At 46.6% G+C, this 47742-nt stretch carries 36 protein-coding genes and 1 pseudogene; 24 read left to right on the forward strand and 13 right to left on the reverse strand.

Annotation, left to right across the window (positions count from 1 at the left end; all coding sequences use genetic code 11):
* Window positions 1–145 precede the first annotated feature (145 nt).
* The 3 genes from V6C93_RS01335 to pip all read left to right on the forward strand — a co-directional run bounded on the left by V6C93_RS01335 (window position 146) and on the right by pip (window position 3459).
* Entirely contained in the window at window positions 146–1561 is a 1416-nt protein-coding gene (locus V6C93_RS01335) for a group II intron reverse transcriptase (protein ID WP_333474838.1), read from the forward strand.
* Window positions 1545–2447 (forward strand): transposase, encoded by a 903-nt coding sequence (locus tag V6C93_RS01340; protein ID WP_333474839.1) that lies wholly within the window; start codon window positions 1545–1547, stop codon window positions 2445–2447. The genes V6C93_RS01335 and V6C93_RS01340 overlap by 17 nt, the downstream gene beginning before the upstream one ends.
* A gap of 64 nt (window positions 2448–2511) precedes the next feature.
* Window positions 2512–3459 (forward strand): prolyl aminopeptidase, encoded by a 948-nt coding sequence (gene pip, locus V6C93_RS01345; protein WP_333474840.1) that lies wholly within the window; start codon window positions 2512–2514, stop codon window positions 3457–3459.
* Between the two features lie 27 nt (window positions 3460–3486).
* Here the strand turns inward: pip and V6C93_RS01350 are convergent, their stop codons facing one another.
* Window positions 3487–4044, reverse strand: a complete 558-nt coding sequence (locus tag V6C93_RS01350) for a PsbP-related protein (RefSeq protein WP_333474841.1) — start codon at window positions 4042–4044, stop codon at window positions 3487–3489.
* Window positions 4045–4092: 48 nt separating this feature from the next.
* Between V6C93_RS01350 and V6C93_RS01355 the strand changes: the two genes are divergently transcribed.
* The gene (locus V6C93_RS01355) at window positions 4093–4266 is read left to right on the forward strand and encodes a DUF4351 domain-containing protein (protein WP_333474842.1); all 174 of its coding nucleotides are present in this window, start codon (window positions 4093–4095) and stop codon (window positions 4264–4266) included.
* Entirely contained in the window at window positions 4244–4405 is a 162-nt protein-coding gene (locus V6C93_RS01360) for a hypothetical protein (RefSeq protein ID WP_333474843.1), read from the forward strand. Before V6C93_RS01355 ends, V6C93_RS01360 begins: the two co-directional genes overlap by 23 nt.
* A 74-nt stretch (window positions 4406–4479) precedes the next feature.
* Here the strand turns inward: V6C93_RS01360 and V6C93_RS01365 are convergent, their stop codons facing one another.
* The 6 genes from V6C93_RS01365 to V6C93_RS01390 all read right to left on the reverse strand — a co-directional run bounded on the left by V6C93_RS01365 (window position 4480) and on the right by V6C93_RS01390 (window position 10636).
* A complete protein-coding gene (locus V6C93_RS01365) occupies window positions 4480–4695 on the reverse strand; it encodes a hypothetical protein (protein WP_333474844.1) in 216 nt (71 codons plus the stop codon).
* A gap of 107 nt (window positions 4696–4802) precedes the next feature.
* Entirely contained in the window at window positions 4803–6347 is a 1545-nt protein-coding gene (locus V6C93_RS01370) for an NACHT domain-containing protein (RefSeq protein WP_333474845.1), read from the reverse strand.
* A 21-nt stretch (window positions 6348–6368) separates the two neighbouring features.
* Complete coding sequence (locus V6C93_RS01375) at window positions 6369–6809, reverse strand: hypothetical protein (RefSeq protein WP_333474846.1); 441 nt, start codon at window positions 6807–6809, stop codon at window positions 6369–6371.
* A gap of 127 nt (window positions 6810–6936) precedes the next feature.
* The gene (locus V6C93_RS01380) at window positions 6937–8313 is read right to left on the reverse strand and encodes a TfuA-related McrA-glycine thioamidation protein (protein WP_333474847.1); all 1377 of its coding nucleotides are present in this window, start codon (window positions 8311–8313) and stop codon (window positions 6937–6939) included.
* Between the two features lie 8 nt (window positions 8314–8321).
* Window positions 8322–9653, reverse strand: a complete 1332-nt coding sequence (locus tag V6C93_RS01385; RefSeq protein ID WP_333474848.1) for a YcaO-like family protein — start codon at window positions 9651–9653, stop codon at window positions 8322–8324.
* A gap of 326 nt (window positions 9654–9979) precedes the next feature.
* Window positions 9980–10636 carry an alpha-ketoglutarate-dependent dioxygenase AlkB gene (locus V6C93_RS01390; protein ID WP_333474849.1) on the reverse strand — a complete coding sequence of 219 codons (657 nt, stop codon included), beginning with the start codon at window positions 10634–10636 and terminating at the stop codon, window positions 9980–9982.
* A 233-nt stretch (window positions 10637–10869) separates the two neighbouring features.
* Between V6C93_RS01390 and V6C93_RS01395 the strand changes: the two genes are divergently transcribed.
* The 8 genes from V6C93_RS01395 to V6C93_RS01430 all read left to right on the forward strand — a co-directional run bounded on the left by V6C93_RS01395 (window position 10870) and on the right by V6C93_RS01430 (window position 19268).
* Window positions 10870–11508 (forward strand): DUF6391 domain-containing protein, encoded by a 639-nt coding sequence (locus tag V6C93_RS01395; RefSeq protein ID WP_333474850.1) that lies wholly within the window; start codon window positions 10870–10872, stop codon window positions 11506–11508.
* A gap of 216 nt (window positions 11509–11724) precedes the next feature.
* On the forward strand, window positions 11725–12069 hold the full coding sequence (locus V6C93_RS01400) for a photosystem I reaction center subunit IV (protein WP_333474851.1): 345 nt from the start codon (window positions 11725–11727) through the stop codon (window positions 12067–12069).
* A 3-nt stretch (window positions 12070–12072) separates the two neighbouring features.
* Complete coding sequence (locus V6C93_RS01405; RefSeq protein WP_333474852.1) at window positions 12073–13068, forward strand: DNA-formamidopyrimidine glycosylase; 996 nt, start codon at window positions 12073–12075, stop codon at window positions 13066–13068.
* Window positions 13069–13134: 66 nt separating this feature from the next.
* Window positions 13135–13356 carry an NAD(P)H-quinone oxidoreductase subunit O gene (locus V6C93_RS01410; RefSeq protein WP_333474853.1) on the forward strand — a complete coding sequence of 74 codons (222 nt, stop codon included), beginning with the start codon at window positions 13135–13137 and terminating at the stop codon, window positions 13354–13356.
* Between the two features lie 173 nt (window positions 13357–13529).
* Window positions 13530–14504 (forward strand): malate dehydrogenase, encoded by a 975-nt coding sequence (mdh, locus tag V6C93_RS01415; protein ID WP_333474854.1) that lies wholly within the window; start codon window positions 13530–13532, stop codon window positions 14502–14504.
* A gap of 405 nt (window positions 14505–14909) precedes the next feature.
* The gene (locus tag V6C93_RS01420; RefSeq protein ID WP_333474855.1) at window positions 14910–17120 is read left to right on the forward strand and encodes an ankyrin repeat domain-containing protein; all 2211 of its coding nucleotides are present in this window, start codon (window positions 14910–14912) and stop codon (window positions 17118–17120) included.
* Window positions 17121–17157: 37 nt separating this feature from the next.
* Window positions 17158–18615, forward strand: coding sequence for a serine/threonine-protein kinase (locus V6C93_RS01425; protein WP_333474856.1), 1458 nt, complete (start codon window positions 17158–17160; stop codon window positions 18613–18615).
* Between the two features lie 44 nt (window positions 18616–18659).
* A complete protein-coding gene (locus V6C93_RS01430; RefSeq protein WP_333474857.1) occupies window positions 18660–19268 on the forward strand; it encodes a Uma2 family endonuclease in 609 nt (202 codons plus the stop codon).
* Window positions 19269–19327: 59 nt separating this feature from the next.
* On the opposite strand, the gene V6C93_RS01435 is transcribed toward V6C93_RS01430, so the two are convergent.
* The 4 genes and pseudogenes from V6C93_RS01435 to V6C93_RS01450 all read right to left on the reverse strand — a co-directional run bounded on the left by V6C93_RS01435 (window position 19328) and on the right by V6C93_RS01450 (window position 25332).
* Window positions 19328–22801, reverse strand: a complete 3474-nt coding sequence (locus V6C93_RS01435; RefSeq protein WP_333474858.1) for a GAF domain-containing protein — start codon at window positions 22799–22801, stop codon at window positions 19328–19330.
* Window positions 22802–22976: 175 nt separating this feature from the next.
* Entirely contained in the window at window positions 22977–23135 is a 159-nt protein-coding gene (locus V6C93_RS01440) for a hypothetical protein (RefSeq protein ID WP_333474859.1), read from the reverse strand.
* A gap of 76 nt (window positions 23136–23211) precedes the next feature.
* A pseudogene (locus tag V6C93_RS01445) lies at window positions 23212–23325 on the reverse strand (DUF4058 family protein); the annotation flags it as partial.
* 42 nt (window positions 23326–23367) lie between these two features.
* The gene (locus V6C93_RS01450; RefSeq protein ID WP_333474861.1) at window positions 23368–25332 is read right to left on the reverse strand and encodes an AAA-like domain-containing protein; all 1965 of its coding nucleotides are present in this window, start codon (window positions 25330–25332) and stop codon (window positions 23368–23370) included.
* A 699-nt stretch (window positions 25333–26031) separates the two neighbouring features.
* Between V6C93_RS01450 and V6C93_RS01455 the strand changes: the two genes are divergently transcribed.
* From V6C93_RS01455 to V6C93_RS01470, 4 genes are all read left to right on the forward strand, one after another.
* Entirely contained in the window at window positions 26032–26862 is an 831-nt protein-coding gene (locus V6C93_RS01455; RefSeq protein WP_333474862.1) for an Npun_R2479 family HD domain-containing metalloprotein, read from the forward strand.
* A gap of 385 nt (window positions 26863–27247) precedes the next feature.
* On the forward strand, window positions 27248–28933 hold the full coding sequence (locus tag V6C93_RS01460; RefSeq protein WP_333474863.1) for an ATP-binding protein: 1686 nt from the start codon (window positions 27248–27250) through the stop codon (window positions 28931–28933).
* 126 nt (window positions 28934–29059) lie between these two features.
* Complete coding sequence (locus tag V6C93_RS01465) at window positions 29060–33424, forward strand: PAS domain S-box protein (RefSeq protein WP_333474864.1); 4365 nt, start codon at window positions 29060–29062, stop codon at window positions 33422–33424.
* 236 nt (window positions 33425–33660) lie between these two features.
* Window positions 33661–34044 (forward strand): response regulator, encoded by a 384-nt coding sequence (locus V6C93_RS01470; RefSeq protein ID WP_333474865.1) that lies wholly within the window; start codon window positions 33661–33663, stop codon window positions 34042–34044.
* A 190-nt stretch (window positions 34045–34234) separates the two neighbouring features.
* Here the strand turns inward: V6C93_RS01470 and V6C93_RS01475 are convergent, their stop codons facing one another.
* Window positions 34235–34357 (reverse strand): photosystem II protein Y, encoded by a 123-nt coding sequence (locus tag V6C93_RS01475; protein WP_015183618.1) that lies wholly within the window; start codon window positions 34355–34357, stop codon window positions 34235–34237.
* 198 nt (window positions 34358–34555) lie between these two features.
* Entirely contained in the window at window positions 34556–35110 is a 555-nt protein-coding gene (locus tag V6C93_RS01480; RefSeq protein WP_333474866.1) for a gamma carbonic anhydrase family protein, read from the reverse strand.
* A gap of 115 nt (window positions 35111–35225) precedes the next feature.
* Between V6C93_RS01480 and V6C93_RS01485 the strand changes: the two genes are divergently transcribed.
* The 7 genes from V6C93_RS01485 to V6C93_RS01515 all read left to right on the forward strand — a co-directional run.
* Entirely contained in the window at window positions 35226–35735 is a 510-nt protein-coding gene (locus tag V6C93_RS01485; protein WP_333474867.1) for a TIGR02652 family protein, read from the forward strand.
* Between the two features lie 139 nt (window positions 35736–35874).
* A complete protein-coding gene (locus V6C93_RS01490) occupies window positions 35875–36315 on the forward strand; it encodes a VOC family protein (protein ID WP_333474868.1) in 441 nt (146 codons plus the stop codon).
* Between the two features lie 345 nt (window positions 36316–36660).
* Window positions 36661–39483 (forward strand): pitrilysin family protein, encoded by a 2823-nt coding sequence (locus tag V6C93_RS01495; RefSeq protein ID WP_333474869.1) that lies wholly within the window; start codon window positions 36661–36663, stop codon window positions 39481–39483.
* A gap of 381 nt (window positions 39484–39864) precedes the next feature.
* On the forward strand, window positions 39865–40344 hold the full coding sequence (locus V6C93_RS01500; RefSeq protein WP_333474870.1) for a plastocyanin/azurin family copper-binding protein: 480 nt from the start codon (window positions 39865–39867) through the stop codon (window positions 40342–40344).
* Window positions 40345–40531: 187 nt separating this feature from the next.
* On the forward strand, window positions 40532–41362 hold the full coding sequence (gene map, locus V6C93_RS01505) for a type I methionyl aminopeptidase (RefSeq protein ID WP_333474871.1): 831 nt from the start codon (window positions 40532–40534) through the stop codon (window positions 41360–41362).
* A gap of 1037 nt (window positions 41363–42399) precedes the next feature.
* On the forward strand, window positions 42400–44889 hold the full coding sequence (locus V6C93_RS01510; protein ID WP_333474872.1) for a sucrose synthase: 2490 nt from the start codon (window positions 42400–42402) through the stop codon (window positions 44887–44889).
* Between the two features lie 214 nt (window positions 44890–45103).
* On the forward strand, window positions 45104–47742 hold a 2639-nt coding region (locus tag V6C93_RS01515), incomplete at its 3' end, for an HAD family hydrolase (protein WP_333474873.1).

The following is a 47742-nucleotide window of genomic DNA, read 5'->3' on the forward strand; positions in this document are numbered from 1 at the left end:
ACGATGACTCGGGTCTGTTTCCCACACTGACGAATCTGACGCACGGTAACCGATTCACCGTGCAAGGGATGAATCGGGTTAGTAATCTTTATACTTCCCGAAGGTCGGTTGAAGCTGTGTGTAGTCTGAGCGTAGCGTTCCAACGATGACAGACCGTGCCACACAAGCATTGGTAAAACAAGCTTTAGAGCCAGAATGGGAGGCAAAATTCGAGTCCTCCAGCTATGGCTTCAGACCCGGACGCTCATGTCACGATGCGATTGAGGCAATATTTGACGCCACCAAGCTAAAGCCAAAATATGTGCTAGACGCCGATATCGCCAAATGTTTCGACCGCATCAACCACAAAGCACTGCTTAACAAATTAAATACATTCCCCACCATTCGCCGACAAATTCGAGCATGGTTACAAGTGGGAGTGATGGACGGTAAACAACTGTTCCCGACATCTGAGGGTACACCTCAAGGAGGGGTAATCTCCCCACTATTGGCAAATATTGCCCTCCACGGTATGGGAAATCGGATAAAACAGGCATTCCCCAAAATGTCATACAGTAGTAAGGAAACCTGGTTCCACAAAAAGGGAGAAGATTTCACAACTCCCCACCTTATCCGATACGCGGACGATTTTGTTATCCTCCACGAAAATCTTGCCGTTGTTCAAAGATGTCAGCAGATAATAGCAGAATGGTTAGAAGACATGGGATTAGAGCTAAAACCCTCTAAAACCCAAATTACCCACACGCTCGAAAAGCATGAGGGTAACGTAGGATTCAACTTTTTGGGATTCCACATTCGACAGTATAAAACAACCGATGACAACTCGGCAAAAGACTCAAAAGGTAGAATATTGGGTTTCAAAACACTCATCAAACCAAGCAAGGAAGCAATAAGACGCCAAGTAGTTAAGGTAGGCAAAATCATCGAAGCCCATAAGTCAGCGCCACAAGAGGCACTAATCAGGAAATTAAACCCTGTAATCAAAGGATGGGCAAATTACTACGCTACTGCGGTCAGTAAAGAAATATTTTCAGCACTAGACCATACAACGTTTAAGCAACTTCTTGCTTGGGGAAAAAGAACCCACGCCGGTACTCCGGTTAAAGAAATTGCCAGAAAATGCTGGCAAACAGTGGGAGATAAACACTGGATATTTGCAACCAAAGAGGGCATTAAAACAGGTTCTCGGTTACTGACGTATGCTGATACTCCAATAGTTAGGCATACGAAGGTTAAAGGCAACGCCAGTCCATATGATGGCAATCTAGTGTATTGGTCAACAAGGAGACACAAACACCCAGAATGTCCTAAGAGAATAGCAGAACTCTTAAGACAACAAGATGGGAAATGCGCCAGGTGTCAACTGCACTTCAGAGAAGACGATTTATTAGAAATTGACCACACCCTACCCATCTCGCAAGGAGGGAAGGACACAAAGAACAATCGTCAACTACTACATAGGCACTGCCACGATGAAAAGACTGCCCTAGATGCCCTAAAGCTTCAAAGGCAGATGGCTTACGAAGAGTTAGCGAGGAAGTTGGATGATACTCCTTGGTAACCGCCTAATCCCGAACAACGGGAAAGAAGTACCCATAACAAAGGGTCAAGTCACCGAGGAGCCGTGTGACGAGAAATTGTCATGCACGGTTTTGAAAGGGAGGTGTGACTGGCGACAGTCACATCGACCCTATCCGGTTAAATGCGAGGTCAAACGTCAAACTGGAACAGGTGCCGTGGGGATTGATATCGGCACACTTACGGCTGTAGCTTTTGATAATGGAGACAAGATTGATAACCCTCGTTTCTTAGGTCAGGCGCAAGCTGATATCAGGAAAGTATCTAAGGCACTGAGACGTAAACGTAGGCCAGAGAAACGTAAGACCAAGGCATCTCGTCGGTGGAACAAAGCAAGGAAGAAAGTTTCCAAACTACAGAATAAAGTATCGAACAGGCGGCAAGATTGGACTCATAAAGTAGCAGCACAAATAACTCGCGCTAATAGCTTGGTTGCTACGGAGACTCTCAATGTCAAGAACATGACTGCCAAAGCTAAAAAGGGCAAAAGAAAACGTCAAAAATCGGGGCTTAATCGTTCGATTCTTGACGTAGGGTTTGGGATGCTGCGGAGTGCAATCAAGTACAAAATAGAAGAGGCTGGAGGCTTCTTTATCGAAGTTCCAGCCCAAAAAATCAAGCCTTCTCAAACTTGCCCCAAGTGTTTGGCTCAGAAGAAAAAAGAGTTGAGCGAACGGATTCATCAATGCGAAAAGTGCGGATACACAGCCGATAGGGATGTGGCATCCGCACAAGTTTGTCTCAATTATGCAAAGGGGTTAGGAACTAGCCTCTCAGACGTAGAGCAAAAAGCTCTAGCTAAAGCCCCTCATAAATGCGGAGGATTTAGCCAACTTTCTGCAATGAAGCGTCAGAAACCCCGGACGTAGCGTTAGCGAAGTCCGAGGGTAGTTCATAAAGAGATCTATTGTTTAACCGTTTTTTACTTTACACATGCGAGAACTCTATCCCCCTATCGAACCCTACCATCAGGCAACCCTAGCAGTGTCTGATCTGCATACGATTTATTTTGAAGAGTCGGGGAATCCTGACGGAAAGCCGGTTGTAGTGTTGCATGGGGGGCCTGGGGGTGGAAGTATACCCGAATATCGCCAATACTTCGATCCTGCCCAATGGCGAATTGTGATATTTGACCAACGGGGGTGTGGGAAAAGTACTCCTCATGCTGAACTGCAAGAGAACACGACTTGGGATTTGGTCAGCGATATTGAAAAGCTGCGAGTGAAACTAGAAATTGAGCAGTGGGTGGTGTTTGGGGGGAGTTGGGGCAGTACTCTGTCCTTAGCGTACAGCGAGACTCATCCGGAACGTTGCAAGGGATTGATTCTGCGCGGTATTTTCATGCTGAGGCAGAAAGAACTCCTATGGTTTTATCAGGAGGGAACGAGTTATATTTTTCCGGATGCTTGGGAGGAATATGTTAAGCCAATTCCCGAAGCGGAACGTCACGATTTTATTGGAGCCTATTACAAACGCTTGACCAGTCCAGAGTTGGAAACACGTTTAGAAGCTGCTCGTGCGTGGTCAGTTTGGGAGGCGAGTACGAGTAAACTATTGCAAGACCCTGGCCTAATGCAACGGTTTGGTCAGAGCAATTTTGCAGATGCTTTTGCCAGAATTGAGTGTCATTATTTCGTGAACAAAGGCTTTTTTGAACCCGAAGATCAGCTCCTACTAAATGTTGATCGCATTCGTCATATTCCAGGTGTGATCGTCCAGGGACGCTACGATGTGGTTTGTCCGATGATATCGGCTTGGGAGTTGCATCGCGCTTGGCCTGAAGCGGAGTTGATTGTGGTTCCGGATGCTGGACATTCCATGTCAGAACCGGGGATTCGGAGTGCTTTAATTGAAGCAACGGATAAGTTTGCTTCTTTGTGAAAGAGCGATCGCCTATGGTACCAACTGTTACCTCAGGAGGCGAAAAGACCCGTGAATGCGTTCAATTGTGCCAGCAGCACTAGAATTACTAGCCGTGTAATAACTAGAAATGACAACCGTTTGCTTATTGTTGTAGCGAACGAAAGTGAGCATTGTGTCTGGAAAGTCAAACCCTCCACCTGTTAGGTACACCCTAACAGCATTCCGCCCATTAATAGTTAGGTTGCGGCGTTGTTTCACTGTGGCATTGTAGGATTGACTGCTGGCTATATCCCTTTTAACCACCGTTTCTAGGGAGCCATCAGTGACGGTAATGTCAGTTTTAACTAGGTTTGCTGGAGCTTTCCCGCCTCCAGGACCGCTTGGTTTGCGACTCCAAAGGATGGTGTAATTGCTAGCACTTTTATCAATAGTCCAACCAGAGGGATGTTGAATTGAGAAAAAATTGGGTTCTGTATAGGTGACAAATTTTGACGGCGTTTGAGCGCTGCTGGAGTTGATGCCTGTCAGGGAATGGGACAGTGGCAGAACACTTAGAAAAGCGGTAGTTGTCAAGAGGGCTAAGACGAGCTGTTTGGGCTTCATAGGTTAAGAATACGTTTCTACTAGGTATTTTAGTGATGCTTGTACTGAGTGGGTGAAGTTGAGCCGGAGTTACAGCAGCAAATTCAGGCGTTAGCGATCGCACAAATCGAGGACTTGGGTGAGGCGTTATTGGATTTTTCGACTAAAGGGGATTTGGAGGCTTGGTTAGAAGATTGCGCTTCAAGATTGGAATCTAGCAATGATTCTTCTGATTCTGAGTGAGACAGAGGGCATCGCTCCTAGCAATCCGCTAATTCTGGCGCGACATGTCGTGCTTGTGTCGCTTTTAATTCGTTCATTTACCCAAAAGTCAAAAGTGCGATCGCTCTCAACCCTTGATGAGCGGGTTTGGTGTGCATAGCTCCAGATTTCAATTTGCGGGTGTTCTGGCGAACTTTGTTTGTGTAGAGGCTCTCTTCCATTCGCCCCCTCAACTCAACGCCGCACCTGTTCTAACTCCATCTGTGCGAAATGTTCCATTAACAAGCGATGGATAAAGATGTAACCGCCGCCAACTTTTTGCAGGAAAATGCGTTCTGCCGCGTAGTCGAGGAAGCGGGCATAGTTCCAGGGAATATAACCATTGGAGTAGAGGATGAGTCGCAAAATGAAGTGTTGGATGCAGGCTTTACCACCGATCAGCCCTACCATTGGCCCAAAAATCAGCCCAAAACTTAACCCAAAAATCAGCCCCCAAATAGGTTGACCAATCCACCAAAAAATCAGTCCAGTAATTATCCCAGTAATTATCCCAGTAATTATCTAGGTATAGAAAAGATGAATAATAATGGTGATAAAACATTTGAAAATATCAATCCTAAATTCCTTCCATATCTTAATCCTTTTTTTATGTAAAAATTAATTCCTTCTATTGCTTCTAACCAAGACCATTTTAGGCTTTCAACTGTTTTTATGTCTCCTCTACTCCGAACAGTAAGCAGCCCAATGATAAAACCAGAAATTATCCCAATACTCAGCCCAGTAAGCAGCCCAATAATAAAACCAGAAATTATCCCAATACTCAGCCCAATAAGCAGTCCAGTAATCAGACTACCCATTATCGCCGAAATCACTATATTTCCATTCTGATAAGTTATTTTTTGATAATTATTTGACAACCAATTAGGCTGCATTCTCTCGATTAAAAAGACGGTTTGAAACTCTTTAACCATCCTCTGCGCTAACCAAATTAGCCAGCGCATCACCTGCGCTTGATTGTATTGCTGAATAGTCCTCCTCCGCTGAAACATCCGTTTAATGTAATCTTTGAATAGTTGTTGGCGGTATTCGTATACTAAACCAGTTTGGGGCATATCTTTAGCCGCTACCCCTTGGTAAGCTAAAGCCATGATATTAAGCATTAAGGGGGACTGGGATAACTCCTGTAGTGCCGTATTTTCTTCCAGCAATTCTCTCAAACCTGCAAGCTCAGAACCTACTCTATCAAGATAATGACGAACTTGTCCTAGAGTGAGTGATTTTAAACAAACTGCTCTTTGAAAATTCAGACGATTAGAGAGTATTTGATAGTCTTTAATACGGCAGCAAACCACAATTTCTGGATTATACTCTTGATGGAATGCGTTCACGGCAGCAATACACGCCTCTCGGTATCCAGCCTGAACTTCATCCAAACCATCAAAGAGCAGGAGCAGTTGCTGTTTCTTGACCCAGCTTTGTCCAACTTTTTGAGGAACTTGATATTTGGTGTTCAGTTCCTCAACTAACCAGTTGGCAATGGTCTGCCTCCTACCAGCCCAAGAGGAAAGGTTAAGCACCACAGGAATCAGGCGGTCTGTATCTTGCTCAGCGCGGGTAATTAAGTCGCTAGTCAGTTCGAGTAATGTTGTGGTTTTACCTGACCCAGGTTCTCCTAAAATCAGCAGCGTTCGTCCATCACCAAGCTTGTCAAAGAGGTTGATCGCTTTAGTGCCTTGGGGCAGAGGTTTTTGCTCCTCATCAACTAGATTCCAGGGATGGGTAACTGCATTAGGACGTTCCTCCAAACCCAGTTCAATGAGTACCCGGTTGTGCAGGGAATTTGCCAGAACTCCCTCAACCCAGTAGTTCTTGACTTTGTTGAGCAAAATCTGACGATTGCGGTATTCCTGCCTAGACAGCCAGGTTTTTTTAGGTTGCGGCCTGTCAGAGTAGTTGTAAATCGTTACATCTTTGTAAATAGCACCCGAACCGTGATTCTGAGTCAGGTCATGTCCCGCCTGACCACCGATTTGACTGTCTGCAATGGAAGCATCATGAATATTGAACTGCTGGCGCGAGTCAGGCGAGGGCTGTTGGCTCATCACTTACTATTGATTGTTGGCTTACATCCACAACAGACTTTTTGCGGCAACTCCAAACCAAGGAGCAAGCTGGATGACGATCGGTTCTAATTTCTGCCAAAGTCCTTGACCAGCACTTACAGTTTCATTCGCTTCTTTGAGAGCTTTTGCTGCTCGCTGGAAACTCTTTAAAGCGTAGTTTTTGTCTGGTTCAGTTTCCGCAGCTTCCTCTTTAACTGCCTCTAAATGCTTAATCGCTTTTTCTTTTTGAGCTTCTGGTAAATCTGAACTCTGAAACAGTTCTTTAATCTGTGCTATCAGTTCAACAACATCTGCTGAGGAGAGCTGTTTTTCCGATTCACCTTGGCTAATCTGCTGATTTGCCGTGAGGTTACCGCCTGCAATCCCGCCGATGTTGACTCCAGACAACTGACCACCACTAATAGAGAAGGATTGCGACGGTGAGGGTTTTTCTTCTGGCATCTGCGTGTGGAGCGAAGTGTACAGTTATTCGATACACCCTCGGCTATTCACGATCAGGATTTTATAGCCTTTGTACTATTATCAAGTGCGATTGAGCGATCTGCAAGGTAGTGGCGATCGCAAAACCTCACCCCGATGAACCACTCGACTCAGTATTCTGTACTGCCTTCCTCGCTAAATGAGATCGCAAAAGTTCCAACTTCAGCAATTCAAAATCTAGAAAGCCCGCTTCCTTTTCCCAATCATCGCGTAACCTTACCTGACATCCTGTAGAGCGTAAATGCTCTATCATCAACTGTGATATTGGCGCTTTATCAGCGTATTCTTCAATCAAATTAGGATAGTATTCTCGAATAATCCCTTCTCTTTCAGCTACGGCATCCGCACACTCTTGATAACGATTCTGCAATCGTAATTCATCCAGTAAAATCTTCGTATTCCTCTCATTCCCTTTCCGCGTCAGCAGCCAATTCTGCAAGTGCCGACACCGAGCCATCTCAACCATTAACTGATTAAATTCTTCTTGCGTCAGGTCATTTTCAGCTAACCAGTTAGTAAACGCTGTCTCCTCAGTCAGATTCTGTTGACTTTGAAACCGTCGCCTTTCCTTATCCACGGCTTCCTGAGATACTTCAACACCCAAAATCTCAGCTAAAATCTGCACTAAGGCTCGATTTGAAGCGTGCAAATTGACTTCATCAAAATCAGGAAGATTTAATGCTGCATATCCCGTGATATCTCCCAAAGGAATCCTTATCTGGTTCCGTAAGACTGTGCGATCGCGCTGATACAGGTTGCTAAAAAATTGGTTACGAATCAGGGAAAAATTTGGCTTGATTTGAGGCAAAGATTCAGGTAAATCTCGTAGTGTTTCTAGGAGTAAAATAGCATCTTGACGCTTGAGATCTACATACTTAGTCTTGACAAAAGTCGCCATTTCATCTGATTTATCTGGCGATATACCTGCCGTCGGCGCTTTCCGAAAGATGGCAGGAAATGTCCGTTCTGGGAAGTAAATCGATTTTGCGATCGCACTCAATTGCTCACACACATTATTATCGATAATTCCCTCATCCTTAGCACGATTTAATGTGGCGCGGACATTCACCATTGGTTCCGATAAACGGCAATATCCCGTATCTTCTGGCCCATGAACCGTGACAACTTCATCATCATCAATTAGCTCTTCACTGGCATACATTCGGTAAATTTCTCCAACGCCTACCATCCCAAAGGCCTCAGTTTCAGCAGCACGTAACGCGCCCATACTACTAGCACCATACACCGCCACTCCCTGTTCAATAGCATACAAAATTTCCTTGTGCCATACGGAGGGTAAACTGAGAAAAACGCCATCGATTAGACCAATAATATCGGGTTTGTATATGGTTACAGCACTGAGTAAGTCTGATTGCTTTGCCGGAGGAAGGTAGATAGCATCCAGAATGTCTTTAGCTTCTGCTAAAGGCAGTGATGGCCCTAAAAATATGACTATTTTTTTCATAATTAAGATTAAACGGCTCCTCCAGCTGGTCGATGAGTCTCAGCTACACGCATACCTCCAACCTTTGGTTTAACCCTAGTAGAAAGCTGATGCTCTGCAAATGCGATCGCACGCTGCTTTGGATTATAAGTTGTATGAAAAGATGCTTCTAATCCTGGAACAATGACTCTCACTACAAAAATATTCCAATCCGGTGGACTTAAATCCAATACAATCACCTGATTTAATCCGGAATTTTTCAGATTTTCTAAGATAATCTCAATATCTTCCTCAAACGTACAAGTCGCCTTAGATTTCCGTTCTCTAGCATCTACCGTCGGCGGATTCGACTCAAGAGTACTAGCTTCAGCATCACGATTTCTCTGCAACCTCAGCGTCGTATAATATTGATGAAAGATGTCGTCTCTTGCGCCTGAAATTAGAATAGCGCGAGTTTGAGCCGCCTCGGTTAATGCTCTCACCATCGCTACTTCAGGGTCGAGATGAGTCCCATAACCGTGACTACTAGGTACGTTTCCACTGGGGTCGTAAATTTGGGCACGATATACAGGTATTTCAGTATCTACCGTACAATCAAATAGAATTGGAACGACTTGTGCCGCTTCAAATTTTGCCAATAACTCTTGGATTATAAGAGATTCAATCGTTTCTAAACGTACCCTCGGCATCCGGTATCCCGGCATCCCGTATCCCTTGCGATACGCTTCGAGATGGCAAGAAATCGCATCTCGCTCAATCAGTTCATACAAAGCAGAACTAACCGCTTCTAAAAAATGGTTTCCAGAGGCTAACCCATTGGAACCCATGTCAAAAGAGCCTAGATTGGTAATCTCTTTCTCCCAAAACCTATGGTAGTTCATCGAGACGGCTTGAACTGGAACCGCCACTTCCTTTTGGTTCATGATATCCCAGCCTAAACACCACTGTTCGGAGCGATTTACGTTAAAGAGCGAATTCTCGCGCAGAGGTAATTTTTCTAAAGGAATAACTTGGTAATTCTCGGAAAGCTGCGCATAGGAAAGATTAATTTCAGGCAGATTAATTGTTTCAGCACAGTAAAGTTCAATTGACTCCATTGCTGCTGAAACCATCGCTGCTTCTAAAGTCGTTCCTTTCCCGGAGGAGGTGGCAACGCTATAACTATTCGGACGAATAGAAAGTGTAACCGGAATGCCAATTTTATCTAAGCCTGTAATATTAGCAATCCGAGTTAGCTCAATGGATTTAAAGTAAGGTCTAACTCGTTCCAAGGTTTCGCTCGGAGAAGCCGTTCGATGGGTACCCAACCAGTAGTGCTTTGTAGCTTGGTAGGCTCGATTTCGGAAGTGGATAGAAGCCATTCGATTTTGGATTTATGATAGCGGAGCGGGTTGAGCAGCGCATACTTAAGATGAATGGCACTGACTTTACAATTTTCCTTACTTACCAACCAACCCTTGTGCAGGGGATCTGGGGGAGGCACTCCGTCCCCCAGTGGGGGGTTTGGGGGGTTTCCCCCAATCTGGGTTTTTCTCAAACAACGACTACTTTTTGCTTAAGTCAGTGCCATTCCGCTTAAGTCAGTGACATTCTACTTGAGATTTTGGATGAATGTTTGTTCTCAAGGCAGGGAATTACTAGCGTAAATCCTTGCATCCAAAATCCTTGCATCCAAAATTGGTCAAGTCTACTTGTGAGGGAATGCCGCCTCTCTAAATGTGAGAGACACTCTTCTACTTCTAACAAATTCTTGACCTCTATAAATATCGCGATCGCGAGGCATTACGCCATGTTGCCAAACATATCTAGCTTCTCCCTCCAATGCCAGCAAGCTTCCTGGTAATAATAAAATTTCTCTCTTCTCTTGGGTTTGAGAATGAGTCAATTCCATCACATAGGGACTTCCCAAGCTGAGAGTGATCAAGATATCGCCAAAACAAGTAACACAGTCAATATGACTTCTCAAACCTTGTCCAGGTTCGTATTCATTGACAGTGGCTTGATCGAGAACGATTTCCGTTAAGCGATCGCTATAGAGTTGCTTAGCAATTCGCATTGCCCAATCCGGCAAATCTCCTAAGTAGTTGCAGGCGACGAGGATACCGTTTTGATAGTCATATCTATAGCCATGTTGCTGAATCCTTCTTGTGGATTCTACTGACTCTATCGACCATTCTTGGGCGTCTATCGCCTTAAGTAATTGATTTTGCTCCTGGATATCAACGTAATTAGGAATATAGGTCAAACCTGGGATCGTTAGCGTTTCGGATTCTTGGAAAATATCGAAGTCTATTTCTGTCATAGCTAGCTGATAATCTTTGGCGTTCACCAGAAACTTTGGCATCAGTAATATGTCTCAAATCCTCTACGCTATTTAGCTGAAACCTGGCTAGGACGAGTCAGTCTTGATTATTGTAACCTTTTGTAACCATTGTGATCTAGCTCTTTAGACAGGTGCGCTTTGTACACTCGCCTCTTATTTATGGCCTTCACCAAGTTTTACAACCTAAGCCGAATGTGAACGCTACAGTTGAAAATACTTTCTGTTGATCAATTTGATTTTGGAGTCGTGTTGCCATGACGAATACTGCTTCTGCCGAAACCAGCAACTTTTGGGGAGTTGATATTACCGCTCCCCACCCCCGACAGGATGCTGACTTGCTCAGCCAACTGAACTTTATTCCAGGGTTAAAAGAAATTCTTTTGTTGCGTCAGGTTCATGCTTTAGAACATGCAACCGTTTGGGTTCTGAGTGAGCGGCATGTCGGTAACGCTGGATATGCCACAGCTACTCAGCCGTTAGAGCGTGACACCTTAGGAGGCTTATCCACTGACCAAGGCTTTTACTTGTACGGTCAGGTGAATTTAGCTGACTTAAGAAAAGCTGTGCCCCTTGCCTTGCAGCGCCTCACCAGTGGAGAATGGGATCTGGCTGTGCATCCGCGTTGCGGCACTAATCTATCAGTCGGAATGTTTTTAACGGCTGGACTGGCATTAGGAGCGCATCTCCTCTTGCCACGAGGGCCAATTGAGCAATTTCTGGGATTAAGTTTAGCCGCCGTAACAGCGACTCAGCTTACACCGGATGTCGGTAGCCTGGTTCAACGGTACTTGACGACCTCGATACCCTTTAACCTGGCGATTGAAGACATTACGGCAACAACAGATATCTGGGGGCGCTCGGCGTATTTTGTTCAGCTGCGTTGGAAAGAGTAACCTCCTTTCTCTTGACTCGTAGGCACTTTAACCTAACGCATCGGGCACGATTTTTATAGCCATTGAAAGCTATCCCCAGGCACAGCCTGTCAGTTTAAGGAAGGTTTAGTGGCACGTTCCGTCAGGCAACGGTAACAAAACTTAAAAACCAGAATAGTCAGACAGCTCTGATCGAGTAGTACGCTGTAAAACTAGAACTCAAGGGAAAAACTCTATATGGTTCAACGTGGATCTAAAGTCCGAATACTCAGAAAAGAATCTTACTGGTTTCAAGATACGGGCACTGTCGCATCTGTAGACCCAAGTGGAATCAAATATTCGTACATCGTCCGCTTTAACAACGTTAACTACTCTGGTGTCAATACCAATAACTTTGCCGAGAGTGAACTTCTAGAGGTTGAAGCACCCAAAGGCAAGAAAGTTGGTGACAAGGGAACAGGAACACCCGTGAAGGCTGAAGCCCGCAAAACAGGCCAGAAGTCTCCACAACCGACAGCTGAAGCTGGCGGTGGTAGTCCTGTCGTAGAAGGCGACCCCAACCAGGGGACTGAATCTCGTTAAGTTGTGCCCGAACTGCCTGAAGTTGAAACCGTTTGTCGGGGTCTAAACCAATTGACCCTAAATCAGGAAATTTGGGGTGGGGATGTGTTGCTGACTCGCACCATTGCCTACCCCTTTACTGTGGGTGAGTTTTTAGCACAGCTGAAGAACGTTAGTATTAGTCGTTGGCATCGGCGAGGGAAGTACTTGCTGGCACAGCTGAGCCAGTCAGATACCCGTGGTCGAGAAGGAGATTGGCAGAAAGATGCCCTCCAAGGAAGACACGGCAATGCAGAGGGTTTGTCTAAAGACACCCCCTTGTCATCCTTTGCCAATCCCCAATCCCCAAGCCCCAGTCCCCATGACGCGGGTTGGTTGGGGGTTCACCTACGCATGACGGGTCAACTGCTGTGGCTCAATCGCGAAGAGCCTTTACAAAAACACACGCGAGTGCGATTGTTCTTCCACAACAACCGGGAATTGCGCTTTGTAGACCAGCGAACATTTGGTCAGATGTGGTGGGTTCCGCCCTCAGCACCCTTAGAAAGCATCATCACAGGATTGAAGCAACTAGGGCCAGAGCCGTTTTCGGCTGCTTTTTCGTTGGAATACCTGGTTGGCAAACTACGCGATCGCCAACGTACCATCAAAGTTGCACTACTGGATCAGACGCTCGTTGCAGGCGTGGGTAATATCTATGCGGATGAAGCCTTATTCTTGAGCGGTATTCGACCCGATACGCTTTGTGCGGATTTGAATGCAGAGCAGATTGAGCGTATCCGCTCCAGCTTAATTCAAGTATTGGAAGCGAGTATCCAGGTGGGTGGCACTACTTTTAGTAACTTTCTCAACGTCCAGGGTGTGAATGGGAATTACGGAGGTGTCGCCTGTGTGTATGGTCGCACCGGTGAACTCTGTCGTGTCTGTAATAGTTCCATCGTGCGCCTCAAGCTGGCAGGACGCTCCTCTCACTTTTGCCCAAACTGTCAGCCACTCCCATCAGCTAAGCATCAAAAATAGTCTGCTTAAAAGCTTTAAAATGCTAAGCAACAAAGCGATTTAGTAGCCTGACAAAAATTATCGATTATGGCAGACACAATCAAAAGAGGAGACTTAGTTCGCGCTATCCGCGAAAAGCTGGAAGGGAGCCTAGAAGCTCAGGCCAGCGATACACGCTTTCCTCCTTATCTGTTTGAAACCAAGGGAGAAGTGGTCGATATGAAGGGGGATTATGCACTGGTCAAGTTTGGTCAGGTGCCCACCCCGAATATTTGGTTACGGGTCGATCAGTTAGAGACCATGAAGTGAAATCAATATCTTGAAGCCTTTTCACTAGTGCCGCTGGACAGTACCTACCAACACTAAGATTAGGTTCATACACACAGCGCAATATCATTAAGAAAGCCTGTTGAGAATAGGAGAAGATGTTAGATCGAACCTAAAGTTAAATTGTCTCAATTTGAAATACTCGCGGTTCAATTATGACATCGACTCCTAATTCCTCAATTTTATGTCAAAGTCGCCGCGTATCAGTCATTGGCGGCGGTAAAGTAGGGAGTACTCTGGCTCAACGGATTTTTGAGAAAAATCTGGCAGACGTAGTTTTACTCGACATTGTCGAAGGGATGCCTCAAGGGATTGCCCTGGATTTGATGGAGGCACAACCCATTGAACGTAACGATCGCCAGATTATCGGTACCAATGACTACGCTGATACGGTGGGTTCTGATATTGTAGTAATCACAGCGGGAATTCCCCGCAAACCGGGCATGACGCGGGACGATCTGCTGAAGATCAATGCCAAGATTGTAGTAGAAGCATCGGAAAAAGCGATCGCACAATCTCCAGACGCCATTTTCATCCTCGTCTCTAACCCCCTGGATGTTGTGACCTATCTATCCTGGAAAACGACCAAACTCCCCCCTAACCGAGTCATGGGTATGGCAGGCGTTCTCGACTCCGCTCGGTTCCAAACCTTCATTGCGATGGAACTCGGCGTTTCTCCCAGAGATGTTAACGCCTTGGTGCTGGGAGGACATGGCGATTTAATGGTTCCCTTGCCTCGCTACTCCACCGTCAACGGAATTCCCATTACTGAACTGATGGACGCTGCCACCATTGAACGGTTGGTAGACCGGACTCGCAACGGTGGAGGAGAGATTGTCGGACTCATGAAGACAGGGGGTGCCTATTTTGCCCCAGCCTCTTCCACCTGCTTAATGGTAGAAGCGATAATCAACAACCAATCGCGGCAGTTACCCGCATCCGCCTACCTGCAAGGCGAATACGGTTTAAATGATATATTCATCGGGGTTCCCATCCAGTTAGGGTGTCGCGGCGTCGAAAAAGTTTTAGAAATCAACCTCACAGATGCGGAACGTGAGGCTCTCCATACCTCTGCCGAATCCGTTCGCGCCAATATTCAGCAAGCATGGACACTACTGGGTAGTAGTTAGCCTTTGGGGGAAGGAATTTACGATTAATTTATAGATTGGCTTATAGTTACGGTTGGCTGGAAGGGGCAATCGTTCCATCTGAAGCAGGATGGGAGTACTTGGAGGTGCGATCGCTTATTATTTAATTGCGATCGCACTCTGCCGCCGCAACTGCTGTCCATACATAGCTCAACCTCGAACATTTCCCAGAAGTGTTCGAGGGATACTTATAAACGCTTCAACATTAATAAACAACGCTTTAAAGTTTCCCAGGTTGGCTTCAACGTTACTTATAAATGCTGCAACATTTCCCAGAAACATTGTTCATTGGGCTTTAAACTTCTTGCATAAATAGCCTAGAAAAAGGCGATAACTACTACAGCTAGATATACAGATCAGGGTACAACCTCAAGCAGGGAAGGCTCTATGGAACTGCTGCACGAACCGGGAGAGATGATTGCCCAACGATATCGCATTGTAGACCGTTTAGGGGCGGGTGGCAGTGGGACGACCTACCTTGCCGAGGACTCACAAAACAGTCAGCCAGTAGCGCTGAAAGCGTTGTCACTGCGCTACATAAGGGACTGGAAGCCGATAGAACTCTTTGAACGAGAAACCCGTGTCCTGGCTCAACTTAATCATCCCGGTATTCCGCGTTACCTGAACCACTTCCATACAGACACACCTCAAGACCGTACTTTCTACATTGTCCAACAACTGGCTCCGGGGAAATCATTAGCCGCATGGGTAGAGAATGGCTGGCGTACCAATGAACGGGACGTTCAACAGATAGCGATGCAAATTTTGGAAATTCTTGTCTATTTGCACTCGCTTGACCCCCCTGTCATCCACCGGGATATTAAACCACAAAATATTATTCGCCAAGAAGATGGACAGGTATTCTTGGTTGATTTTGGTGCAGTGCAGGATACCTATTACAGCACCTTTATGCGAAGCAGTACAGTCGTCGGCACCTACGGCTACATGGCTCCCGAACAGTTCCGGGGACAAGCAGTTCCGGCAACAGATTTATACGGTTTAGGGGCAACATTACTGTTCCTGCTGACACATCGCTCACCCGCTGATTTACCAACTCATGAGCTGAAAATTGATTTCCGTTCCCGCGTACAGATTTCTGAGCATTTTGCCAACTGGTTGGAGAAGATGCTGGAACCAGATGTGGACGATAGGTTTTCGTCGGCAAAAGAAGCTCTGGCAGCGCTGCGCGATAGGCGGATGATTACAACTCGAAGACATTCATCGGTAAGGTGGAGAGCGATCGTCGGCGTGGGAATTGCTGCTGTTGCTGCCGTTACTGTAGCGAATTACTTCAAAGACCGCCTATTAATCTCTCTTGGAGCCATACCAACAGGAGTATACGAGTCAGTCGAACAGGGAGACGTTGAGGCGGTTAGGTATTATCTCAATCAAGGGATTGATGTTCGTTTCAAAGGTCTGTTTGGTCTGTATCAGCAGCAAACCTTACTACACTGGGCGGGTTCAAAAGAGGTGGCCGAGATGCTGTTTGCCCGTGGAGCAGATGTTAATGCCAGAGACGAATCGAAGCGTACTCCGCTGTATACCGCTGCCTCCAAGGAGGTAGCAGAAGTCCTAATTGCTCATGGGGCATCTGTTAATGTCAAGGATAGCTGGGGTCAAACTCCGCTACATACAGCCTCTTCCAGGGAAGTAGCAGAAGTCCTGATTGCTCGTGGGGCAGATGTTCGCGCTAAAGACAACCAGGGTCGCACTCCACTACATACAGCCTCTACTGGGGAAGTAGCAGAAGTCCTGATTGCTCATGGGGCAGATATCCACGCTAAAGACACCCAGGGTCGTACTCCACTACATACAGCCTCTACTGAGGAAGTAGCAGAAGTCCTGATTGCTCATGGGGCAGATATCCACGCTAAAGACAACCAGGGTCGCACTCCACTACATACAGCCTCTACTGGGGAAGTAGCAGAACTCTTGATTGCTCATGGGGCAGATATCCACGCTAAAGACACCCAGGGTCGCACTCCACTGCACACAACCTGGATGATCAGAATAGAAACAAGAGAGGCGGCACAACTGCTGCTCGACCAAGGAGCTGATGTCACAAAACTTCTACTCGCCCAAGGAGCTGATGTCAATGCTAAGGATAGCGAGGGTATAACCCTGCTCCACTTGGCCGTATCCGACCTAGCGATAAGGGGTAAAGGGTCTTATTACAAAGCTAAGGGCTTCGAGAATCAGAAGCATATCTCTGGATGGTCTGAGTGGACGGGCTTGGCAGAACTTTTAATCGCCAATGGGGCAGATGTCAATGCCAGGGATAACGAGGGTGGAACCCCGTTGCACTGGGCAAGTCGGAGTTTTAAACCTCGTTTTAAACCTCGTTTGAAATCAGCAGAGCTACTAATAGCCAAAGGGGCAGATGTTAATGCCAGGGATAACCAGGGTCGAACTCCGCTGCACCAGGTGTTGGAACAGCGAGAGGACGAGGAACACAAAATGGACTTAATCGAGTTGTTGATTGCCAAGGGCGCAGATGTCAATGCTAGAGACAAGCAGGGCTTTACTCCCCTTCGAGTAGCCAGAAATGGCTATGTAGACGCGGTTGAACTCCTCAAGCGCCACTCTGGGACAGAGTAAAGGCTAACAAAACTGACAATTTGCCAGGGGAAATACTATGGAACGACTGCACCAACCCGGAGATATTATTGCTCAACGCTACCGTATCAGAGATACTTTGGGGCTGGGAGGAACTGGGATTACCTATGCAGCAGAAGATGTACAAACGGGTCAGCCAGTAGCCCTCAAAGCGCTGTCACTTCACCAGATGGCTGACTGGAAAGTTCTAGAGTTGTTTGAACGAGAAGCTCGGATTCTCTCTGTGTTAAATCACCCAGCTATCCCTCGTTACCTAGACTACTTCCAGGTGGAGGGCGATCGCAATCGTGCTTTCTACATCGTTCAACAACTGGCTCCGGGGAAGTCCCTTGATAAGTTAGTCAGCAGTGGCTGGCATCCGGATGAAGCTCAAGTGCGGCATTTAGCGACTCAAATCTTAGAAATCTTAGTTTACTTACACGAGCTTACCCCGCCTATCATTCACCGAGATATTAAGCCACAAAACATTCTGCGGCGAGAAGATGGGCAGGTGTTCCTGGTAGATTTTGGTGCAGTGCAGGACACCTATCGCAATACCATTACCAGAGGCAGTACAGTTGTTGGAACTTACGGTTACATGGCTCCAGAACAGTTCCGGGGGCAAGCTGTTCCGGCAACGGATTTGTATGGTTTAGGAACCACGTTACTGTTCCTATTGACGGGACAATCACCGGCTGATTTGCCCCAGCGCAAGCTCAAGATTGATTTCCGCTCCCGCGTCTGTGTATCCAAACCCTTTGCGGACTGGTTGGAGAGGATGATTGAACCTGCGATCGAATATCGATTCTCCTGTGCCAAGGAAGCCTTAGCCGTGGTGCTGGGTGAACGGATGCTTCCCAGTTATTCAGTATCCACCAAACCGAAAGATAGTTCTATCACATTAACCAAGACTGAGGAGCGTTTGGTAATAGAGATTCCACCGTTATGGCTACGCAGCAATTACAGCCGCCGACTTTTTGCGTTCCGCATCCCCACCCTAGTAATGAAGGGTATCTCATTGCTGTTGTTGCTAGTTGAGTGGGTTTTCCTGCTGTTGCCATTCTGCTGGATACCACTGTTTCCGTATCTTCAATCCATTGAAGAGGTATTTGGCTATGTTTTAACTTCAGTTTACTTGCAAGTGGCTCTGGTATCCGTTGTTTATTTGGTTATGTTGTTTGTACCTTACTCTATTGGGTTGCCAATACTAAATGTTTTATCGGACGCGGTAGCTCCCATACGCATCGAGATTGACCGGAAGCATTTCCGGATAAAGCGGGGGTGGTCAATTTTTCAAAAAATGCAGATACAAGTCCCAGATATATCTCAGGTAAAACTCAGTCGTATAGGTTTGCTGCGGAATAAAAAACAGATTATAGTCGGCGGAGTAGGGCGGCGTCGGTGTAATTTTGGCTTACTTCTGAAACAGCCGGAGCAAGAGTGGCTGGTGGAGGAGATAAGGGCTTTCTTGGACAGACATCTTATCTATTATGCATAGGTATCTCGCCTGCCCTGCATGTCATAGCTTTCTGTGAGGTAACGATGGTACAAACACCCACGAATCCGGAAACTATCTCCATCGAACTACCCAGTGCGATCGCTTTGTATGTCACTCCCGAACAATTCGAGGCGCTCTCCATCGCGAATCGGGACTTACGGCTAGAACGCACACCACAAGGAGAATTAATTGTGAATCCCCCTATAGGAGGCGAATCGGGCGCACGCAATCGCAGCATCACCGGACAACTTGATCGCTGGTACGAAGAACACGAAGACTTAGGGGAAGCCTTTGACTCCTCAACTGGGTTTAGACTTCCCAATGGAGCTGACCGTTCCCCCGATGCATCCTGGGTGAGGCGAGAACGCTGGGAAGCACTTACCCCCCAACAGCGAAAAGGCTTCGTGCCGCTTTGTCCAGACTTTGTTGTCGAATTGCGTTCCGAATCAGACAGCCTCATCAAACTACAAGCCAAGATGCAGGAATACATCGACAACGCGGCGCTCTTAGGGTGGTTAATCGACCCGCAGAACCGACGGGTGGAAATTCATCGACCAGGAGTCGAGGTGGAAGTGTTAGAACATCCCACCGAGTTATCCGGTGAGGATGTACTGCCTGGGTTTGTTCTGAACTTGAGGCGAGTCTGGCGTTAAAGCAGCCAGTTTGTCGTCCCTATTCCCCATTCCCGACTCTCAACAGAAGATTGGAGATTTCACATTGATGGTGAACCAAGATTTCCTCGCAGTGTTTGCTCCTGCCGCTTCACCTCTGCCAAAAGCTCAGCATTTTGTAGAATAACGCCAGCTTGATTATTGAAGATTTGCATATATTTTTCATCACTTTCATCAAAACTGATGCAGAAGTGATCGGGTGCTTCAATTCCATTTGTTGCTGGATCATACTCAGGAAACTCACCGGGTTTCTTCTTATTCACTAATTGAGTTACACCTATCAAATCACCATCGGGGCTAAAAACGGGCATACACAACAAACTATACGTGCGGTAACCACTTTTCTGATCAGTTTTCCTCGCCGTTTCAGAATCCGGACGACCATACAAATCAAATGGAATATTCAGTGGTATGCCTGATTCTGCGACTTTACCCGCATAACCTTCTCCTATTCGCACTCGCAATTCTTTCTCCGAACCGTCTTCAAAAGGAATTTTTGTCCACAACTCACCAGCGTTGTAATTAATTAGCCATAACGTACTACGGTCAGCGTTCATCAATTTCTTTGCTGCCTCCATCACCCGTTGAAGAATTTCTTTAAGTTCCAAACTACTTTCGCTAACTGAACGGGTCGCTGCCATGAGCGCGGCTGCTACTCGCTGTGCTCTGGCTGTTTTGTGATAGGAACGGAAGCTTTCCAGAATCATTTGAATCAGAGGCGCATCTTCCGCAAACTTTTCCTCATCAGCTTTGGTAAAGCCCTGTTGGTCGATTTTTTCAGCTAAAGAAGCTGTTCGCTTATACCCCAGCTTTAATTTGTTAAGTAACTGAACAACAGCAACTAAACCACCTTGCTCATTTAATAACGGCAATGCCAACATTGTGTAAGTCCGGTAGTCATTTTTTTGGTCTTGCTCTTTAGCCGTAGCTGAGCGCGGATCGTCATAGAAATCGAAGGGAATATTGATGAGTTGCTTGCGGGATGCCACCTCACCCACAATTCCTTTATCGGCAGGAATACGAATCTCTAAAGAGCGTTCTCCTTCATCCTCTTCCTCCGCTAGAATCGACCATAATTCATTTTTTTCTTCATCTAATAGGAAAATTGTTGTCCGATCTGCTCTCAGCGCTCTCCCCATTCTTATGGTCATCGATCGCAAGGTCGCATCGAGAACGTCATCAAATCCCTCGTTTTCCATGACTCTACTGAGCATAGCCAGGGTTTGACTGACCACATTTTCTTTATGAGTTGCGGCCTCTTCCTTCACTCTCTCAAACTTCTTCGCATTTTGGAGTGCAACACCCGCTTGAGCGTTGAAGATTTCCATGTATTTCTGACTATTGGCATCGAAGCTTGCCTTAAAGCATTCTGGCGCTTGAGGCCAATCAGCAGGGTTGTATTCAGGAAACTCACCTAGTTTCTTTTTATTCACTAATTGAGTAACACCGAGTAGTTCACCATCAGGACTAAAAACTGGCATACACAGTAAGCTACAAGTGCGATAACCTGTCTGTTGATCAGTTTTCTTTGCCGTCCCACAATCGGGGTGCTCGTAAAGATCGAAGGAAATATTTAGCGGTTCACCCGTTGCTGCAACTTTACCAGCGTAACCTTGCCCAACCTGTATGCGCAGTTCTCTAACCGAACCATCTCCAAAAGGTATTTTTGTCCACAACTCATTGGTCTCTCTATCTAAAAGCCATAGCGTACTACGGTCAGCATTCATGAGTTTTTTGGCGGCATCCATCACTCGTTCCAGGATTTCATCTGAATCCAAGCTTTCTGAGAGATAGCGTGTTGCTGTGGTGAGTGCTTCTGCGGCGTGTAGCTTTTGGGTAAGCTTATAACAATCTTGACATCGTTCTAAAACGCGTCGGATTGAAGGAGCATAATCCTCAAACTGTTTTTGATCGGCGCAGGTGAATCCTTGTTTATCAATTCTTTCTGACAGAGGAGCGGCAGGATTATTGATAGGCTTGAGTTTGTTTAGTAACTGAACAGCTGCTACTAAATCTCCCTGCTCATTTAAAATGGGTAAAAGCAATTCATTGTAATTATGGTAACCATTTACTCTACATTGCTTATCATCACCACTATCTGTATCTTCACGAAAATTAAATGGTGTACTCACCAATTTTTTGAAATTTGTGACGCGTCCTTCTGTCTCTTTGCTGGCTAGAATTTCAATTTCCGGATATCGACTACTACCATCCCTAGCAATAATTGACCATAGTTCTTTTTGGTCTTCATCAACAAATAAAATGGTTGTGCGATCTACACTGACTAATTCGCAGATTTTAACAGTAATGGAACCTAAAATGTCATGAAGGAGTTCATCAAAGCCTTTTCCCTTCATCATACTGAGCATCGACAATAATCGTTGTTCTTGCTTGGTGACTAGCTGTATAAATTCCGCATGTAAGTCTACCAACGCTTTTTTCACCAAGCTGAGATTAAATACAGAGGCGTAAATACGATTACAAACTCTTAATTTCCCTTCTCGCTTGACGACTAACCCGGACAGCCGCAATTCCAAGTGTTCGGGACTACCAGTAGCTGCTATTTCACCGTGTTCCAAAATTTGTTGATACAGATCGAGTAGCCCACGGCTACGCTGCCCAATTCGCAGCAGGCGATCGCGTATGGTCTTAAGATGGGGGGGTTCATCCATCGCTTCCCAGTTATCAACAATCTGCGATCGCACTAAATTTTCTACCCACAGTTCCTCGCCTCCGACTGGAATAGGAGATTCCGAGGTAAAAATGAAGTGACAGAGTTTTTGCGTGAGAAACGGTTGTCCTCCTGTCCAATCTAGTACGGCTTTCAGCACGGCTTGAGGATTGTTAGATTTGAGAGCCAATCCTTCAGCTAAAGGCTGTGCTTCTTCTAATTCAAAACCCTGCAATTCAATCGCTCGACCCAAATTAAACGGGGTGCGAATTTTGTTTTGAATCAAATCTGATGGGGTGGCGACTCCTAACAGGGCAAAAGTGAGTTGCTCGTACTCAATGCAAGCACGGATAAAGGCAAAAAAATCATCTGTTTTAAAATTTAAGCTAAGCGTATTATCAATTTCGTCTATAAAAATGACGATTTTTTGGTTGACAGAAGGCAACAGTACCTGCTCGATAAACTCACTTAGACGTTGTACTGGAGGCAGGTATTCGCGATCGCGCAACCAAGTGCGATCATTAATCTTGTCCGATAAATTAAATCCTCTCACCAGACTTCTAATCACCCCGTTGTACCACTTATCGGGAGTGATATCCTGGCTACCAATTTTTGTTAAGTCAATCGCCGCACAAGCAAATCCTTCCGCTTGCAGTTTGTGCATGGTTCGTACCCGCAAGCTGGTTTTCCCCATCTGCCGAGAATTGAGGACGTAACAAAACTCTCCAGCCTTTAACCCTTCATAAAGCTCAAAATCTGCCTGACGCACAACATAGCTAGGAGCTTCCAGCGGTAAATGCCCTCCAACTTTGTAGTGATAATCTCGATTTGGCCCTTTACTCATGGTGCGTCTGTGCGTCGAAAATACGGTATTCCCAGTCATGGATGCTATCCCCCTTGTTTAATTTTTGCCGTAAGTTAGTTTTGGTTTGAGGTGAGTTCTAGCCAGATAGCTTGTTGGTAGCAGCACCATCAGCCACTTGACCAAGCCCAACTTTAGTCATGGCTGCCACTAACATCTAGACAACGGTTACACCAACGACCTCAGACCAAAATAAGCTGGTGAGCAAGCGCAAAACTGCCCCAATCGTCCAGCCGACAGCCAGTGTGATCGCGCAACTCCCTGTACTTGCCAACATCCATCGCCAAGCTTGGGAGAGATCCTGTTGTAAATACACCCATGTTCCTACTCCTATCAAAGCGCCAATTCCCGCTCTCTGCAAAATTCCCTGGCTAGTCTCAACGGAGAGCCAAACGAATCGAGGGCGCTATAGCAATGGCGATCGCAGTAATTAACCGATGATGTACCTCAGACCACAATTCAGGATTTTCTAAGTAAGGGTCTAGTCCTGGAAATGGAGAAGGCATTTCATTTACTCCTAATGTCCAAAATGTGATGAAGCAATTTTTTTAGGTTGCCCCTGAGGGATTGTCTTCTGCTGTTGGAGAAGCTTTGCGAACAGCATCACCCAAAAGGCGATCGCGAAAATATTGACGATACAAATCAAATCGGGGCGTGACATAGTTACCCTGCAACTGCACCAAACCCAGACTGTGTAACTTAAACGCCAGCACAGACTCTAATTCCACAGGTTCATGAGTCGTCACCACTTTAGTAAAAGCGACGGCTAAATCCGGATTCTGCTGGAGATGCCACAAGTGTCGGCGCAGATGATCACCATAAAGCCCCGCTTCGGTGGGCGCTATAGTTAACAATTGATCGAGGGTAAGCTGTCCCGTCGCCATGTGGTAAAGTGCCACCCTGACTAAATAAGGATGTCCACCTACAATAGACATCAGTTGCCCAACCTGAGCTAAAGTCCAGTTTAAGCCGTGTCGCTGGGTCAAATCTTGCACCTGTTCACGGGTAAATTCCGGTAACTCAATGGGTAAGCCGACATTAAAGGGCGACTGATTCACGTTTAAAGGAACATAAACTTCCGTCGAATGTACAACTACCAACCGAAGTTTTTCCCACAAATTGCTGTCTCCATACCCAGCTTCTTCATACCAAGCTCGCAGTAGGCCAAAAAAATCATCAGCAATGGTTGGGTATTGAAAGACGCGATCGACTTCATCTAAACCTAATACCAGCGGACTATCGCTATCTGATAAGAGAACATCTTGAAAATAATCTGTACAATTATCTTTACTTCCAAAAGTCTCCGTCCAATAATCCTCAACTTTATGAGGTAAGCGAAGCTTCCGAGTAATCCGGGCACAGAACCACTGTAAAAGTTGGTTCAAACTGCTAAAGACTTCCGCATCAGCATGTTGAAAGGACAGCGGGACTGTGCGATATCCTTGCTCTTTGGCATGATATAAAATTCTAGCCATCAAAGACGTTTTGCCCATCTGTCTAGGTGCTTTAATCCGAATTAAAGCCCCTGGGTGTAAAATTTCCTTATAACAGAGAGCTTCATGAGGAACTCGCTCTACATAAAAAGCAGAGGCGAGACGTACTTGACCACTAGGCAATTCTGGCTCAGCGACGGGGAGCGGTGGACTATCAAGAGCAACCGATGAAGAGGTTAGAGCCATCGAGGCTGATGGTGTTACATTCTCTCTATCGCCAAATTTTCCCTCCTCACTAAAGCTCTGGTTCCATTCTCCCCTCTTCCCGAAAGCTCCGGTTCCACTTTCCCCATCTGCCAACAAATTCAGGATTTCTTGAATCAAGGTAGGAGTATCAGCAGACGATTTCCATTCACACTGTCCAATACCCTGAAGGTAGTTGCGTAGATCATGATTCAATGGCGCACTGAGGGAACAATTAACCCGAATCGCTAACACAACAGGCTTGTGATTTTTACGGGAACCACACAATTCCTTAACCCGCCGCAACTTTTCGATCGCCATTTCACTAACTGCTGCTTGGGGAGACAACAGCAGTAAGAAGTAGTCACATAGCTGCAACTCTGCATCGATTTGAGCAATCCAGTCTTCTCCCAGAGTTGGGATTTCTCTACTCATTGACCCGACAGTTGCTCTAAACGTTTGGTGTTTAGCAGCCTTTAATGCTTCACCCAATTGCAACGCAAGTGTCAAATCTGGCTCTTGCGCCCAATGTGAGATAAATACTCTTTGTTTCGTCTCTAGTACCTTGTCCTGTGATAGTTGTTGCTTGATGGCTCGCTCTAACGCTCCTTTAAATCTATTCTTATTAACTCTTTCCTCTAACACATTCGACAGCTTCTGCCAAAACTTATAACCAACATATCTTTCTACATACTCAGGGTTATGAGGATGAATTTCCTCATAAGTTTTCCCTTCATAAGATCCAAGAAATACTTTTCTCTCTAAATCATTCAAGTGTCTGCCTAGTTTGGCATAAACTAATTGCTCGACAAATTCTAATGCATCTTCAGCTTTCATGGTTTTTCAGAAATATAGTCATTCTTTTAAGCTATGATCGAAAATTTTATTCTTTTAATTGCTTTTTATAAAAGCTAAGCTATTAAAATCAAGGTTTTAAATCATATCTATATTGAGATATAGATCGCTCAATTTGTTGACCTCGATCACAAGAGAGATAGATCGCTCGACTGGTTGACCTCGATCACAAATATTATAAAAGCCTGATTGTTAAGATCAGTTCGAGGACGTACTAATTTGACCAATAGGGTACGACCTGAGAATCATTTTGACTCACTGCTGCTCTCCTGTACTTTACTCTTAGTAGTAATTTTTTGATTTCTGGATAAAAACCTTTTGCCAGAATTATAGTACTCCATCTTGGAATAAAACTAGGTAATGTTGCTCAACTTTGAGCATTTCCAAATAATCCGATGTTTTTTTATGAGGTTTCATGAGGTTTAATGAGTTTTTGACTGAGCAAGCTTTTCGCTTCTTGCATTTTTAAATAAACACTTAGACAAAGTTATGAGTTTTTTTGATTCCTTGCTACTAACATTTTAGCCATAATGATGAAATATACAAAGAATTGGATTGATTGTTTTGAAGCTTACAACCTAAGTCAAACATAAACTCCAGCCCATCACCCGATAATTCAAGTGCCCGTTTTGGTTAAGTTAACTCACCAACTTAGCTTAAATTTTTGCAGAGGATACCAAAATGTTTAATCCTACAGAAGTGCTAATCAATAGCTGTGTTAAACGCCTGCAAGCGGGTTACCGCCAAACTTATGGCAGCCACAAACCCGATTACGCCGATATTCTGGGTTGGGCTGCAAACATGGCTCTAGAAATCATTGCCAATAGCGATGCTCTTTATCACAACGTCGAGCACACTATCTTAGTGAGTTTAGTAGGTCAGGAAATCCTAAGGGGTAAACATCTTCGCCAAGGGGGAGTTTCTTGTGAAGACTGGTTGCATTTCATCATTTCCTTGCTATGTCATGACATTGGTTATGTCAAGGGAGTCTGTCAAGAAGATAGAGAAGACGAAAGTTTGTATGCTACTGGCCTAGAAGACATCATGATCTTGCTGCCTTTCGGTTCCACAGATGCCAGTTTGACTCCGTTCCATGTTGATCGTGGAAAGCTTTTTATTAGGGAACGCTTTGGCCTCCACAATTTGATTGATGCCCAATCTATCAAGCAAAATATTGAATTGACTCGTTTCCCAGTGCCAACAGACAGAGAGCATTCCGATACTGTTAACTATCCAGGTTTAGTCAGAGCTGCCGATCTGATAGGTCAGCTCAGCGATCCACGCTACTTGCAAAAACTCCCTGCTTTATTCTACGAGTTTGAAGAAACTGGCGTGAACAAGTCTTTGGGTTACCGCACTCCTGGCGATCTAAGGAAGAACTATCCCAACTTTTATTGGAAGGGTGTGTATCCGTACATTCAGCCAGCATTGCGACACTTAGAGATAACGCAAGAGGGAAAGCAGATTCTTGCCAATCTCTACGCTAATGTGTTTCGGGTCGAACACGAATAAGAGTTAAACACAGAGTTAAATGGTCTAGGGAAAAGGCAATCATCCTAATCGGCTAAGGTGCGTTAGCGAAAGCGGAACGCGCCATTCTCGTAAAGGCGATCGCATCACACCAGGCTTGGCAAATCTGGTCTAGTTCCGAAGTTCCTCCACTGGCAGGAGAACTTCGGCTTTGTGATGCAATTTCAATATCCTCTTGGTGCTTAAAGCCTAGATTGAGTTACCTCTTACATATAAATCTACAGAAAGCTATCCGTCATACTGTAATACAGTTTGCATAATCTTTACAGTTAGTCAGGCTGTGTTCAAACGCTTGTAAAAATTAATTTTATAACACTGAAAATTTAAAAATTTATGATTAATTAAATCTTATGTAAACATGCTGCACATGACGAATAACAACATCAATCACAAAACTGAGACTAGGAAAGCTTCTTATTCAGGTGACGTATCACCCACTCAAGCCAATCCATTTGCCTCAGATGTCAGTCACGAACTCCGCACGCCGTTGACCTCGATTCGAGGTGCATTGGGACTTTTGCGCGGTGGACTACTAGACCCGAAATCTGACCAAGGTAAACGCCTGTTAGAAATAGCCATCAATAATACAGACCGCTTGGTACGCTTCACCAACGCACTTGAGGCGACAACTCATGTCTTGGAACAAGCAGCAACCACTCAAGACGCTATCTCCAAAATCTTACAAGCCCTCTGTGAGAGTTTGGGATGGCAACTCGGTCAATTTTGGAGCATAGAGGAGGTAGGGGAGCAAGGAGGGGCGACTTTACTGTGTTGCCTTGACACTTGGCAAGTCGAGTCCATCTCAATTGCAGGATTTCATGAAATCTCTAAGCAGATGACCTTTGCACCGGGAATTGGTTTACCGGGTCGGATTTGGGCTAGTGGCACTCCCCAGTGGATTTCTGATGTCCTTGAGGATGATCTGTTCCTGCAAGCTACGATTGCCTCTGGCACCGCCCCTTGGGCGATCGCAGAAAAAGAGGGTTTACACGCTGCCTTTGGTTTCCCGGTTACTAGCGATCGCGAAATTCTCGGTGTGATCACCTTGTTCAACCAAGAAATTCATCCGCTCGATAAAGATTTGCTCAAAATGATGACGGCGATTGGCAGCCATATCGGTCAGTTTATCGAACGCAAACGAGCACAAGAAGCTTTGGAGCGATCGGAAGCTCAGTTGAGAGAACAAACCTTCCAGCTCCAGCAAGCCTTGCAAGAGTTGAAACAGACCCAAGCTCAACTGGTACAAAGTGAAAAAATGTCTGCTCTCGGACAAATGGTTGCGGGTGTTGCTCATGAAATTAACAACCCCATCAACTTTATTCATGCCAATATTAACTATGCTCATCAATATATTCAGGACATGCTGCACTTACTAAACCTCTATACTAAAAATTATCCAAATCCTCAGCCAGAAATTCAATTTGAACTCAAAAATCTAGATTTAGATTTTATCGCATCAGATTTGCCTAAAATCCTGTCATCAATGAAATATGGCTCTGAACGCATCCGCAATATTGTTTTGTCTCTACGTAACTTTTCTCGTCTTGACGAAGCCGAAAAAAAGCAGGTAAATATTCACGAAGGAATTGATAATACTCTTTTGATTTTGCAAAATAAGCTAGAATTTCAAAGGGACAGACCTGCTATTAAAATCATCAAAAAATATGGTTGTATTCCCCCAGTTGAGTGTTATGCAGGACAGCTAAATCAAGTATTTATGAATATCCTTAATAATGCAATTGAAGCGATAGATGAAGTAAGGGGAAAGCGTCTTGCCAAAAATTTTGCATTCTCTCCGCAAATTTGTATTTGTACTGAATTTATAGAACCGAATCAGGTGTTGATTCGGATTAGTGACAACGGAGCAGGCATGACAGAAAACGAACAAAGACAAATATTCGATCCATTTTTTACAACTAAACCAGTAGGGAAAGGGACAGGCTTAGGGTTAGCAATTTGCTACCAAATTGTAGTTGAAAAGCACAAAGGGATGTTGAAATGTAAATCTGAGATAGGGCGAGGGACAGAGTTTCGGATTCAGATTCCCGTATAAGAGAATTCTCAATAAAAAATATCAAGTCACCTATTATGATGCAGCAAGAAAGCTAACTATCAAGGTATAAACAAGAGTCAAAGATGTCTCTATTTAACTAGGTAAGTCCTATTATTAAACTGCTACATGACGGATACTAGCGATTCCTCTCACGGCGATAACTTCACGGCCCGCCAAACCCCGGAAACACCGTTGTCATTTACTGAACAACAATACCGAACCCTAGCTCAAAACTTTCCCAACGGGGCAATACTCTTATTTGACCGTAACTTCCGCTATACCCTGGCAGAGGGTGCTGGATTAGCAACAGTTGGTCTTTCTAATGAGTTATTGCAAGGAAAGACTCTTTGGGAGTCTTTCCCGCCACAAACTAGTGAAATTCTGGAACCCCTTTATCGAAAAGCACGGCTTGGTGAAGCAAGTACCTGTGAAATTCCCTATGCCGATCGCATTTACCTCGCACACACAGTTCCCGTGAAAAACGAACAAGGGGAAATCGTCGGTGGCATGACTTCAATCCAGGATATTACCTCTCGCAAGCAGGCAGAAGAAGAACTTTGTCAACTCAAAGACGAGTTGGAAGTGAGAGTGCAACAGCGTACTGCTGAATTAATTCAGGCTAACGAGCAATTGCAGCAGGAGATTGCCGTCCGAAAAGCAGCAGAGATGGGATTGTACGAAAGCCAAGTGTCCCTAAAGCTCATTAACATCATATCAACCGGAATCACCACCGGAATGCAGCCGTTGCAAGTCATTGAACGCGTACTAACACAGCTGAGCCAACATTTTAAAAATTTGCGCGTTGCTTATTCTACCCTTGACGAGCAAGGGATTTTGAGAGTGATTCAGGCGATCGCTCCACCCGAGATGCAATCGTTGCAAGGGTTTGTCGCCGATTTAAAGGCTGCACCCGACTATCTGAGTGCCTTGCGTCGAAACCAGCCACAAATCATGGCAGATATTTTAGCTGACATCAAGCTAGCTCCCCTTGCTAGTGTGTGGGTTGCTAGAGGTACCAAAGCGTTGCTAAAAGTACCGCTGCATCACGATACAAACGGATTAGTTGGCTTAGTGTGCTTTGACTCACCAGAACCTCGTCAATGGAGTCCTTATGAGGTTGCCACTTTGATAGAAGTGGCTGACTACTTATCCGTTATCCTCAAAGAGGCTCAATCGCAACAAGAGCGAACTAAGGCAGAAACAGCATTGCGAGAGAGTGAAGAACGCTATCGCTTGTTAGTGGAACTTTCTCCGGAAACTATCCTTGTCCAAAGCAAAGGGACAATTGCTTACATCAATCCCGCAGGAGTTAAACTCTTGGGGGCAACGGCAAGTGAAGAACTCATCGGCACACCCCTGTTAGACAGAATTCATCCCGTTAACCGCCAATTGGTGCAACAGCGAATTCAGCAAGTTCAGGCAGAAGGGCAGCAGGCGTCCCTAGCAGAAATTCGCATGGTGCGTGTTGATGGGCAAATGATTGATGTGGAGTCCATCGTCGTCGGGATTGTCTACGAAGGCAAACCAGCGGTGCAAATCTTAATACGGGACATTACTGATCGCAAACAAGCGCAGGCAGACTTACAAGCCCAAGCTCAACTGCTGGATTTGGCTCACGACACCATTATGGTACGCGACTTGAGCGATCGCATTATTTTTTGGAACCAAGGGGCCGTGAAAATGTATGGCTATTCGTGGGCGCAAGCCGTCGGCCAAAATGTCCGCACCTTGCTGCAATCTCAATTCCCCCAACCGATCGAGGATATCGAAGCCGAACTGTTACGCTCTGGGCGCTGGGAAGGGGAACTCCTGCACACCAGGGCGGATGGCTATCGCCTGATAGTAGCCAGTCGTTGGGCATTACAGCGAGACGAGTACGGTATCCCCGTCAAAATTTTAGAAATTAACAACGACATCACCGAACGCAAGAAAGCAGAACAAGAACTGCAACAGAGCGAAACCATGCTACGGTCTTTTTGCGAAGTCACAGCAGCGGGGCAACTCTACTTGAACCAATGCTTCCAAAAGATGTTAGCGATTGGTTGTCAGCACTTTGGTCTAGATTTTGGCTTTTTAGCTCATGTGGAGGGTAATCGCTACGAGATTATCGCCGTCCAGACGCCAGACAACTCCGTTGCTGTTGGTGCTGTTTTTGATGTCAGGCAGTCGTATTGCCTGGAGGGATTGCGGATGTCAGAACCGCTTTGCATTGAGCACGCCAGTGCGTCCGAGTGGTGTCATCATCCAGGTTATGCCAGGTTCCAGATGGAAACCTACATTGGGATGCGAGTGGTGGTGAATAATAGCGTCTACGGTGTGCTCTGTTTTTGTAGCCATATTCCTTCACGCAAGCCGTTCAACGCGGTGGACAAAGAGTTGTTGAAGCTGATGGCACAGTGGATTGGCAATGAAATAGAGCGTTACTCAGCCACTGAGGCACTAGAACAGCTACGCCATCAAAACGAGTTAATTCTAAATTCAGCCGGAGAAGGCATCTGTGGGGTAGACGCGCAAGGCAACATCACCTTTGTCAATCCCGCCGCCGCAAAAATGCTGGGCTATAAGGTAGAAGAACTGATGAACCAGCCCATCTCTGCTCGGTTGTGCCATAGGGAAGATGGTACTCCCTGTAACCTGGAAGAGACGTTGCTTGATGCCGTACTCAAAGAGGGACAAGTTCAACACTTCAAAGATCAGGTATTTTGGCGCAAAGATGGTTCAAGTTTCCCCGTTGAATGCATTGCCACTCCCATGACAGAACGAGGAGAGGGAGAGCGGCAAAGAGTGAATGGTGCAGATGGGCAGATGGGCAGATGGGCAGAGGCGGAGAATTCTTCAACTCCAATTCAGAATTATCAACAACGCTTCATCCATTCTCCTATTGTGGGTGCGGTGATCACCTTCAGAGACATTACCGAACGCCTTGCCATTGAGCGGATGAAAGATGAATTCATCTCGGTCGTCAGTCACGAATTGCGGACGCCATTGACAGCTATTCGGGGATCGCTGGGTTTGGTAGCAGGAGGACTGTTAACCACCCAACCACAAAAGGCACAACGGATGCTGGAAATTGCAGCCGGGAATACCGACCGTCTAACTAGGCTGATTAACGACATCCTGGATATTGAGCGCATCGAGTCGGGCAAAATCCAAATGGAGAAAGAGGTTTGTAACGTCCATGACCTGATGGTGCAGACTGTAGAGGATATGCAATCAATGGCCCAGAAGGAAGGAGTTACTCTCGCTGTTTCTCCGATAGAGGCTCAAATACAAGTTGATCGCGATCGCATTATTCAAGTATTCACCAATCTGATTAGTAACGCGATCAAATTTTCGCCTGCGAATACAACTGTTGAGATCGTTGCTGAACTTCAAGGGGCAGAAGAGATTTGGAGTGAGGAGCGATTTAACTCTACGTTGTCTTGTAGCCCAGTACCCCTGGCTGCCAAATCAAAACAGATACTCTTTAAAGTCAGCGATCGCGGGCGGGGCATTCCATCCGATAATCTCGAAACCATCTTTGGGCGATTTCAACAGGTCAACGCTTCAGATTCTCGCGATAAAGGCGGCACAGGTTTGGGTTTAGCCATTTGCCGCAGCATTGTGCAGCAACATGAGGGTTCCATTTGGGTTGAGAGTAAGTTGGGTGAGGGTAGTACGTTCTGTTTCACTCTGCCAGTTTTGAGCAAGAGCAGGGAAGTGGAGGAGAACATATCCTCTCCATCCTCACTGTCTCCCCTAGTCTTGCTGTGCGATGACGATACTTCAATGCATGGGGTAATAAAACAAGTGCTGGAAAGCCGGGGCTACCGAGTTGTGACTGTAGCTTCAGGGGAGGAAGCGATCTCGCAGGCGACGCTGTTGCAACCCTCCGTGATTCTGCTGGATTTACTCATGCCCTGTATGAATGGCTGGGAGACAATGGCACTACTCAAAGAACAGCCTGATACAAAAAATATTCCCATTATCATTTTCAGTGCTTGGGTATCGGAGGAGGATAAATCTTGCCATCCAGAAGTCGCTAACTGGCTATCCAAACCCCCGACGATGGAAACCCTATTTGAAACCATTAAGCAATCGTTAAAGCAGCGAGCTCAGGTAGCTCGTGTTTTGGTGGTGGAAGACGACCTAGATTTAGCGCGGGTTCTGACGACCATGTTTGAGCATCATGGGATTGAAGCTTATCACGCCACGTCTGGGCTAGAGGCGATTCACATGAGTCAGCATGTGCTTCCCGATTTATTGTTATTGGATTTAGTGCTGCCTGAGGTCGATGGCTATGCAGTAGTGGAATGGCTGCGGCTGTATGACTATTTGCACGAGGTACCACTGGTGGTATATTCGGCACAGGAGCTGACGAAGGCAGAGCGCGATCGCTTGGCGTTAGGGCCAACGGAGTTTTTCACCAAAGGCCGAATTACCCCTGAACACTTTGAGCAGCGCGTGATTGCTTTACTAAACCGAATCGTGACTCAACCTGAGCGCGATTAATGAGTAAGACGGCGGCAGTAAGAGAGCAAGTTGCATTCAAACGGATCACTCTCTCTTCCTCTCACCTCAGCGTCCTAGCTAGGGTGACTTTGTGGTTTGTTAAATTCTACGTTAGGCTGCAACTCAGTATGATGTCCTAACCATAGGCATAAACTATGGTAATCCTAGGAAAACCCCAAAAGCTTCCCTCTGCCTAATTGCTAACAGCTCATAGCTACGTGACAACAAAATCAATAATGACAACAAAGCGAATTCTAGTCATCGATGATGAAGATGATATCCGGGAAGTCGCCCAACTTTGCCTGGAGACGGTAGGAGGATGGGAGGTAATGACGGCCGCTTGCGGCAGCGACGGTTTGGCTCAAGCTGAGACACAGCAGCCTGATGCTATTCTCCTAGACGTAATGATGCCAGGGATGGACGGCCCCACAACGTTTCACAAGCTACAGACAAATACTGCCACCCAGAATATTCCTGTAGTTTTTTTGACCGCTAAGGTACAAGCGGCTGAACAGCGCCGATTTGCTGAGTTAGGGGCAAAGGCCGTGTTGACCAAACCCTTCGATCCTCTAACCCTGGCGATTCAGGTAGCAAAGGCTCTGGGTTGGAGTTCTGTCTAGATGTCGTTCTCGACCAAGATATCTTGACCCACTTGGACTGAGCCAATGCCAATTAAAAGAATTCCCTTGAGGATAAATGGGTAAACAGTTGATCCCATCCGCCAACATCTACACTCCTCAATAATAAAGCCAGCTGTCCGTCTAGAGTCGTTGGTCAGCTGGCCTTCTTCTAGATCGTACTCAGCACGAATTAGGATTTACTGAGAAACCCCTGGACTTGTCTCAGGGCTGCTGCACCAATATTGAAGAGTGCCCAGCCAGCTGCCAGGAGGATAGGAGACAAAACTATTGCTACACGCCAATCAATGTCCATATTTTTAGTCCTTTGCCTTAACGCTTGAAGTTTTTTGAATTATTCTCATTTTTCCATTTTTAAGCAAATTGGCACAGTTTGCCAGAGGACTTCTTGAATTGAGCCAGAGAAAGAAATTGGCTTTTTGACTACAGGAGAAAGTGGGGGAGTGGGAGAAGTTCATCACTTCACCTCAGTCCACTAATGGATGCAGATGGCTTAGTGAGGCTTGGTAAACCCCACATCAGTTCCTTTCCCAGCATGTACCAGAGCGAGCTTTTCATAGCGCCGTGCATGTTCAATCAGTCCAGCGGCTTCAGCTTCAGAGACGTCGCGTAATCGCTTAGCCGGAACTCCCACAACCAGTGAGAAGGGGGGAACATCTTTACTTACCACTGCACCAGCACCCACAATACTACCTGTACCCACACGCACACCATCAAGTACGATGGCACCAATGCCAATTAGGCTACCGCGTTCAATGTAAGCTGAATGAACCACGGCGCGATGACCAACCGTGACGTGGTCTTCGAGAATGGTTGGTTTGCCAGGGTCACCGTGTAAAATTGCCCCATCCTGAATATTCGTTCGCTCACCAATTTCAATGCGCTCAACATCGGCCCGTACAACGGCACCGTACCAAATGCTGACTCCAGCCGCTACTAAGACTTGACCCATAACTACCGCATTTGGGGCGATAAAGGCGGCTGGAGAGAGGTCAGGAGGCGACCAGTAAGATGTAGTTAATGAGAATTGCTGATTGAGATCGTTCACAATTTAGGGTTAATTGAATATCTTTGCGCAAAACATCTTCTGAAGGAAACAGATCCCTAGATATAATAAAGCCACAGGATTAGCACACATGGGTAAAGACGGCTATAGGTATGTAATGATCAATTCAAGCTTGCAGTACCCCATCTTTGGTTCAGAGATTCAATGTCCTCACTGCCGTCAGATGATTCCGGCATTGACCCTGACCGATACCTATCTCTGTCCGCGTCATGGTGCCTTCGAGGCAGACCCAAAAACTGGGGAATTGATTCATTTACAATCCGGGCGTCACTGGCGTCAGTGGAATGATGAGTGGTATCGGCAGCATACACATCCGGACGGGATTCGCTTTGAAATTCACGAAGCCCTAGATCGACTCTACACTCAAGGCTACCGAGCAACGCGGGTAATTATTGCCAGTCGTTATAGGGAGTTAGTGAGTGCTTACTTGGAGCGTAGCACACCCTGGCGATCGCCTTCGGAACCAGCAAAACCCAGGCTTTATGGCTTACCCGTAGAATTTAGCCCCGATCCGCAAGAGGAACCTTGCTGGGAAGTCATCAATTTTGATTTGGAAAAAGAGCCAGGGATACCCGTGCGTTATCCTTACTTCCGAATCTTTGAGTAGGCATAATCTGAAAGGGACTGGATTGAAGGTTGAAAGGTTGAACATCATAACCTGGATTCTTGCTAATCGGCTACTTTGTCCACAGGGCTAACCTTCTCACCTTCAACTTGCCAACTTTCAACTCTTTTGCCCAATCCCCATGCATCACGCCTCAATTCGTACAGCAGATATTTTTCGTGCGATCGCATTTTACGAACAGCTGGGATTTACCGTCTGTGAACGCTTCAGTGCGGGTATCACTCTCGCTTGCTGGATGGAGGGGTTAGGAGGACGAATCGAACTCATTCAAATCCCCGAACCACGCCCTGCTCCCGATGCCTTTGGGGATGAACACTATGTCGGGTATTACCATTTGTCCTTCGATCTCACCGATGCGGTAACTGACCTCCCGACTTGGTTGAGCCACTTACAAGAACGCTTTGCCGAAGCATCAAGCAGCAACCCGGAAGCGTTGCAACCCCTGAAAGTTCTTTTGGAACCGACTCAACAGATGATCGGTTCACGGGTTTACGAAGTGGCTTTTATTGCCGATAGCGATGGTCTACCGCTAGAATTTCTCCGAGTCCTGAGCGCTCAATAAGCACCATACTCGTTAAATGAGCTTGCTGCGCTGCTGGCTGTTTACCTAATGATGGAATCGGTTAGGAGTAGCCTGGAAAAGTTTGGCTAATGAAGTTGCATTATCTGCCAAGGGTTCAAACCCCTTACTCATATTTCAAGCCCACTTTAAGTGGACTCAAGATTTACTGGCCAAGGATTTCTTAGTTAAGAGGAAAGCTTGACCCTCAACGGGAACTCAGATTGTTTCTCTTGAAACTAAATACATAGAACATTATTCTTAGAGTCTCTATATCGATGTATGACCTGCTCAAAGCCAATTTCCTCAATCTCCCCTGCCCTCTTCTGAGTTGTTGAATATAAACCTATGTATTTTCGGTCTAATTTTCGTCGTCGCGGACTTCTCATTTTGCTTTTCAGCCTCTGCTTCAGTGCTGCGGTATTCACGACGAAAGCCTCTTCGGCTCCCTCCGAGGTCTTAGTCTCCCAACGTCCAAGTACCTCGCCGTCGGTTACCAGCACTGAGACCAAAACCCTTAAACTGACTCAAGATGTTCGTAAAACAGTGCTGGACAATGGTCTAACTGTTCTCACTAAGGAAGTGCATACGGCACCTGTAGTCACTGTACAGGTATGGTACAAAATTGGGTCACATAACGAAGCCCCTGGAGTGAATGGTATTGCCCATCAGTTAGAACACATGATGTTCAAAGGCACCAAAGAGCGTCCCATTCAATTTGGTCGTCTTTTCAGTGCCTTAGGCAGCGCATCCAACGCCTTCACCAGCTACGATCAGACGGCTTATTTCGGCACAGTCGAGCGAGAAAAACTGAAAGCCTTGTTGGTTCTCGAAGCAGACCGGATGCAAAACTCTCTGATTGAACCGCAGCAACTCGACAAAGAAAAGCGTGTTGTAATTTCTGAGTTGCAGGGGTACGAAAACAGCCCTAGCTACCGCCTCAACCGTGCCGTGATGCGTGCGGCCTTTCCTACCCAACCTTATGGGTTACCCGTGGGCGGTACCAAAGCAGATGTACAGAAGTTTACCGTTGACCAGGTACTGGAATACTACCGGAAGTACTACAGCCCAGACAATGCCACATTAATCATCGTGGGCGATTTCCAAACCGAACCGACCCTTGCAGCGGTTAAAGAAACATTTGGTAAGGTACAAGGAAAGCACTCAGCTGCACAGAGCGAAAAAAACCCCGCCTCTCCAATCCAAAATCCAAAATCTAAAACCCAAAATCCAATTATCCTCCGGGAAGAGGGCAGCGCGAGTTTTTTGCATGAAGTCTATCCGTTACCCGCAATCAATCATCCCGATGTACCCGCGTTGGATTTGATGGATTATGTCTTGACGGGGGGGCGGAATTCACGCCTAACCCAAGCTTTGGTGGAATCAGGCATCGCTAGCGATATGTCAGGGGGTGCTATCAACTTAATTGGAGCGGGCTGGTATGAATTATCGGCTACGGCTGCCCCTGGTCAAAAGCTAGAAAAAATTGAGCAGGTTCTCGCGTCTGAGTTGGCTAAGTTGAGAGATCAGGGCGTTGCTCAGGAAGAGCTGAATCGGGCAAAAACGCAACTCACCGCCAATGTGATTTTAGGGAACCGGGATATCACCAGCCAAGCGACGCAACTCGGCTATGACGAATTATCGGCTGGTGATTATCGCTATACAGACCGTTATCTGGCAGCCGTTCAGAAAGTTAGTGCCGCTGATGTGCAGCGCGTGGCTCAAACTTACCTTACGTCAGGGAATCGAACCGTGGGCTTTTTTGAGCCGACTCAGTTGGAGGCGAAGGCTGGTGAGGGTTCAACAGGTGCGGGTAAAACCAGCGAAAACTTCAGCGCGGGTTCCCCAGTAGACCCTGCTGAGGTGGCGAAATACCTGCCTCAAATAGACTCGTCTACCACACCGACGACTCAGGCTTTACCGGAGGAGATTCGGTTAGCCAATGGGATGCGAATCTTGCTTTTACCCGATCGCAGTACGCCAACAGTAACACTGACTGGCTATATTCGTGGTGGTACAGAGTTTGACTCCCAAGCCAAAGCGGGTTTAGCCAGTTTAACCGCAGATAATGTGATGAATGGCACGAAAACGCGAGATGCTCTGGAGATTGCCAAAGCGTTGGAAGAGCGAGGCGCGAGTTTGGGCTTCGGGGCGAACCGAGAAGGTGTGAATATTGAGGGCAACAGTTTAGCCGCTGATTTACCTATCTTGATTCAAAGCTTGGCCGATGTGGTACAAAATGCCACATTTCCCCCAGATAAGCTGGAATTGACCCGCCAACAAATGCTGACGGCTCTGAAGGTGAAATTGGATACACCATCCCAGGTGGCAATCCGAACATTCCAACAGACCGTTTATCCTAAGAATCACCCCTTCTACGCCTTTCCAACGGAGGAGAGCTTGAAAGGCATTAGTCGTGAGGACGTGATGAATTTTTATCAGAAGCACTATCGCCCAGATACGACGGTATTGAGCTTGGTGGGTGACTTTGACCCAGCCAAAGTGCGATCGCTCCTCGAAACTCAACTCTCCTCTTGGCAAGACAGTGGACAACCTCCAGTTGCCAACTACCCAAAAGTATCCTTGCCGCAAACAAGGGTGGAACTGAACCCCGTGCTTCCTGGGAAAGCTCAGTCCATTACCTTACTGGGCTATCGAGGGATTGAACGGAAAGACCCCCGTTACTATGCCGCGTTGGTACTGAATCAGATTGTAGGGGGTGATACCTTATCGAGCCGACTGGGGACGGAAATTCGCGATCGCTTGGGTTTGACCTATGGGATTTATAGCTACTTCCAAGCAGGACTACATCAGGGGCCTTTTTTGATTCAAATGCAGACCGCTCCCGAAGATGCTCAAAAAGCGATCGCTAGCACCATTGCCCTGCTCCAGCAAATACAACAAAAGGGGGTTACTAGTAGTGAAGTCGCTGCTGCCAAACGTTCCCTTACTAGCGAATATCCCGTTGGCCTTGCCGAACCAGACAGTTTAGCACAGACGATTTTGAACAACGAGGTATATAACCTAGGTTCCTCAGAACTGCGCAATTTCGTCAGTAAAATTGAGGCGGTTACCTTAGAACAAGTCAATCAGGCGGCTAAGGAGTTACTTCATCCAGAAAACCTAGTCGTTGTAACCGCTGGCCCTCCTGTTTCAGCCTCCAATAACTAGTAAACAGTGAGCAGTGAGCAGTGAGCAGTGAGCAGTGAGCAGTGAACAGCAGGCTAAATACTTAATATCTATAGGACTATGGCAGATTGGCAAGCTGTTCATTTATTACTGCTGCGCTGCACTGGTGAGGATGATTTTGATGGGTTGTAGGGGTAGCGCTTCCTCACTCAAGCTCCGGGTGCCTACCCCCGCCATTTCTAACTAGACCTCTTGAAGACCATTCCTTTTCATCAATATCTGGGCAGGCGGGACACCTACCCCACAAGAAAAAATGGCTCTTGTGTGGGATGGGCATCTTGCCCGTCCTAGAAGAGAGTTCTTCAAGATGTCTACTGATGCCCATCCATCCCTACAATTCTTGGGAGAATTGGTTTTTGGATTATGATGCACTTTGCCGTCTCGATGGGTAACTTCTTACGTCGTCACTGCCTCAGTCGATCTTTCTCGCTCCTGCTCGGCGTCCTTCTGGGCTTAGGCGTTCTCTCAACACCTTTATCGATCGCCGCACCACAGGTCACTGAGGTTAAAGTGAGCTTGGGCAACACTGCCAACGAGTTAAAATTTTTCCCGGATAATTTACAGTTTGTCGTAGGTCAGCGTTACAAACTAGTACTCGATAATCCTAGCCCTCAAAAACACTACTTCACCGCTAAAGACTTTGCCGATATCAGCTGGACTCAAAAAGTTGAAGCCGGAAAAGTTGAAATTAAAGGAGCGATTCATGAACTGGAACTGAAGCCAGGAGGGGAAGCGGAGTGGGTGTTTGTTCCGATGAAGCCAGGAAAATATTCCTTGCGTTGTCCAATTCCAGGTCATACAGAAGCCGGGATGACAGGGGTCATTACCGTTTCTGCCCAGTAAGCGATCGCTCCTTGAGGGTAGTCAGTCTAGTTGAACTTACACCGAACGCCTCATACAAACTTACCCGTTACATCCGCACTCGCTTAACCCTGAGAATCTAAATCGTATTGCTTAAAGCAATGTTAAGCTACCTTAAAAGATAGAAGCTTTTCATGGATCGTCCACATCTCAGCCCTCTGTCATTCGCATGAAGAAAATTTTTAGCAATTTGCTTTTCAAACCCGCTACTCCCCCTACTCCCAAGAAAAAACGCCGGGGTATTGAAATCAAGTCTGAGCGTGAAATTGAAATCATGCGACAGGCGGCTAAGATTGTCGCAACCGTACTGAAAGAAATTTCCGAGAGGGTTGAGCCAGGAATGACCACAGCTGACTTAGACGCCTACGCAGAAAAGCGTATCCGTGAGATGGGGGCAACACCCAGTTTCAAGGGTTATCACGGTTTTCCGGCCTCCATCTGCTCCAGCATTAACCACGAAGTAGTACATGGTATTCCCAATCGTAAGAAAGTGATTCGCACTGGAGATGTGCTGAAAGTCGATACGGGTGCCTACTTTGAGGGCTTTCATGGCGACTCCTGCATTACTTTAGCGCTCGGTGAAGTCACACCAGAAGCCGCTAATTTAATTCGTGTAGCAGAAGAAACCCTGTATAAAGGAATTGAACAAGTTAAGGCCGGAGCTTACTTGCTCGATATTGCCGGTGCGATTGAAGACCATGTGAAAGCCAATGGATTTAGCGTGGTGGAAGACTTCACAGGTCATGGTGTTGGGCGGAATCTGCACGAAGAGCCTGCCGTGTTTAACTACCGCACCCATGAAATGCGCAATGTGAAGCTCAAAGCTGGAATGACATTGGCCATTGAGCCGATTTTAAATGCGGGTTCAAAGTTCACGCGCATTCTATCGGATCGATGGACAGCCGTGACCCTCGACAATGCTCTATCTGCTCAGTTTGAGCATACAGTATTGGTAACTGAGGATGGCTACGAAATTTTAACTGACCGTACTAAAATTTAGAAAAGGCTAGAAGGGATAGGGTGCTTTTTGACGCACCCACTTTATAGCGTCGCTGTGTGAGTGCGCTTATTGGTGATGCGCTTGATCGGGGTGCTAGGTGCGATCGCGCTTAATCTACTGGACACCATCCAATCACGCAAAACTTGGCACACAGCTAAAATATTGGTGAATCTTAGAATTTTGTAAGAAAAAACCCCCCAACATTGAAAGCCGGAGGGTGAATTACAGGGTGCATCTACCATTTCTTTCTTCCTAGGGATATCACGACTATCCGGATCGCTTGGATGTCATCGAATAAGATTTCTTTCCTAAGGCAAGATCTGAACTAGGATAAATTCAGTCGGGAGTATCCCTCCCATTCGGGTAGGAGAATTTTGAAGACTCTGCTAAGAATGAGCAAAGGACAGGTTGAGCAGCCTAGAATTGTTCAAGGGATGCATCGGATGCAATATCACGCTAGACTGCGATTGTGCGTATACCTCCAGATAGAAGACGGGCGGAGTTCGCTACGACTTCCGAGGTAAAGGTACACTCAACCAGTTCAGTGGGTCGGACTTGGTTTTCGGGTTCGTCGGTCTTGTGTCTTGTTGCTCCTGCTAAATAAAGTTAGAAGCCTACAACCCTAGGCGTAAGCGCCAAAACACTTACGTCGTTATATCCCTGCGTATAGGTATCAGATAAAGCGCAATCAGACGCTGGCCTAGCGTCTAAGTGCGCGAATTTCAGCTCTATCTGCTCCGCATAGAGCGAAGGCTTCACGCAAGTGCTGTGATGCAGGACGTGAGTGCGTCCCAGAGAGCTGACAGGCTAATGGTATCTGTTGGGAAGCGCACAATCCTCTATATTCTTCCAGAGGAGGGAAGTAATGCGCTGTTAATAATGGGTAGTGGGTACTAGTAGAGGAAAAGGATTTTTCTGCTCTACTAGAATTCCCCGATTCACCCGAAGGGAGCCGATTGACTATGCAACCACCCGAGGTAGCAAGACTATGTTAAAAATCGCTCTCATCCATTACGCAAATGCAACAGGGAGGAACCATGTGTGAACTGTTACGAGCTGTTCTTGATGGTGATGAGAAGGCCGATTTGCGCCAGTTACTGGATCAGTTACGCGCCAATCATCGAGAGCGGTACTTCCTGAAAAATCAAATTCTACAAGCTTTTGAAGACTACTGCAACAACTACCAAAAACCAGCTTACTTTTCCCGCACTTCTGCTCTGGGCGAACTCATCCATTATACCCATGAAATTATTCTGGAAAAGGAGAGCGTCTGGTTCATTGTTCGGCCTAAAATTGCCTCTCAAGATATCTGTCGGCTGGCAGTAGACTTAAGCCATTTTGAATCGATGCCAGTGGAGGCGTGGCTAAACTTACAAGATCGTTTTATATCCGGTGACGCAACTGGGTTATCGGACTCTCCAACTGGACACGAAGGCACTGTCGCTACCAGTGGCGTACTCGAAATTGACGTTCGTCCCTTTTACGAGTCTTTCCCAACCATTCGCGACCCCAGAAATATTGGCAAAGGGATCGAGTTTCTTCACCGTTACCTATCGAGCCAGTTATTTGCCAATACCAAATCAGGACGAGATAACGTCCCTTCTCAACAATGGTTAGAGGCTTTCCTTGACCTATTACAGAACTCTGAGTACGAGGGAACGCCGTTGATGATTAACGAGCAGATTAACTCAACCACTCAGTTGTCTCAACAAGTCAAACGAGCCTTAACCTTTGTGGGGGAACGCCCAGCAGACGAGCCCTACGAACAGTTTCGCGCAAAACTCCAAGTTTTGGGCTTTGAACCCGGATGGGGCAACACTGCTGGTCGGGTGCGGGAAACACTAGAACTGCTTGATCGCCTAATTGATTCGCCAGATCATGGTGTATTAGACGCCTTCATTTCCCACATTCCACTCGTCTTCCGCATCGTCCTGGTTGCCATCCACGGTTGGGTGAATCAAGAAGATAGCTTGGGTCGTCCTCTAACCACTGGTCAAGTAGTTTACGTACTCAATCAAGCTCGGAGTTTAGAAAAGCAGCTCCAAGAAGATATTAAGTTAGCTGGGTTGGATGTAATCGGTGTTCAACCCAAGGTGATTATCCTCACCCGTCTGATTCCGAACAGCGAGGGAACTAAATCACACGAACGTCTAGAAAAAATTCATGGTACCGAAAATGCCTGGATTTTGCGAGTTCCCTTCCCCGAAGGTAATACAAATGTGACTCAAAACCGAATTCCTCGGTTTGAGCTTTGGCCTTACCTGGAATCCTTTGCCCAGGAGGCTGAAAAAGAACTTTTGGCAGAATTTAAGGGACGTCCCAACTTAATTGTTGGCAATTATTCCGATGGCAATTTAGTTGCCTTCCTCCTAGCTAGACGATTTAAAGTCACCCAGTGTAGTATTGCTCACGTCCTGGAAAAACCCAGATATCTTTTCAGTAACCTCTACTGGAAAGACCTAGAAGAGCAATATCACTTCTCTCTGCAATTCACGGCAGACTTAATCGGAATGAATGGTGCTGATTTCATCATTACCAGCACGTATCAAGAAATTGTGGGGACACCTGAACAGTGGGGACAGTATGAGTCTTACAAGTACTTCACAATGCCCAACCTCTATCACGTGGTTGATGGCATCGATTTGTTCAGCCCCAAATTTAATGTAGTGCCGCCTGGGGTGAATGAAAGCGTTTTCTTCCCCTATACCCAAAATTCAGAGCGAGTTGCCAGCGAAACCGAACGGATTAAAGCCTTACTTTTTACCCATGAAGATTCACAAATCATGGGTTATCTGGAGGACACGAGTAAGCGACCCATTTTAGCTCTGGCTTCCCTCTACCCCAGCAAAAACCTCACGGGTTTGGTGGAATGTTTTGGTCAAAGCCCAGACTTACAGGAGCGCTGCAACCTGATAGTAGTGACAGGGAAAGTGCGTCCAGATGAGGCGAAAGACTCAGAAGAAAGAGGTGAAATTGAAAAGTTCCAGCAGCTCATCGACCAGTACAATCTCCACGGTAAAGTACGCTGGCTAGGACTGCGCTTCACTACACCGGATAGTGGTGAAGTCTACCGTGTGATCGCGGATTGTGGTGGGATTCTTGTTCATCCAGCTCGCTTTGAAGCTTTCGGCCTGTCAATTTTGGAAGCGATGGTTTCGGGTCTACCCACCTTTGCAACTCAATTTGGTGGCCCGTTGGAAATCATTCAGGAGGGAGAATCTGGTTTTCATATCAACTCGACTGACCTGGTGGGAATGGCTGAAAAACTTCTGCAATTTATTTCTCGATGTGACCAAGAACCCAACTACTGGAATGAAATTTCTCAACGTGCCATTAAGCGAGTTCACGACAAATATACCTGGAAAAACCACACCAAACAACTGCTTGGCTTAGCTAAAATATACGGCTTTTGGAATTATGCTTCTGTTGAAAATCGGGAAGCACTCCTTCGCTATATGGAAGCCTTGTTTTATCTCTGCTACAAGCCGAAAGCTGAGCAATTGTTACAGAAACACATGCAACAGTAGGAGGTATTAATTTTGGAGTTTTGATTTTGGATTTTGGATGAATCGATTACAAATCAATCAGGGTGCTTGAAGTAAAGTTGGCTAACTAAACAATCAAAAATGTACGCTATCGTGCTCCGCTCACGGTACGGCAACGGGTATCTAACCTTGAAGGGTTAGGGGTCAACTCATAAGTCAGGACAGCAATTAGCAAAGCACAAAGGACAACGGATAAATGACTAAGCACAAAGAACAAAATTGCCATAATACTTATACTGACTGGGCTGTCATTGAAACCCAGTTTGACCCGACTCAGTTGCATTATAAGGAAACCGTTTTCACTGTAGGAAACGGCTACCTCGGTACGCGGGGCAGCTTTGAGGAAGGCTATCTAGGTGCGATGGGAGCTACCTTGATTCACGGCGTCTATGATGATGTTCCGGTTGTCCATACTGAACTGGCGAACTGCCCTGATTGGTTGCCGTTGGTGGTAATCATCAATGGCGATCGCTTCCGCCTCGATCAAGGTGAGATAATCAGCTATAGGCGTCAACTTGATGTGCGACGAGGTGTCTTGAGTCGGGATGTGCGCTGGCGCAGTGGATCGGGTTACACCGTAGACATCCACCTCGAACGCTTTGCCAGCTTAGTCGATCAGCATGTCTTGGCGCTGCGCTGCCAGGTAACCGCCCTAAATTTTGAGGGAAAAGTTGAGATTCAGGCAAGCATCAACGGTTACCCCGACAATCAGGGCGTGATGCACTGGGAATGGCTCAACCAGGGCGATGTTACCACCGACGAGGGTGATCACGCCGCCTGGATGCACCTTCGCACGCGAAACACCGGTATTGAGTTGGGGATGGCAACTCGCGTCACAGTATCGGATGCAAATGCCTCCGTGCGCGTCAGCGGGTGCCAGGGTTATCCGAGTTTGGCAGCGACATTCCCCGTTCAGTCTGGACAGACGGTGACGTTAGAGAAGCTGGTAACTGTCTTTACCTCACGGGAAGAGAAGGCTCCTGCCCAGGCAGCGGTAGACAAGATTAAACAGCAGCCCAACTATGCAACCCTACTATCTGCTCAGGAAGCCGCTTGGGAAGAGGTATGGGAATCCAGTGATGTGGTGATTGAGGGCGACATCAAAGCTCAATTGGCGATTCGCTATAACCTGTTCCAGGTACTCATCAGTGCACCTCGTCACGATGATACGGTAAGCATCCCAGCTAAAACCCTCTCTGGTTTTGCCTATCGCGGTCACGTTTTTTGGGATACGGAAATCTTTATCCAGCCCTTCCTGATTTTCACCCAACCCGATTTAGCTCGCAATTTGCTGACCTATCGTTACCATACCCTGAACGGAGCACGGCGCAAGGCGAAAGACTCTGGTTATAAGGGGGCGATGTTTGCCTGGGAAAGTGCCGGGACGGGAGATGAGGTGACTCCGCGTTGGGTGCCACCCGCAGACGACAGTGAGGAACTGGTGCGGATTTGGTGCGGCGATCGCGAACTTCATATTAATACAGATGTGGCCTATGCGGTCTGGCAGTACTGGCAGGCGACGGGTGATGATGCTTGGATGCGCGATTACGGTGCCGAACTCGTTCTGGACACGGCGGTTTACTGGGGAAGCCGGGTGGAGTGGAATCCCAAGCAGGAGCATTATGAGATTCGTGAGGTGATTGGCACCGATGAGTACCACGAACATGTGAGCAACAACACTTTCACCAACCGGATGGTGCAATGGCATCTGGAGAAGGCACTCGTTGTACTGGATTGGCTGCACAACCAATATCCAGAGAAAGCCGCAACCCTGGAAGGAAAACTCCTCGTTACTCTAGAGCGACAAGCGCGTTGGCGGGACATTATCAGCAATATCTGGATTCCCTACGACCCGGAAACTGGCATCATCGAGCAGTGTGAGGGATTTTTCAAGCTTGAAGATATTAACCTCGCTGATTATGAACCCAGAACGCGATCGATGCAAGCCATTTTAGGCATCGAAGGAGCCAGCAAGCGACAAGTCCTCAAGCAGCCGGATGTGTTGATGCTCCTTTATTTACTGCGTGAGACTCCTGGCATCTTCTCAGAGATCAGGACGCTGCAAGCGAATTGGGACTATTATGCACCCCGCACGGATATTACTTATGGTTCATCTCTGGGGCCAGCAATTCACGCCGCTTTAGCCTCTTACCTGAATCAGCCGGAAGAAGCTTATGAGCGGTTTATGCAGGCTGCTTTGGTGGATTTAGAGGACACACGGCGCAATGCGAAAGAGGGCATTCACGCGGCATCAGCGGGTGGGGTGTGGCAAGCACTGGTCTTTGGGTTTGCGGGTATTCGGATTAACGATGCCTATCCCCAAGCCAAGCCACATCTACCTAAAGGCTGGACACGCTTGAAGTTTAAGTTACAGTGGCGCGGAGAGTGGTATGAGTTCGATCTGCGTTCAGAGGAAGTAAAGGAGGAATTAGAAGAGATGGAAGACAATACGAATGGGAAATCTGCTGTGAACAAACCAGACATTCAGGGGGTGATTTTTGACCTCGATGGTGTACTGACGGAGACGGCAGAATACCACTACCGGGGTTGGCAGCGCTTAGCCGATGAAGAGGGTATTCCTTTTAATCGGCAGGCTAACGAGGCAATGCGAGGTTTGTCACGTCGGGATTCATTACTCCTGATGCTGAATGGAGAATCGCGCACAGAAGAACAACTCGAAGAGATGATGGAGCGCAAGAACCGCTACTATCTGGAATCGATTAAGGATATCACTTCTGCTGATTTGCTGCCCGGTGCTGTTGAGTTACTCGACGAACTGCGTGCGGCGGGTATTAAAGTGGGGCTGGGTTCAGCCAGCAAAAATGCTCAAGAAGT

Source organism: Allocoleopsis sp. (assembly GCF_036703385.1).
GTDB lineage: Bacteria > Cyanobacteriota > Cyanobacteriia > Cyanobacteriales > Coleofasciculaceae > Allocoleopsis.

Coding starts and splice junctions, on each gene's coding strand:
- V6C93_RS01465 (WP_333474864.1), top strand. CDS start 29,060: ATGACGGATACTAGCGATTCCTCTCACGGCGATAACTTCACGGCCCGC.
- V6C93_RS01390 (WP_333474849.1), bottom strand. CDS start 10,636: ATGCCAAAGTTTCTGGTGAACGCCAAAGATTATCAGCTAGCTATGACA.
- map (WP_333474871.1), top strand. CDS start 40,532: ATGAAGAAAATTTTTAGCAATTTGCTTTTCAAACCCGCTACTCCCCCT.
- V6C93_RS01460 (WP_333474863.1), top strand. CDS start 27,248: ATGACGAATAACAACATCAATCACAAAACTGAGACTAGGAAAGCTTCT.
- V6C93_RS01490 (WP_333474868.1), top strand. CDS start 35,875: ATGCATCACGCCTCAATTCGTACAGCAGATATTTTTCGTGCGATCGCA.
- V6C93_RS01410 (WP_333474853.1), top strand. CDS start 13,135: ATGGCAGACACAATCAAAAGAGGAGACTTAGTTCGCGCTATCCGCGAA.
- V6C93_RS01340 (WP_333474839.1), top strand. CDS start 1,545: ATGATACTCCTTGGTAACCGCCTAATCCCGAACAACGGGAAAGAAGTA.
- V6C93_RS01360 (WP_333474843.1), top strand. CDS start 4,244: ATGATTCTTCTGATTCTGAGTGAGACAGAGGGCATCGCTCCTAGCAAT.
- V6C93_RS01470 (WP_333474865.1), top strand. CDS start 33,661: ATGACAACAAAGCGAATTCTAGTCATCGATGATGAAGATGATATCCGG.
- V6C93_RS01365 (WP_333474844.1), bottom strand. CDS start 4,695: ATGGTAGGGCTGATCGGTGGTAAAGCCTGCATCCAACACTTCATTTTG.
- V6C93_RS01455 (WP_333474862.1), top strand. CDS start 26,032: ATGTTTAATCCTACAGAAGTGCTAATCAATAGCTGTGTTAAACGCCTG.
- V6C93_RS01435 (WP_333474858.1), bottom strand. CDS start 22,801: ATGAGTAAAGGGCCAAATCGAGATTATCACTACAAAGTTGGAGGGCAT.
- V6C93_RS01370 (WP_333474845.1), bottom strand. CDS start 6,347: ATGAGCCAACAGCCCTCGCCTGACTCGCGCCAGCAGTTCAATATTCAT.
- V6C93_RS01350 (WP_333474841.1), bottom strand. CDS start 4,044: ATGAAGCCCAAACAGCTCGTCTTAGCCCTCTTGACAACTACCGCTTTT.
- V6C93_RS01385 (WP_333474848.1), bottom strand. CDS start 9,653: ATGGCTTCTATCCACTTCCGAAATCGAGCCTACCAAGCTACAAAGCAC.
- V6C93_RS01430 (WP_333474857.1), top strand. CDS start 18,660: ATGGTACAAACACCCACGAATCCGGAAACTATCTCCATCGAACTACCC.
- V6C93_RS01425 (WP_333474856.1), top strand. CDS start 17,158: ATGGAACGACTGCACCAACCCGGAGATATTATTGCTCAACGCTACCGT.
- V6C93_RS01495 (WP_333474869.1), top strand. CDS start 36,661: ATGTATTTTCGGTCTAATTTTCGTCGTCGCGGACTTCTCATTTTGCTT.
- V6C93_RS01510 (WP_333474872.1), top strand. CDS start 42,400: ATGTGTGAACTGTTACGAGCTGTTCTTGATGGTGATGAGAAGGCCGAT.
- V6C93_RS01395 (WP_333474850.1), top strand. CDS start 10,870: ATGACGAATACTGCTTCTGCCGAAACCAGCAACTTTTGGGGAGTTGAT.
- pip (WP_333474840.1), top strand. CDS start 2,512: ATGCGAGAACTCTATCCCCCTATCGAACCCTACCATCAGGCAACCCTA.
- V6C93_RS01375 (WP_333474846.1), bottom strand. CDS start 6,809: ATGCCAGAAGAAAAACCCTCACCGTCGCAATCCTTCTCTATTAGTGGT.
- mdh (WP_333474854.1), top strand. CDS start 13,530: ATGACATCGACTCCTAATTCCTCAATTTTATGTCAAAGTCGCCGCGTA.
- V6C93_RS01450 (WP_333474861.1), bottom strand. CDS start 25,332: ATGAAAGCTGAAGATGCATTAGAATTTGTCGAGCAATTAGTTTATGCC.
- V6C93_RS01420 (WP_333474855.1), top strand. CDS start 14,910: ATGGAACTGCTGCACGAACCGGGAGAGATGATTGCCCAACGATATCGC.
- V6C93_RS01335 (WP_333474838.1), top strand. CDS start 146: ATGACAGACCGTGCCACACAAGCATTGGTAAAACAAGCTTTAGAGCCA.
- V6C93_RS01475 (WP_015183618.1), bottom strand. CDS start 34,357: ATGGACATTGATTGGCGTGTAGCAATAGTTTTGTCTCCTATCCTCCTG.
- V6C93_RS01485 (WP_333474867.1), top strand. CDS start 35,226: ATGATCAATTCAAGCTTGCAGTACCCCATCTTTGGTTCAGAGATTCAA.
- V6C93_RS01500 (WP_333474870.1), top strand. CDS start 39,865: ATGATGCACTTTGCCGTCTCGATGGGTAACTTCTTACGTCGTCACTGC.
- V6C93_RS01380 (WP_333474847.1), bottom strand. CDS start 8,313: ATGAAAAAAATAGTCATATTTTTAGGGCCATCACTGCCTTTAGCAGAA.
- V6C93_RS01400 (WP_333474851.1), top strand. CDS start 11,725: ATGGTTCAACGTGGATCTAAAGTCCGAATACTCAGAAAAGAATCTTAC.